The organism is Brevibacterium renqingii, assembly GCF_017808095.1.
In the GTDB taxonomy this organism is placed as follows: Bacteria; Actinomycetota; Actinomycetes; order Actinomycetales; family Brevibacteriaceae; genus Brevibacterium; species Brevibacterium renqingii.
In genome coordinates, this window is record NZ_JADBHG010000002.1 from 286,041 (window position 1) to 343,149 (window position 57,109).

The following is a 57,109-nucleotide window of genomic DNA, read 5'->3' on the forward strand; positions in this document are numbered from 1 at the left end:
CAGGGTCTTCGAGGTGTAGTTAATCTCCGCACTGAAGTTCGCCAGGAGCACCGTCAGCCCGCTCTTCTTCGCAGCGACCTCACGAACCCGCTTGCGAGCGTCCTCGAACGCCTTGCGCTCGTCCGCGATGTCACCCGATTCGGTGTCCTTGCCGAGGGCACGGGCAATGGCGGCGTACTGGGCGAACATGTCATCGGGCGTCTGATCGCTGAGCTTGACCGGGACGAAGTCCACGAGTTCGGCGACCTGGCCCTTCACCTTCTCGTCCCACCAGGTCCATCCGTCGCCTTTCTCATTGCCGTAGGCGACGAGGATGTCCGGCTCGGTGACGGCGAGCGCCTCGATGTCGAGTTCCATGTCGGTGCCGACCACCTCGACGCCGGTGGAGTCGAAGGATTTCCCCGGAGATTCGTTCTGTCCGAACCCGAAGACCGCCACAGGCTTGATTCCGTACTGTGCCAGGCCGGCGGCAGAGTAGAAGTCCGCAGCAATGCGCTCAACCGGCCTGTCGAGTTCGATAGTCACGCCGTCGTAGCCTTTCGGCGAGTAGGTGAAGTTCGGGGCTGCGCTGCCGCTGCCACCGCTGGAGGCTTCGGGTTCCGGGCCTTCGCAGGCGACGAGTGCGAACGGTGCGAGAACGGACAGGGCGAGGAGCTGACGACGACGCATCGAGGGCCTTTCAGGGGTCGTGTTTCAGTGAGATGAGCTGGAACGAGATGGGGCGCGCGTAGACCGGATGTCCTTGACTCGGAAGTGTGCAGTCTGAATGTGCTCAGTTCGGATGTGAGCAGTTCGGACATCATCGGTATCGGCAGCGCCCGAAAATCACGTTAGCATTATTTGGAAAGGCTTGCCTTACTTAGCGTAGGGTGGTGCCTGGACATGCACACGTCCGCAACCGCTGCACCCATGAACACGATGCGTCCCTCAGCTGCGGGACGCCCCGAGAACCACGAGCCGATTATGGCTCTCGGATCTGGGGAGATGAAGGAGAATCTGTGTCACGAGCCCCCATCGGCGCCTTCGAAGCCACGGTCCTCGCCGTCGAAGACCTCAGTCCCTCCTTCCGCCGCGTCACCTTCGGCGGCGCCGGACTGCAGGGCTTCGGCCCGAATGCTCATCCGCGTGATCTGCGCATCAAGCTCATCATCCCGCCAGGGGGCGCCGCTGCGCCTCAGTTCGACATGCTCGGCTTCCTCGCCGAGCAGGAGGAAGCAGGCGTCTCCTGGTATCAGGCGTGGCTCCAGGTCGACCCCGAGATCCGTGGAGCGATGCGCACCTACACGGTGCGGGAATGGCGCGATGAGGTTCGGGAGCTCGTCGTCGACATGATCCTGCATTCCGACGAGGACGGGCATTCGGGTCCCGCGGCGCAGTGGGCAGAATCCGCTCAGCTCGGCCACTCCCTTCACCTCATCGGCCCCAGTCGTGATGCGGAAGCTCCGCCCGCGGGCATCGAGTTCGCCCCGGGGGAGGCTGATCAGATCCTGCTGGCCGGTGACGAGACCGCCGTTCCGGCCATCGCTTCGATCCTCGATTCACTCAAGGACGCGTCCGTTCAGGGCAAGGCGGTCCTCGAGGTTCCGAGCGCGGAGGACATCATCGACATCGATGCTCCGGCCGGTTTCGAGGTCCAGTGGCTTCCACGAGGCGCAGCCGATTTCGGTGAGCTCCTCGAGCCGGCCGTCAGAGAGGCCGTGCGCGCCGAAACCAGTGCTTACGCCGAGACCCGAGCGTACGCCGAGGTGGGTGCGAGCTCGCCTGGCTCGTCCGGCCCGGCCGAGGCCCCCGGTTCTTCCCGCTCCGATCGGGAGCTCGATGACGTCGACATCGACAAAGAGATCCTCTGGGACGTGCCGGCGGCACTGACCCAGGCCGCTCAGGGCAGTTCGAGTGAGACGGAGAAGGAAGCCCGTCCCTTCTACGCCTGGATCGCCGGTGAAGCGGGTCCCGTCAAGCGCCTGCGCCGCTACCTGGTGCAGGAAGTCGGTGTCGACCGCAAGCAGATCGCGTTCATGGGGTACTGGCGACAGGGCAAGGCCGAGGGCTGAGCAGTTGGGCCGAAGGTCGGTTGGGCCGAAGGTCGGTTGGGCCGAAGGTCGGTTGGGCCGAAGGTCGGTTGGGCCGAGGGCCGAGCAGGCCGAGGGTCGATCCGACGCGCCGAGGGTCGATCCGACGGGCCGACGCCTGAGCAGTCGACACCGATCATGCGGGCGCCGGCTAATCGTCGAAGAGCGATTCGATGATGTCCTGTGCAATGAAGCGTGAGTGCATGATCGGCCTTCTGGCCGGGTCGCGGCTGGCCGGTGGAATCCAGGCCGGACGTCCATCGGCCATCATCCGGACCTCCCAATCGGAGCGGTCCATGAGATGGTGATGCGCCGAGCAGGCCAAACAGAGGTTGTTGATCTCCGTCTTCCCGCCCTCGCTGTGCGGGATGACATGGTTGGCATCGCACCATCCTGGCGGCGCATCACATCCGGGGAAGGTGCATCCTTGGTCTCTTGCTGTGATGATGGCGATCTGGTTCTTGTTGGCGAACCGGTTCTCCGTCCGCACTTCCACCGTTCGGGCCTTTTCGTCCATGAGGTGGTAGAAGACGGTGCCGTTGAGCCCGCGCGCAGTCAATTCGTCGATCGGGATGCGATCTCCCGATCCTGTTGTGCCTTCACCGAGCTTCTTAGCGAGATCTTCGGCCCTTGCGGTCACCACGAGCGCGTAGGGCGAGCCCTTCGCGGCCTCTTTCATGCTGATCCTTGAGATCAGAGTCGCGAATCGCTCATAGATCCAGTTGCGTGCGCTGGGCTGCTCGCTGATGAGATCGACGGTGGAGCCATCGTCACGAACTCCGTGGCCTGCTGGCACCGGATGCTTCGCAGATCCGCCTTCGCGCCCGGTTGCGTCGACGACCACCCACGGTGGGGCGTCATGCTGGTCGCCGGTCAGCACGGCATCGAATACCCCGAGAGCGTCCGCGCCGTCGGGAGGGGACGCGACGCCCGCTGTGGAGTCGCTGGGTTCGGTGGAGGACTGCTGTGATTGCTGATCGGCCGATTCGATCCGTGAGGTCAGGAGTCCGTGGAGTTCTGCGCCGGCCGTCGGATCGAGCAGCCCTTCGACTCTCCAATCTCCGTTTCTCTTCGGGCGGGCGTTGATGAAGTAGGACGAGCGGTCGCTCGGATCTTTGGGCTCCGCCCCATCGGGGTCGATATGAGCCAACATCCTCCGGAAGATCTCCCGCAGATCGGCAACGGACACGGTCTTGGCGTATTCGACGAGTTCTTCCTCTGCCCGCGCACTGATGGCCGGATCAATCCAGCTCGGCAGTTTCTGCATGCATTCTTCGATCACGGCGACCTGTCCGGCAGAGAGCGTTCCGTCGTGGAGCTTGTCTGCCATGACCGGACGCAGGGGCGGCAGCGCCTGTCCCTCCATGCTCACGCGCCCGCCGAGGCTCTTCGCCATCCGTGCGCGTCGCCGCGCTTCGGGGCCGGTGAGGCCGAGTCGGTCCTGAATCAGCGATTCGGTGTCCTTGGCTCCGCTGTCGGTCGGTGTGCCGATCCGCTCATAGACGGACAGCGCCAGGGTGGACAGCGCTTCGGTCGCGCGTGAGAGCGCTTCGACTCCATCGAGGAGATGCATCGCCTCGCCAGGCCCCATCGGTCGCTCGAAGGTGCGCAGCTCATCGTCGAGGCTCAAGAGAGAAGTCAGGCTGCGGGTCACTTCGGGTGCGAACTTCGCGAGATCGCTCCAGGCTTCGTCGCTCAGTAGAGGATGCGGAGAAGCGGTGGGAGGCGCGGCACCTGCAGGTTCGTCCGAAACTTCGGAAAACGGCTCCGCGGACTCAGAAGCCACAACCTGTTCTTCCCCCGCAGCTCGCTCTTCGGACGATGCGAGCAAGCTGTCGTCGGCAAAAGCCCCGCGGTCGGAATCGTTGACCTCGTCGACTTCATAGATTTCATCGGTCTCACCGACTTCATCGGTCGGCACCGGATCAAGGGAGTCGAAGACCTCGGCGAGTGCATGACCGTTGAGGTCCAATCCCGATTGCCTGAGTTGGTCACTGAGAGTGGTGGGTCCCGGCTCCGAATTCGGGAAGCTCTCCCGTTGCTGGCCGTTCGTCCTGCCGTGGACCGATCGGGGACCAATGCCGGCACCATTGGGGCGCGCACCGGAAGCGCCCTGACGGGCACTCCTCCGCGACCTACGTCGCTTCCGATCCGGTGTGAATGTCATCGCCCCGCGTTCCCTTCGTCAATGAAGGAGCTTTTATTCAGTGTACACATGAATCAAAACTAGCGCAATGCCTGTTCGATTCTTATTCAATTCTAAGAGCATGTCTCATACGAATTCAGTTGGCCTCTTGTCTGTATTCAGTCAACCAGTCGGCACTGACACGAGAACGCGACCGGCTCGGTCCCGCGCTCGGATCGGCGGCCGCGTCACTCGGATCGATGGCGACGGCCCCACCCGGATCAGCGGCAACGCAGGTCCTAATCAGCAACGCAGGTCCTAATCGGCGGCGCAGGCCCGACATGCGCCTGCGCCCGCTGGTGCAGGAAAGCGGAATTGGCCGTAGGCAGACCGCGTTCAGGAAATCAGCCGCCGGCAGCTCGTATTCGGCGGAGCAGCGACGACAGTGCAGAACTGAGGTCTGAGCGCTCAGACTTCCGCGAGCATCTTGCCGGGGTTGAGGATGCCCAGGGGGTCGAGAGCATTCTTCACGGCCGACTGGATCCTCCGGGAGCCCTCGTCCAGCTCGTTCGGCAGCCAGGCGCGCTTGAGGTAGCCGACCCCGTGCTCTCCGGTGATCGTCCCGCCGAGTTCGATGCCGATGCGCATGATCTCTTCGAAGACCTCCTGCGCCGTCGCCGTCGCGGTCTCATCCTCGGCGTCGAAGAACACCGAGGGGTGCATGTTCCCGTCGCCGGCATGCGCCACCAGCGCAATCTCCAGTCCGGAGGATTCCCGCAGCGCACCCAGCCGGTCGCAGAATTCGGGCACGGCCGTGCGCGGCAGGCACACATCGTCGAGCAGCTGCCCTCCCCCATGGGCCGTCGCGAACTTCTCGTAGGCCGGCTGGATCATTCGCCGTGCGGTGATGAGTGCCGCGGAGTCGGTCGGATCGTCGGAGTACGCGACGTCGAGGGCACCGCAGCGCTCGGCCACCTCGGCGAAGGTCCCCATCGCGGCCTCCGATTCGGCGGGAGTGTGATCGACCTGCATGATGAGCATCGCTCCGGCCTCGGCGTCGAGGCCGAAGTCGCCGAAGTCGTTGAGCATGCGCAGGCTCGAGCCGTCGAGGAATTCGAGCAGGCTCGGCACTCCTCCGCCGGCCATGAAGTCCGCAACAGTCTGCAGACCGCTGCGTTCGTCGGGGAAGGTCGCGATCGCGGTGAAGGGATCGGGCAGGGCGGGGATGAGGCGCAGCGTCGCTTCGACGACGATGCCGAGGGTGCCTTCGGAGCCGATGAAGAGGTGTCGCATATCGAGGCCGGCCACACCCTTCGCGGTCTCCGGACCGAGCGTGGTCATCGTCCCATCGGCGAGAACCACCGTCAGGGACCGAACATAGTCCCTGGTCACACCGTATTTGACGCAGCACAGTCCGCCCGCGTTGGTGGCGATGTTCCCGCCGATCGACGACAGGGCCACCGAACCCGGGTCCGGTGGGTATGAGAGTCCGTACGGCGCCAGGTGATTCTTGAGGTCCTGGTTGATGATGCCGGGTTGGACGGTGACGAGGCGCTCGGCCTCGTTGACCCGAACCACCTCGGTCATCTTCGACACGTTGAGCAGGATCGCCCCAGGTGAGGCGTTCGCCCCGCCCGAGATCCCCGACCGCGCGCCCTGCGGGACGACGGGCACCCGATGTTCGGTGGCGAAGCGCATGACCTCCTGGACGTCCTTCGCCGAGGTCGCCCTGACCAGGGCGATCGCGCCCTCACGTGGGCAGAAGAGGGCTTCGTCGCTCGAATGGGCATCGATGACGTCGGGATCCGTCGTCAGCGCACCCGGACTCAGCCGCGAGCCGAGGTCGTCGAGCGCCGCCGGGTCGAGGACGGGGAAGACCCGCGCACCAGTGGGGCGCGCACTGGAGGACGACTCCGGCGCGGAGGGTGCCGACGAGGGAGATCCTGCCGGATCGAGACCGGTTGGTTCCGTTGCGGCGGACGGCGTGTTCGACAATGCTGCTCCTCGGATCGACGACGACGCAGGTGGGACCGGCACGGGGGTCACTGTTTCAGCGTCGGCTCCAGGTTATCGGGGGCCGGTGCGGCCCTGAGGACGAGGGTCACGATGCCGGCAGCCACCATGGCCGCACCGACGACCCACATGCCCGCGTTCTGGGTTCCCGTGAGGTCGGCGAGCCAACCCGTGATGTAGGGAGCGAAGAACCCGGCCGAGTTGCCCAGGGAGTTGATGAGGGCGAGGCCCGCAGCGGCTCCGGCGCCTGCGAGGAAGGTCTGAGGCAGCGGCCAGAAAGTCGGCAGGGCCGCGCAGATCGCCATGCAGGTGATGGTCACCGCGACCATCGTGGTGAACGGCGAACTGAGATAGAGCGCGATCGGTATCGTCACACCTCCGATGAACAGGGGGACCGCCACATGCCAGACGCGTTCGCCTGTGCGGTCGCCGTGCCGCGACCAGAAGTACATGGCGAGCGCCCCGAAGACATACGGGATGGCCGTGATGAAACCGATCTCGACGATCGAGTATTCGACGCCGAAGGTCTTCTGGAATCCCGAGATGATCGTCGGCAGGAAGAAGCTCATGGCGTAGAGGCCGTAGACCATGCCGAAGTAGACGAACGACAGTGCCCACACGCGCGGCTGCAGCAGAGAGCGTCGAACCGGGTAGTGGAAGGTCTCGGCCTTGCCCTTCTCCTCGGCGTCCATCGTGGCCTGCAGCCATTCGCGCTCCTCGACGCTCAGCCACTTCGCGTCGCGGGGGTGGTCGGTGAGGTAGACGATGCACATGATGCCGAGCAGGATCGCGGGCACGCCTTCGATGATGAACATGAAGCGCCAGCCGGCGAAGTTCTCGAAGATCGTGTTCCCGCTCGAGATCAGCCAGGAAGATAAAGGTGTGCCGACGACGCTCGAGAGCGGGATCGCGAGCATGAACAGTGCGGTGGCGCGAGCACGCATGGAGGTCGGGAACCAGTAGGTGAGGTAGAGGATGATGCCGGGGAAGAAGCCCGCCTCGGCGATGCCGAGGAGGAACCGCAGCACGTAGAGCCAGCCGTGGTTCGGCACGAAGGCCATCGCGGCCGCGACGACGCCCCAGCTGATGAGGATGCGGGCGAGCCAGATGCGTGCCCCGAACTTGTGCAGCGCGAGGTTCGAGGGCACCTCGAGGATGAGGTAGCCGAAGAAGAACACGCCGGCGGCGAACCCGAACTGGGTCGCGTTCATCGCCAGATCCTCATTCATTCCGCCGGGCCCGGCGATGCCGAGATTCGTGCGGTCGAGGTAGTTGATGAAGTACATCGCGATGATGAACGGGATGAGACGGATGAGAACCTTGCGCAGTGTCCGCTTCTCCAGCGTCGAATCGGCTGGTGTCTGTCCGCTCGTGGACGGGCTTACCTCGGACGACATGTGATCTCCTTCGATCTGGACGGGCCACGGCGGTGGCAGCCGACGCGCTACGGGAACACATTACGTCAGCGCAGTCGTGCGGCCTAGAGTTCCGCCGCAGAGTACCGAATACCGGGACGGGCCGCAGTTGTCGGAGCAGGGGCGCAGACGCACGAGGCACCGCCTTGCACGAGACACGAGACACGAGGCATCGACGGGCACGACGTACAAAGCACGAAGCATCGTCGGACAGCGTTTCGCTACGATGAGCCCACCACGACGAGGAGGACTATATGCAGCCGATGACCGAGCTCGAGGGCGATCGTCTGCGCCGCTATTACCGGACATTCGCGCGCGTCGAGGCCGCCGACACCTCCCCCGTCTACGCCGAATGGGCGCAGGGAGTCGCCAAGGACGACGCGATCATCTACCTGCTCCTCGACCTGCCGCAGCCCAAGCGCCAGGCCAACCTTCTGTTTGCCGCTGCCCGCCACCTCGGCGCAGAAACCGGGTCTTTCGCACGGCTGCGGACCTGGCTGCTGGCGCACTGGGACGAGACAAGTGCCCTCATGCTCGAACGATCGACCCAGACGAACGAGGCCGGCCGCTGCGCCGTTCTCCTGCCGGAGCTGGCTCGCCTCGAAGGTCCCCTGTCACTCATCGAGGTCGGTTCCTCGGCCGGACTGTGCCTCTACCCTGATCGATACAGCTACCACTATCGCGCCACCGAGGCGGGCGAATCGAGCGACCGCGGCACCGTCCTGTCTGATCCGCACTCGGTGAGGTTGATCAGCATCGATCCGACCCAGGGCCGGAGCAACGTCGTCATCGAGTGCGAGCTGCGAAACGCCTCAGCTCCGGAGCGCATCCCCGAGGTGGTGTGGCGTGCCGGAATCGACCTCGACCCGATCGACATCACCGAACCCGACCAACGAAGCTGGCTGCGTTCACTGATCTGGCCCGAGCACGATGAACGACGCGAACGACTGACCGGCGCCGCCGAAATCGTCGCCGACGACCCGCCGAGGTTGGTGTCCGGTGACCTGTGCGAACGCATCGAGTCCCTCATCGCCGAGGCACCGAGCGACTCGCAGATCGTCGTCTTCCACAGTGCGGTCCTCGCCTATGTCGATGCGCCGAGGCGGGAGGAATTCGCCGCAGTCATGCGCGCCCACCCGGAAACGATGTGGTTGAGCAACGAAGGAGCGGGCGTCCTGCCCGGCACGCGCGTGCAGCTCGAGGCATGTGGGGTGGACGCCGACGGACGATTCGTCCTCAGCGTGGACGGTGTCGCGAAGGCCCTGACCGGACCACACGGTCAGAGTTACGAAGGACTCAGCGGCTCGTGAGTCCCCACGCGTACGCTCGCGTGCCGGGCACGCCTCACGCCCAACCGACGACCAAGCGCGCAGCCTCGGCGGGGACCGTCGGATCCAGGCCGGTGAGATCGGCGAACCGGCGCAGACGATTCGCCACGGTGTTGCGATGGCAGAACAGCTCGGCGGCACTCGCCCCGATGCTGCCCGAGTGCAGGTAGGCCCGCACGGCTTCCACCAAGCGTTCGCGTTCGACCCTGCCGCAGCCGGCGAGCGCGGCCTCGACATCGGCGAGGATCGGATTGCCGGCGGCATTGAGAGAGCGGGCGGCAAGCCGCGCCCATCCGCGACGCCAGGTCATCGCCGAGCTCTCATCGTCCTCGATGACCTCCGCCAGATCTCGGGCCGTCAGCGCCGAACGCCGCAGGGAGGCGACTCCGGGCGAGCGCACATAGCCCACCCGCGCCTCGGCGATCGCGCGCTCGAGCGACTCTTCACGGTGCCCCGGAAGCTCGTGGACCCGGGTGAAGGCGATGAGGACCTCGCCGAGGTGGTGCGTGAACATCGTCCCACCCGCGCGGACATGGTCGGAGACGAGCACACGCAGCGCCCGCACATCGTCTCCGGCGGCCGCGACGACCAGCAGCGGCGAGTCGACGTGGAGACCGAGACCGGAGGCGATCGTGGCCAGACGCTCGTCGGTCGGGTCAGGGTCCTGGAACAGGCTGGCGATGAGACCCGCACGCACCGACGACTCCTCGGCGCGCATCCGCTGCAGCTCCGCAGTATAGGCCTGCTGCACCTGGGAGACGTATTCGTCGACGGTGGAGAGCACGATGCCGGTATGGCGGATGACGAGTTCCGCGTCACCCTGGTTCGCCACTCGGGTGAGCACTTCCCAGAGCACATTGAAATCGTGACGGATCGCTGTCATGAGCGCCTCCAGGGGAATGCCCGCCCGAGCCCGGGAGACCCCGACCTCGGTCGAGACTGTCACCGGCCCGTCGAAGCCGCCGGCGCGCAGTCCGTCGATGAGAGTGGAGAAGGACTGCCGACCGGTGCGTCGCAGCTCAGAGACCGGAATCGGTGCGGGATCGTATCCCGAGACCGTGACGACACGGGTCATGAACCGGTCGGTCAGCTCATCGAGGTCGAGGGCGTCGAGGAGTTCGAGCCACCGTCGCTCGTCTCCGGGCACCGGGCGGTCCCGCAGCTGTCGTGTGCCCGCGAAACGATCCTGTTCATCCATCACATCCTCTAGATTATGTGCATTCGCACAAGAAGAGTCCGCTTTTCGGCGACAAATGCGCCTGGATCCGGCCATGTGCCACTCTGTAGGGTCGATACCTGCCGGTCGAATGCAACATCGGCCGAAGCACCATCCGCAGACGGATCCGACCTGCACGAGCAGCCCGGATCCCCGGCCTCGACGGAGAGAACCATGAGCGAGCAGAACACCACGGCATCCGCCGAGTTCAGTGCCACCACAGAGCTGAGCGTCAAGGACGCGAACAAGGTAGCCGCCGGAGCGCTGATCGGCACCGCCCTCGAGTGGTACGACTTCTTCCTGTTCAGCGCCGCGGCCGCGCTGATCTTCAACGTTCAGTACTTCACCAGCGAAAACGCCACCGCGGCGGCGCTGGCGTCCTTCGCCACCTTCGGCGTCGGGCTGGCCGCACGCCCGATCGGCGGGCTCATCTTCGGGCGCATGGGCGACAAGCTCGGGCGCCGAAAGGTCCTGCTCATCACGATCATCGGCATCGGCATCGTCACCGGCCTCATCGGTCTGCTGCCGACCTACGCAGCGATCGGCTTCGCCGCCCCCGCGCTGCTCGTGCTCCTGCGCATCCTCCAGGGCCTCTTCGTCGGCGGCGAGTGGTCGGGAGCGATGACGCTCGTCGTCGAGAACGCCCCGCTCCACCTGCGCGCCCGCTACGCGGCGATCCCGCAGATCGGCTCACCCATCGGCACGATCCTGTCCTCCGGCGGCTTCTTCGTCATGAGCCTGGTCTTCTCACAGGACAGCTTCGACTCCTTCGGCTGGAGGATCCCGTTCCTCGCCGCCTTCCCGCTGCTCATCCTCGCCATCTACCTGCGGGCCCGCCTCGAGGAGTCCCCAGTCTTCCGACAGCTCGAGGAGTCCGGTGAGGTCGAGAAGAGCCCGATCCGCACGACCTTCACCGACTCCTGGAAGCAGATCATCATCGGCATGGCCGCAGCTCTGCTCGGCGTCGGCGGCTTCTACCTCGTCACTGCCTTCTGCGTCTGGTACGGCGTCAACATCCTCGGCTACGACGATTCGCTCCTGCTCCTGGGCAGCATGGTCGCCGCGGCCGTCGAGATCGGCGCCCTCATCTGGGGCGGCGCTCTGGGAACGAAGTACGGGGCGTCGAAGGTCATCCTCTGGGGCGGAGTCGCCTCGGCGGTGGTGGCCGTTCCGGCCTTCTTCATGTTCGAATCCGGGCAGCCGGTCCTCGTCGTCATCGCCATGACCCTGGCGGTAAGCACCCTGTCCCTGCCCTACGCGGCCTCGGGCACCGTGCTCACCGGCCTGTTCCCTGCCACCACGCGCTACACGGGAGTGGGCATGGCGCAGAATGCGGCGGGTATGCTCTCCGGCTTCATTCCGCTGCTGGCCACCGGCTTCGTCGCCTCCGCCGGTGATCACTGGTGGCCGGCCGCAGCGATGCTCGTCTTCCTGTCCCTGTTCACGGCCTTCGCCGGCTACGTCGCCCCGCGCCTGAGCGTCGACCTTCCCGGCTTCAAGCACTGAGGCGATCTCGCCCGCCCGCGCACCGTTCTGCGGGCAGCTCCACACTCCCCGTTCGTCGAAAGGACACCTCGCCATGCCGCGTTCCGCCGGTCATCTCATCGTCGACACCCTGGACAGCGCAGGCATCGAACGCGTCTATGCGGTGCCCGGCGAGAGCTACCTCGACGTCCTCGACGGCCTCTACGACTCCCCCATCGAGACCGTCGTCTGCCGGCAGGAGGGCGGCGCCGGGTTCATGGCCCTGGCCGAATCCCGGCTGACCGGACGTCCGGGCATCGCCATGGTCACGCGCGGTCCGGGGGCCGCGAACGCGATGATCTCCATCCACACCGCTTGGCAGGACGCGACCGCGCTCGTCCTCTTCGTCGGCCTCGTCCCGACCGCGGACCGCGAGCGCGGATCCTTCCAGGAATTCAGCCTGCCCGAGTGGTTCTCCTCGACCGCGAAACGCGTGATCACCATCGACGACGAGCACCACGCCGGCGAGCTCACCGCCGAAGCCCTGCGCATCGCCGCGGCGGGGAGGCCCGGGCCCGTCGTCGTCGGTTTGCCCGAGGACGTCCTCGTCCGCCTCACCGAGGCGCCCACCCCGAGGATCGCCGAGGCGGCCCCAACGATTCCTGCCTCCGCTGAGCTCGAATCGCTGACCGCCCGCATCGCCGACGCCTCACGCCCCGCGTTCGTCCTCGGCGGCGACGGCTGGCAGACCGGGTGCCGGGCGGATCTCGCTCGCTTCGCCGCCTCGGCCGGGATCCCGGTCCTCTGCGATTGGCGCGCCTACGACGCCGTCCCCCATGGCTCGCGCGCCTGGGCCGGGTGGCTCGGCTACGGTCGGGCCGATGCCGTCGCCCGGGGATTCGCCGAGGCGGACCTGCTCGTCTTCGTCGGCTGCACCCGCTCCGATGTGGCAAGTGACGGCTACAGCATCGGCTTCGACGCCGAGACCGTGCTCGTCTCCCTCGACACCGAGGCCACCCAGCACGCCGGGCGCATCGACCAGCACATCCTCGCCTCACCGCGCACCTTCACCGAGGCGCTGACCAGTCTCGATGCCGATGCGCTGCGTGGCGGGCGCTCAGACGGATGGATGGAGGAGCGCGTTGCCGCACAGGCCCGTTTCGCCGCTCACCGGCCCGACGCCGAGGCGCAGCCGCCGGCCGAGCGGACCCGAACCGGGGTCGACCTCGGTGTGGCGTTCGGGATCCTCGACGACCGCCTCGGCGGCGAGGCGATACTGACCTATGGTGCGGGAAATGCGACGATCTGGGGGCACCGGTTCATCCGCCACCAGCGGCCGGCCAGCCTCGTCGGGGCCCGCAACGGAGCCATGGGACTCGCCGTTCCAGGCGCGGTCGCAGCGTCCCTGACGTTCCCGGACCGGCGCGCTGTCGCGATCTGCGGCGACGGGGACTTCCTCATGAATGGGCAGGAGATCGCCACGGCCTTCGCCCATGGCGCGACCCCGCTCATCATCGTCATCGACAACGGCGTGTACGGCACGATCGTGTCCCATCAGGAGAACCACTATCCGGGCAGGCCTTCGGGCACGCGGATGGTCAACCCTGACTTCGCCTCTTGGGTGAGGGCGTTCAACGGACAGGACGGGGCAGGCATGTCCGGCCACGGCGAGCGCGTCGAAGCGACCGACGACTTCGCGCCCGCGCTCGAGCGCGCGCTGGCCGCGGGCGGACCTGCGCTCATCCACGTCCTCATCGATCCTGCGACCATGCCGCCGGCCGCCGACGAGACCACCTGAGGCGACGACCCGATCCGGCCACGCGGACCGGACGGCCTGGGCCAATCCCCGAACCACGCAGACGCGCATGCTCGAACCTTCGAAAGGACTCACCATGACACACTCCCTGACCAGCGCTGATCGCGAAGCCGCCTTCCTCGCCGACTGGGCCGTGCACTCGCGCTTCGGCGCGGTCGAGGGCACGAACGGAGTCGACAGGCAGGCGGCGAGCGAGGCGGATGGGCAGCAGCGGAAATGGTTCGCCGACCTGCTCGCCGAGCACGGCTTCAACGTCCACCGGGACGCCATCGGCAATCAGTTCGGTCTCCTCGAGCTCGTGCCCGGCGCTCCCTATGTGCTCACCGGTTCGCATATGGACTCCCAGCCCACGGCAGGGCGCTTCGACGGCGCCTATGGGGTCATGGCCTCGGCTCACGCATGCTTCGCCGTCGCCGATGAGCTGCGGGCCGATCCGGAGAAGGCGCGGTTCAACCTCGCCGTGGTCAACTGGTTCAACGAGGAGGGATCACGGTTCAAGCCCTCGATGATGGGCAGCAATGTCTTCACCGGCAAGGCCGAGCTGGAAACCGCTCTGGCCACCCGAGATGCCGCCGGGGTCACTGTCGCCGAGGCGCTCGACGCGATCGGCGAGCGCGGGGACTCCACGGCTCCCGAGATCGCCTCCTATGCAGAGATCCACGTCCAGCAGGGCCGCAGCATGGAAGAGGACGGAGTGAGCATCGGTCTCGTCAATGCCACCTGGGCGGCGCACAAATACGAGTTCAGGGTCACCGGCGCTCAGGCCCACAGCGGGTCGACGCTCATGGCCGATCGGCAGGACGCCCTGCTCGGTGCCGCCCGCCTCGTCGTCGCCGCCCGCGAACTGGCGGACGAGTTCGAGCCCGGTGCACTGCACACGGCCTGCGGCCAACTCACCGTCTACCCGAATTCGCCGGTCGTCGTCGCCAGCGAGGTCAGCCTTCTGCTCGACCTCCGGTCCCCCAGCGCCGAGGTGATCGCCGCCGCCCACGATTCGCTCATGGCCACGGTCGCGCGGGTGTGCGAGGACGACCGGGTCGAGATCGAGATCGTCGCCGAGCACAGCTGGGACCAGAACCCGTACTCCGAGGACGGGGTCGAGCTGGCCCGCACGGTCGCGGACGAACTCGGGCTCACCTCGGCGCGGGTGATGACCGTGGCCGGGCACGACTCGACGAATATGAAGGACGCTGTGCCCACCGTGATGCTGTTCGTCCCCAGCGTCGACGGGATCTCACACAGTCTGGCCGAGTTCACGAAGGACGAGGACCTCGTCTCCGGACTGCGTCACCTCACCGAGGTGGTCCGACGCCTCGCCGCCGGTGCCCTGGCCTGACGCCGGGGCCGGAGCGGTCAATCACTCGATGGCGTCGACGTCCTGGTTCTCGTCGACGAGCTGCTCGGCCAGCGGTTCCCATTTCGCGTATGCATCGGGGTAGGCCGAGGCCTGCACGTCCTGCGCGGCAGCACCCGGGTCCATGCTCTTCCAGTCCTCGATCTCAGTGAGGCCGGGATTGGGGCTTTCGGGGTTGATTCCGTAGAACGACTTCGAGGAGTAGACGGGATCGGTGACCTCGTCGGCCGATCCCCAGTTCATGGAGGGCCGCTGCTGGAACGGTCCGGCGGAGTCCCTGTCCCCACCATCGAGATTCTGCAGGCTCGACTCCTGCAGCGCGGTCATCACGGCGATCGTCTGTGCGTCCTTCGACAGGTCTGCGCCCTTGCCGACGCCGACGATGGTGCGAGCATTGTCGATCTGCTCGGAGCTGAGTTCGTCCGGGTCATCGATGCCGCCGGTCGTGCCGGCGCCCTGTGCGGGACCGGCGCCCGCAGCGTTCTCGCTCGTCTGGTCGACGGCCCCGGACATCGGTTCGGCCGCGGCCGAAGTCGCCGTTGCCAGGGAGACGCCCCCTGCGATGACGGCAGCGGACAGTGCAGTCACCGCAAGTGTGCGCACGCTCTTCATCTGTTCTCACTTTCCTCTGGGATCGGGCGAGCGGCCCGGACGGATGGGTCTGGGTTCACAGTGCACCATGCTCTCCTGTCTTTCGGCACAGGAGGTGCACTGGAAATCGCCCCACACCACACTGTCGGACGTAGGGGGCCGGTTCAATGCAGAGAGCCTTATAGATGGCTCCGTCTCATCGCAACGAATCGTCACGAACGTGTGTGCATGTGCTCAGAGTTCAATGAGCGCTCCGCGGCGACAAGCGGCACCCGCACACCTCCGTGACGTGGGTCTCGAACGGTCCGTCGGTTCACGCGCAGGGACGCACCAGGCGGTTTTCAGACGTCCTCGCCACGACTCCGCCGTAGGCTGGTCCCATGCCACCGTCGCTGCCCTCAGACGCCGCTCGAGCCACACGCTCGTATCTTCGAGCCGCGGACCGTCTTCTGCCCGGGGGCGTGGTCGCCTGCGCCGTCGGCGGCTCACTCGCCCTCCGCTACTACCGTCCCGGCCGCAGCGATATCGACCTCGTCGCCGTCGTCGCCGACGAGTGGGCGACACGCGCTGATCTCATCCGCCGCCTGCGCCTGCTTCACCTCTCGCAGATGCCGCATCTGGCGCTGAGAGCAGTCCGCGGCAAAGGTATCAGCGCGTGCTGCAACACTGTGTTCATCAGGCAATCGGACATCAGTCGACCCGTCAGCGCGATCTCGCCGATCGCCTCGCATGTCGGCGAGATCTTCGAGCCCGGGGCGGGCTTCGATGTCAATCCCGTGGTCTGGAAGGAACTCGTCGACGGCGGCATCACCATTCGAGGTCGGTCCGTCGACCGATGGGGCCTCGACCCGGAGCCCGACTCGCTGCGTCCCTGGATCCGCTCGAACCTGCGCAAGTACTGGGCACCGTTGGCTGCACAGCTGCGCACGCGGCCTCGGACCACTGCCCGGGCCCTCCCGGCCCGGCAGGGCCTCTCAGCAGGAAGTGTCGAATGGTGCGTGCTGGGGCCCGCCCGCATGCACCACACGCTCATGACCGGGAAGATCATCGGCAAGGAGCGCGCGGGAATCCACATGCTCGAGGCGTTTCCCCAACATGCCCCCATCACCGAGGTGGCCCTGGCCAAGATCCGTGGAGAGCGAATCGCCTCTCCACCGTCGCGCCAGGAACGGCGGGAGCTGACCGCCTCTGCGATGGGCGACGTCCTCGCTGCGACTGTCGGGTATCGTGGATCACACTCCGACGACCCTGAGGACTGAACGTGGCTGATCTGAATGAACTGACCGAATCCCACTTGGCGCTTGCACGCGAGAACGAGAACGGACGCAGTGCCGAACTCGTCGCCCACGATGGCGAGCTGCGCCAGACAGTGATCGCTCTGGCAGACGGTGTGCGACTTCCGGCTCACAACTCGCCGCCCGCGGCCAGCATCCAGGTGCTGGTCGGAAGCATCAGAGTCGAACTCGATGAGGAGATGCAGGGGGAGTTCGGGGCCGGCGAGCTCTGGATCCTCACCCATGAGCGCCACTCGGTGCTGGCCCTGGAGGACTGCGTATTCCTGCTGACCACCGTGACCAGCGTGGACAAGCCCTCCTACTCCTGACCGCCGCCACGTGGCCGCGATCCCGCGGGCGCGCGGCGTCCGCGGGCCGCACCCGCGGACGGCGCGGCAGCCTCACTTCGAGACGAAGTGAAGGCGCTTATTGACGAACTCGCCCATCCCGATCGGGCCCATCTCACGGCCGAAGCCGGAGCGCTTGACCCCGCCGAAGGGGATCTCGGCAGCCTCGGCGGCGATGGTGTTCACATGCGTCATGCCCACCTCGAGGCGAGCTGCGACCTTGTCGGCACGCGCCTCGTCGGTGGAGAAGACCGATCCGCCGAGGCCCAGCGCGCAGTCATTGGCCAGCTCGAGGGCCTCCTCATCGCTGGAGACCTTGTACACGGTGGCGACGGGCCCGAAGATCTCCTCACCATAAGACTCCGAGTCCCGGGGCACGTCGACGAGCACCGTGGGCGAGTAGTAGGCAGCCGGTCCATCGGAGAGCTCACCGCCGACGAGCACCCGGGCGCCAACGGATACGGCCTTCTTCACCTGCGCGTCAACGGTCTCGGCCGCGGTGCGCGAGGACAGAGGCCCGTACTCTTCCTCTTTGAGGCTCGCGGGGTCACCCGGCTTCAGCCCTGTCCCGAGACGCACGAGTTCGGCGACGAACTCGTCGTAGATGTCGTCCATGACGATGAGCCGCTTGTTCGAGTTGCACACCTGACCGGCGTTGTAGACCCGGAACTCCCAGGCCTCGCGGGCGACGGCGGCGACATCCTCGGCGTCGAGGACGACCATGGGGTCGATGCCGCCGAGTTCGAGCACGGCCTTCTTGAGGTTCTGACCGGCCTGTGCGCCGATGATCGCCCCGGCCCGCTCGGAACCGGTCAGGGACACGCCCTGGACGCGGGAGTCCGCGATGATCGACGCGATCTGGTCGTGGTTCGCGAACAGGTGCGAGTAGCCGCCCTCGGGCACACCGGCGGCGCGGAAGATCTCTTCGATGAGCAGCGCCGAGCGACCGCAGATATCAGCATGCTTGAGCATGATCGTGTTGCCGAGCACGAGGTTCGGCGCAGCGAAGCGGGCCACCTGGTAGTACGGGAAGTTCCACGGCATGACGCCGAGCAGCGCACCGATGGGCAGCGCCTCGATGCGGGCAGTGCCGGGGATGGTGCTCGGGATCTGGTAGTCCGTGGCCAGGCTGGGCCCGTGGACGCCGTAGTACTCGATGATGTCGGCGGCGAACTCGACCTCGTCGACCGATTCCTCATAGGACTTGCCCATCTCGGCCGAGATCGTCTTCGCGAGTTCGTCCTTGCGCTCGTGGAAGATCTCCGCGGCCCGGCGCACGATGCCCGCGCGCTCCTGGATGTCTGTGTCCTTCCAGGTCAGGTATGTGCTGTGGGCGGAAGCGACGACGCTTTCGATCTCGGCGTCGGTGGCTTCGGGGAAGGTTTCGAGGATTTCGCCGGTGGCGGGGTTCTGGACACGGTAGTTCGACATAGAATGCAGCTCCTTGCAGGTGCGGTGTTCGTGAATGTGGTCGCAGATGCGATCAGTGGAAGTGTGAGGCATCGCCGGGGGCCGCGAAAGTCGATGTGCGGCAGCATCGCCGATCCTCACCTGGACGGTCGAGGAATCATCGCAGTCAGTTATCACCCATGCCATCGACAGTAGCGCCCGGAATGGACGCGAACGATCATGTCACCATCGATTGTAATACAATATCGTGCCCATCGCCGAGGCTGCCCCGAGCTCATCGAGCGACCTCCCGATGAGTGGTGTCGAGTCGCCGGGTCCACCCGCGCCCGTCGAGGTGCTCGAGCAGCGGGATGACGGTCCTTCGTGTCGTGTGCAGCGCCTGCCTGGCCTGGCTCGTCGTGAATGGCTGAGTCAGCCCTGCGAGCACCCGCATCGCCTGTGCGGGCGAGCGGGGAGAGACGACGATCCCCTCGCCGAGGCGGAGCACCCGCCCCGCCTTCTCGGCGACCGCGAGCTCCCGCGCTCCGAGTCCGAGTTCGCGCAGGTCATCGGCCTCCGGAGCGGAGAACGGTTCGGTCGCCAGACGCCTCTCGAGTTCGGCGATCCCGGCCTCGGCCGCGCCGAGATCGGCGGAGTGGCCGGGCGGTCTCACCATGCCGTCGGCCGTCTCCAGTCCCGCGCGGGCGATGATCTCCGTCAGCAGCGGACGCACCGCGGCCCCGTCGAAGTCGGGCAGGGGCGGGTTCGTTCGGCGCAGAGCTTCGCTCAGCGCCTTGACGGGGACTCCGGCCGCCATGGGCCGTGCATTGAGCTCCCCCGTGACTAGGGTCTTCGCCGCTTCGACCCATGCAGAGGCAGTGGGCGCATGGACGAGCCAGCCGGCCACGGCCTCAACCTCGGCGGGCAGTGAGGCGGTCCCGGCCGGAGTCTTCTCGTCATCGCGGTCGGCCACCGACCGGCGCGGCATCGGCAGCCCGAACCGGGTGAGGACGGCGCGCTCGACGGCTCCCCGGCGGGCCACCTCGGCGAGGAGATCGCCGGTCGCCGGACGCTCGGCCAGTTCCCGGGCACGACGGGTGCCGTCGCCGCGCCGACTCAGCGCGGGCGGGTCGACGTCGAGGACGAGGAGTCCGGCGAAGACATTGCGGCTGCCCGGCGCCCGCAGCACGATCCGGTCCCCCACCTGCAGCGGCAGGGGCCGGTCGAGGGTGAGGCGAGCGTGTTCCGCGTCGAAGGCACGCAGGCGGACGGATACGGCGGCCGTGCCGATGTGGGCCATGAGCTCGATGACACCGGCATCGAGGGGCTGGCCCATGGTGCGGCGGACGTCGAGGACCTCGACGATCGGCCACGCGCCGGGAGTGAGCAGGGCATCGCCGCGGTGGAGCTCCTCGGCGGGGACGTCGCGGAGGTTCACGGCCACGCGGGACTGCGGGGCCACCTCGGCGGAGGAGGAGTTCCGGGACTGCAGCCCGCGCACTCTCACCGTCCGGTCGACGGTCTCCCCGTACAGGCGGACGGTGTCGCCGGTGCGCAGGCTGCCGGCCGTCAGAGTGCCGGTGGTGACGGTGCCTGCGCCCTTGATGGTGAACGCCCGATCGACCCACAGGCGCACCCGCGCCGAGGCGTCCGGGGACGGGGCCGCGTGCGTGACCTCGTCGAGGACGGCGATGAGTTCGGGCAGGCCCTCGCCGGTCGTCGCCGACACCGTGACGATGGGGGCGTCCTCGAGCGGCGTGCCGCGCAATCGGGCCCTGACCTCGGCTTCTGTGGCGCCGATCGTGTCCGGGGCGAGGTCGGCGCGGGTGATGACGACGAGGCCGTGGGTGATGCCGAGTGCGGCGATCGCGTCCCTGTGGTCGCTCGATTGGGCCTGCCAGCCCTTGTCGGCGGCGATGACGAAGCAGACGATGGGGGCGGGGCCGAGCCCGGCGAGCATGTTCGCGAGGAACTTCTCGTGCCCGGGTACGTCGACGAAGGCGAGTTCCCGGCCCGAGGGCAGGGTGGTCCAGGCGAAGCCGAGGTCGATGGTCAGGCCGCGCTTCCTCTCCTCCGCCCAACGGTCGGGCTCCATTCCGGTCAGGGCGCTCACCAGGGTCGACTTCCCGTGGTCGACGTGTCCGGCGGTCGCGATGACGAAGGTGCCGGGGCTCTTCGCCGCTTCGGGAGTATTCGCCGGCTCACTCATGGCGGCTGTCCAGGGCCCGGGCGATGGCGGCGGCGACGGACTCGTCATCGGCTTCGGGCACGCATCGGAGATCGACGAGGCATCGTCCCTGGTGGACGCGGGCGACGATCGCGGGATCGCCGAGGCGCAGCGCCTGGGCGCAGTCCTCCGGCAGTTCGACGGCCCAGCCGGGCAGGGGCACCCCGGGGGCTCCCCCGCCGCCGACCCGTCCGTCGTGGGCCACGACTGCGGCGTCGACGGCCTCGGCGAGGCGGTCGGTGCGTGCGCGCAGCCGATCGGGGTCGATGTGGAGGGCGTCGTGGATCGGGTTGGCGGTGTGCGTGATCGTCGCTTCGAGGGCGGCGAGGGTGAGTTTGTCCGTGCGCAGCGCCCTGGCCAGCGGGTGCTCGGCCAGTGTCTGCACCGCCTCGGCGCGGCCGAGCACGAGGCCGGCCTGGGGGCCGCCGAGGAGTTTGTCACCCGAGACGATGACGAGATCGGCACCGGCCCGCAGCGCCGCATCGATGTCCGGTTCATCGGGCAGCGACTCATCGGGAGAGAACAGTCCCGAGCCGAGGTCGACGATGAGCGGAAGATCGTGCTCGGCGGCCAGCCCTGCCAGTTCGGACACCTCGACGGAGGCGGTGAATCCTTCGACGCGGAAATTGCTCGTATGCACTTTGAGCAGGCTTGACGTGTCCTCACCGAGGGCGTCGGCATAGTCGGCCAAGTGAGTGCGGTTCGTCGTTCCGACCTCCCTCAGATGCGCCCCGGTCGTGGTCATGAGGTCGGTGAGTCGGAAGCCCGCGCCGATCTCGATGAGCTCGCCGCGGCTGATGACGATCTCACTGCCCGAGGCAGCGCCCCGCAGTGCCGTGACCGCGAGCAGCAGAGCTGCCGCGCCGTTGTTGACGACGAGGGCGTCCTCAGCGGCCGGGCAGGCTCGCAGCAGTGCGGCCTTGGCTCCGGTTCCGCGCTTGCTGCGCTTGCCGGTGACCAGGTCCATCTCGACATCGACGTACCCGGCCGCCTCGGCGACCGCCCGCGTCGCGGCCGGCGACAGCGGGGCCCGGCCGAGGTTCGTGTGGACGAGGATTCCGGTGGCGTTGAGCACCGGGGTCAGGGAGGAGGCCGAACGGGAACCGAGCCTGGAGACGATGGTGGGGGCCACCTCGGCGACGGGGATCCGACCGGTGCGCGCGGCGGACTGCACCTCGGTGACGGTCGCCTTGATCGTCGCCTGATTGAGGTGCTCACCTGCGGCGACGACCTCCGGCAGGGCGAGGAGGCGGTCTGTGCGCGGAATGCTGCGACGAGGGTCCGACTCGACCATGGGCCTCCTCCTCGGTGCGGGTTCGCCGACGGCCCCGCCTGACCGACGGGACCGGTGTGATTGGCGGAGGCGGACGGGAATCGAACCCGCCAGACCGAGATGCTCGGTCTCACCGGTTTTGAAGACCGGGGCGCCCACCAGGACGCGGACGCCTCCACTGCAGAATCCTACCGTGTTCGGCCGCCTCGGCGAGTTCGCCCCTCGGCCTCCGGTGACGGGCCTTCGCCGCCGGTGTTAATGTCGCGGTATGACTGAGATCCACGACCGTCTGACCTCGTTCGCCCACGGCGGAGGATGCGCCTGCAAGATCCCCCCGGGCGAGCTCGAGGACGCGGTGCGCGGACTGGTCGGGCAGCCGGGTCCTGATGTCCTCGTCGGCCTCGACGACGGCGACGACGCTTCGGCCGTGCGAGTCCGTGACGATCTCGCAGTGCTCTCGACCGCGGACTTCTTCACACCCGTCATCGACGATGCCTACGACTGGGGACGCATCGCCGCGGCGAATGCGCTCTCGGATATCTACGCGATGGGCGGGACGCCTGTCACGGCGATCAACCTCGTCGGCTGGCCCCGGGAGAAGCTGCCGATGGAGCTGCTCACCGAGGTGCTCCGCGGCGGACTCGATGTCGCCGCAGCGGCGAACTGCCCGGTCGCCGGCGGACATTCGATCGACGATCCCGAGCCGAAGTACGGGATGGCCGTGACCGGCATCGCCCACCCGAACGAGCTCATGCGCAACGACGCCGCCGAGGCGGGCCTGCCCCTGACGCTGACCAAACCGATCGGCGTGGGGATCCTCAACAATCGGCACAAGGTCACCGGCGAGACCTTCGACGAGGCGATCGCGACGATGACCGCGCTCAATGCCGACGCCGCGCGTGACGCGGTGGCAGCCGGGGTGCGTGCGGCCACGGATGTCACGGGTTTCGGCCTGCTCGGGCACCTGTTCAAGATGGTTCGGGCCTCAGGCGTGGGCGCGGTGCTCGACGCGTCCGCTGTGCCCCGCCTCGGCGGAGTCGACGAATCGATCGCCGCCGGGTACGTCTCAGGCGGGACGAGGCGCAACCTCGACTGGGTGCGACCTCACCTCACCGCAGAGGATTCGGTCAGCGAGGACGATCTGCTCCTGCTCGCCGATGCCCAGACCTCCGGCGGCCTGCTCGTCGTCGGAGAGCTGCCCGGCCATCCCGTCATCGGTGAGATCGTCGCGGGCTCGGGCGTGCACGTGCGGTGAGTTTCGCCAGGGGCACTTCACACTAAGATGCGGGTGCAACCAGTCTTCGGCTGCTATTTCCTCTGACTGGGCGGGGTCACTTCCTCGTCTCGGAACTGGCGGAAGCTGGACATGAAGAACCAGAAGAAGGCACCAGTGAGTAGGCCACCCAGCAGTGTCTGCCACCAGTTGAATGACTCGTTGCTCCAGCCCAAAAGATTCATGCCGAAGTATACCAACGGAAAGAGCAGCGCCACGAGCACACCGCTTTTCAGGCTTTCGCGGTCCTTGAGCAGCTTCTTCATAGGTTTCTCACGCTACCGGAAACGTCGCATTCCGCAACATGCCTTGGCGCATGCGCGGTAATGATGGTTCCTCGGTGCCCGGCTTCCTCGCCGAGCTGTGCCACGTCATCGAGAACCCCGCGCCCGTACCGGCAAAACCACCCTGTGCACCGGTGCGTAGTGGCAGGAACGGTGTGGGGTGCCGCGCTAAGTGTAGGAAGAGGAGCTGCCGGTGAGGGATGCTCGCGGGAGCAGGTAGGCGGCAGGAGTGGTGTCGGACGCCGCGCGTGACGACAAGAACCTACCGGCCGGTGGTGATCGAGTCGTCGATGATGCCGGCCGCGCGACGCTCTTCGAGGCGAGCGCGCTGCGGTTCGACGACGTGACGCGGGTCCTTCGTCGATTCGATGCCGGCCTCGAGCACTCCGAACCGGGTGTACGCCGAGGCGGCCGCGAGTGCCGCACCGGAGACGACGGACAGTCCGCGCAGCACGGCTCGGGTCTTCCAGCTGCGCTTGCCAGAGGCGGCTTGCCCGCCGACGCTGCCCACGGTACCGGCAACAGCGCTGAGAACGCCGCTCCCAGGAGTCCCGGCACGAGGAGCCATCTTCTTCGCGAACACCCTGGCTCCCACCTCGGCGACGGCTGTGCCGATGGCACCGGCGATGAGCAGCTTCTCGGCCCGGTCGAGCTTGCGGCCGGGCTCACCGTCTTCGAGGGGATCGACCTCGGCAGGATGCATGCCCTTCTTCATCCGCTCCATCGCCACCATCTCGCCTGCGGCACCGGTCAGCGCCAGCAGTCGAGCAGGTCCTGTCTCACGTACAGGAGCCAAAGCCATGCCCGCTCCTCCGGCGGCCATGGAGGCTGATGCCACGAACACATACGACAGGCCGTTGCGTCCGGCCGCGTTCCAGGTGGGCACCGCGGTATCGCCGAGCAGCGCGCCCGTGTAGGCGGCCAGAGGCGTGGCGAAGAGAGCGGACTCGATGGCGACAGGCGTTTCGAGCGCGTGGAGCACGCGGCGCAGCGGGCCCAGGGGCAGGACCTTCTCGCCGGTGAGACGATCGACTTCGATGGCCGTCAGCACGCCCGAGCCGACGCCGAACCCGGACAGGATCCAGGTTCCCAGGCTCATGGGCGAGGAGACTTTGAACACGCGCATCATGTTGAGGAAGCGCTCGGGCCGGCCGAGGTCGGCGACGAGTGCCGCTCCGCCGACAGCAGTCGCGGTGAGCGCCGTCAGTCGGCTCGCGATCCGCAGCCCCGGGCGGTCACTCAGCTGTGCGCCCAGACCCAGCAGCGACGAACCTCCGGCCAGTCCGCCGAGGAAGAGATAGAGCCCGATCTCGTTGCCCCACGGCGGGGCCTTGACGATGGGCCGACCGTAGTACGAGCTGAACTCGACGTCTTCGACCATCGGCATCTCGCGGTTGCCGTCGGCACCGCGGTTCTTCCACCCCTGACCGGGCCGACCACCGGCACCTCGACCGCCGCCGGGACGGCCGCCTCGGCGACGTTTCCGGCGACCGCCTTCGGGCTCGGGAGGACGGTAGGAGTCGTATTCGGATGTGCTCATGAACGCCGACTCCCGAGGAACGAGAGTCCGGCCGCGGCGATCATGCCCAGCGCCGCGATCCCGGCGTTGGCGTACATCTTCGGCAGATCCTTCGTCGGCACCCGCGGGTCCGGCGGCAGGCCGTAGACCTCGGGCTCGTCGAGGATGAGGAAGACCGAACCGGTGCCGCCGACCCCGTCGTTGGGGTTCGCACCGTAGAGCCTGGCCTCGGCCAGTCCCTTCTTGTGGAGTTCGGCCACGCGTTCGTGTGCCTGGTCGACCATGTCCGCACGGTCACCGAACTTGATCGACTGCGTCGGGCAGGTCTGCGCGCACGCCGGCTCCTGGCCCTCGACGAGGCGGTCGTAGCAGAGCGTGCATTTGTTGGCCGTGCCCTTGTCCGGCACATCCATGTCCGCGGCCTTGCGATCGTCGCGGTCGGTGGGCGTGTTGATCGTGCCGTCATCGCGGCGTTCGATGACGCCGAACGGGCAGCCGGCCACGCAGGTGCCGCAGCCGTTGCAGACGTCGTTCTGGACGACGACGGTGTCGAATTCGGTGCGGAAGAGTGCTCCGGTCGGGCACACGTCGAGGCAGCCGGCATGGGTGCAGTGCTTGCACACATCCGAGGACATCAGCCAGCGGAAGTCCGCTGTGTCCGGCGGCGTCGTGTCGACGCCGGTGAAGTCATCCGGATCGGTGGGTTCCAGTGCGCCCGGAGCCAGCAGGTCGACGCCGAGTTCCGGCGTCGTGGGCAGGCCGGCGCTGGTCCGCCCCTCCGCCGCCGCGCCGAGCGCCCCGTCGAGAGGCTGCGCGCCGGAGGTTTCGTCGGTCCGGGGACGCACCGTGGGCATGCCGAGGTTGACGAGCTTGCGTCCGGACTCACGGGCCTGTTCGATCCGCTCGGAGTCCTGTTCGATGAAGGCGACATGGCGCCAGGTGTTCGCGCCGAGGCTGCCCGTGTTGTCGTACGAGGAGCCGAGAAGTTCGAAGGTGCCGTCCTGCGGATTGTGGTTCCATTCCTTGCACGCGACCTCGCAGGCCTTGCAGCCGATGCAGATCGAGGTGTCGGTGAAGAACCCCTTGCGATTGTGCTTCGCATCGTGCCAATGGCCGTCCGCGACACCATCGTCGAATGGATCCTGTGCCGCATCGGTGCCGAGAGTCTGAGTCGACATCATTCCTCCTTCCCCTGTGAGCCGTCATCGCCTGAATCTACGCCGTCATCGCCGCGATCCTCACTGTCCGAGCCCGGTTCCTCGCCGTCACCACCGGCCGGATCGTCGGCGCTGCCATCGGGCGAACCATCGGCTCCGTCGAGCGTCCCGTCGTCCGCGGCAGAGATCGATGAGCCGTCGTCAGAGGCTCTCTTGGCGGTGAGGTCCTCGTCCGTTGCACCGGCGGGACGGATGTCGACCGGGCCCCGACGATCCTCCGCGCTGTCGCGCAGTCGCACGTCCGGATCCTGATCGGACCCGCTCTCGGTCCCGACGTCTCCGTCCTCGTCGCGACGGCCCGGGCCTCCGCCGTAGGTGCGGCTCGGGGACACACCGACTGCGGAGTCTCCCCCGCGGTCGCGGTGACCGCCGGAGTGCGCTGATCGGTCGGCATCGGCGGACTCGGCCACGATCTCCTCGGAGACGGTGACGTGGGCATTGCCCGATTCGGGGCTCAGACCCGCGCTGGCCTGGTACTTCTCGACGAAGTCGACGAGCTCGGGACCGCGGGGGCGGCGACCGGGCACGACGGCGCCGGCGACGTACTTGCTGTTCTGGATGAAGACGTTCGGATCCATGGTCACGCCGAGCAGATCGTTCGCCGAGTCGCCCTCGACCACAGCGCCGGTTCCGCCGACGCCCCAGTGGTAGGGCAGGCCGATCTGATGCACGGTCTTGCCGCCGATGTTCAGCGGCGTCATCCGCTTGGTCACGAGCACCCGAGCCTCGATGGCACTGCGCGGGGAGACGAGCGTCGCCCAGCCGTAGGGCTCGAGCCCCACCTCGGCGGCGAGCTCCGGCGAAACCTCACAGAACATCTCCGGCTGCAGCTCCGAGAGGTACGGCAGCCAGCGGGACATGCCTCCTGCAGTGTGGTGCTCGGTCAGCCGGTAGGTCGTGAAGACGTACGGGTAGACCTCGGAGCCGGGATAGCCGGCACCCGGTGCAGAAAGGTTGTCCTCGCGTTTCATCGTCAGCCGTGTCGGACTGTTCTGCTGCTCGTAGAGCGGATTGGCCACAGTCGATTCCTGCGGCTCATAGTGAGTGGGCAGAGGTCCGTCGACCATGCCGCTGGGCGCGAACAGCCAGCCCTTGCCGTCGGCCTGCATGATGAAGGGGTCGTCACCGTCGAGGTGGCTGGGACCGCCGTAGAACTGCTCCGAGCGGGCAGACGGTTCGCGGTCGATCGGGAAGTCGGGAACATCGGATCCGACCCACCGCTGGCGGTCCTCGTCGAACCAGACGTACTTCTTCCGTTCCGACCAGGGTTTCCCGTCCGGTGCCGCAGAGGCGCGGTTGTAGAGGATGCGACGGTTGAGCGGCCAGGCCCAGGCCCATTCCAGGGCGGTCTCGTCCTGTTCCTCCCGAGGTTTGCGGCGCGCGGCCATGTTCACGCCCCCGGCGTAGATGCCCGCATAGATCCAGCAGCCTCCCGCAGTGGTGCCGTCCGCGGTCATCTCATTGAAGGTCGCCAGCGGCTGGCCGTCCTTCTCCCCGCCGACGTGGTAGCCGTTGATCTCCGCCAGAACCGATTCGGGATCGACCTCGCCCTCCTCGTCGACAGGATAGTCCCAGGTGAGGTCCAGGATCGGTCTGTCACGTGGATCGGTCGAGTCCTGCAGCTTCTCCCTGATCCTCTTGCCGAGGTGGAAGAAGAAGTCGAGTTCGCTCTGAGCATCGCCGGGCGGATTGACCGCCTTGTGGCGCCACTGGACGAGCCGCTGCGTCTGGGTGAACGTGCCGGCCTTCTCCGTGTGGTTGGCCGCCGGCATGAAGAACATCTCGGTGTCGATATCCTCTGTCTTCAGCTCCCCGGTCTGGATCTCCGGCCCGTCCTTCCACCACGTGGCGGACTCGATGAGGCTGAAGTCGCGTACGACCATCCATTTGAGGTGGCTCATCGCCATCCGCTGCATGCGCCCGTTCGCCGAACCCACGGCGGGGTTCTGGCCGAGCAGGAAGTAGCCGTCGACGCCGTCGGCGAGCATCCGTTCGGTGCTCTGATAGGTCCCGTGGGCGCCGTTGATGCGCGGCAGATAGTCAAAGGCGAAGTCGTTCTCCTCCGTCGCCGCATCGCCCCACCATGCCTTGAGCAGATTGACCGCATAATTGCGGCCGTTGGCCCAGAATCCCTTGTGCGTCTCGGGCGTGCCGACGGCCGCGACGTAGTCGTCGAAGGAGTCGTGGACTCCCGCGCTCGGCATCGGCAGATAGCCGGGCAGCAGGTTGAACAGAGTCGGGATATCGGTCGATCCCTGGATCGTCGCATGTCCGCGCAGCGCCATGATTCCGCCGCCGGGACGACCCATGTTGCCCAACAGGAGCTGGAGGATCGAGGCGGTGCGGATGAATTGTGCGCCGAGGCTGTGCTGCGTCCACCCGACCGCGTAGGCGAAGCACGTGGTCCTCTCCCGCCCGGAGTTCTCCGTCACCGATTCGAAGAGGTAGTCGAAGTCCGCCGGCTCGATGCCGCAGTTCTCCGCGACCACCTCGGGCGTGTAGCGCGAATAGTGATGCTTGAGGATCTGGAAGACGGTCCGCGGGTCCTCCAGGGACGGGTCGGTCGCGGGTGCACCGTGCTCGTCGGTCTGATAGGACCATGTGGAGTTGTCGTAGGAGTTCGTGTCGGGGTCGTAGCCGGAGAACAGCCCGTCGAGGTCCTCGGTGTCCTGGTAGTCGGTGCTGATGAGGTTCGCTGCGTTCGTATAGGCACGCACGTACTCTTCGAAGTGCTTGCCTTCGGTCAGCACACGGTTGATGAGCGCGCCCAGCAGCACGATGTCGGAGCCCGCCCTGATGGGGACGTGCTTATCGGCGATCGCAGTGGTGCGCGTGAAACGAGGATCGACGTGGATGACGCGGGCACCTCGGGCCTTGGCCTCGGTCACCCATTGGAAGCCCACGGGATGGCACTCGGCCATATTGGAACCCTGGATGATGATGCAGTCCGCATTCGCCATATCCTGGACGGGTTGTGTGGCGCCGCCTCGCCCGAACGAGGTTCCCAGACTGGGAACCGTGGCGGAGTGTCAAATGCGCGCCTGGTTCTCGATCTGGATTGCGCCCGCCGCCGTGTAGAGCTTCTTCGCGAGGTAGTTCTCCTCGTTGTCGATGGTCGCCCCGCCGAGGCTGGCGATCCCCATCGTCCGACGCAGGGGGTGGCCCCTGTCGTCGACGTCCTCCCAATGGTTGCGGCGGGCTTCGATGAACCGGTCGGCGATCATGTCGATCGCGGTGCCGAGTTCGATCTTCGTCCAGTCCTTCGCCCGCGGGGCACGGTAGAGGACGTCGGTGACGCGACCGGGGGAATTGACGAGCTGTTCGCTGGCCGCGCCCTTCGGGCACAGCCGACCGCGCGAGATCGGCGAATCCGGGTCGCCTTCGATCTGGACGACCTTGTCGTCCTTGACGAAGACCTTCTGCCCGCAGCCGACAGCACAGTAGGGGCACACGGACTGGACGACCTTATCGGCCGTGCTCGTGCGCGGGGTGATGTCTCGGGTCTTCTGGGACACGACTGATTCTCCGCGTCCGGTGATATCGGATGAGCGGAACTGCCGTAGTACCGGCCACTCGAGGAAGCTGAACCGAGCCATGGCTCAACCATAGTCCCAAGTGCGCCGAATGTGCACTAGGCATGCCTTACCTGGCCAGAGCATCATCGTCCCTCCGCGCGACCGGCGCCGCTGGCCCGAGGATCCGCCCGCCGAGGCGGGTGCTCAGATCCGGCGGGCGAGCAGAACCGCGTCCTCGAGTTCGGCGGGTTCACCCTCGGGGGAGGTCACCTGCCGGGTGCGGGTCTCGGCGAGTTCGATCTCCCAGCGGTCGGGGCTGGCCCCGATGAGCAGAGCGAAGTCCCCGTTCGGACTCACGGGTTCGTGGTGGTGCTCCATCCCGTGTTCGAACTTCTCATCGTGCTCGGCCGCCCACGGCGGCATCGTCGCATGCGAGACGAGCAGGAGCGCACCGCCGGGCGCCACGTGCGCAGCGACACGGGTCAGCAGCTCCTCCCGCGTGTCGGGCAGGCGGGTGTGGAGGAAGAATCCGGTCACGAGGTCGAACCCGCCTCGGCGATCACCGTTCTCCGGCCCCCAGGTGGAGACATCGGCGACGGCGAAATCGGCGCGGGCTCCGCGCTCCCCGGCGGCCCTGCGGGCGCGGTCGATGGCCGTGGTCGAGAGGTCGATGCCGGTGGCGTCCCAGCCGTGCTCGGCCAACCAGATGACGTCGGCGCCCTCTCCGCAGCCGACGTCGAGGACGCGGCCGGGGGTCATATCGCCGACGGTGGCCACGAGGGCCTCGTTCGGGTTGCCCGACCACACGGGGTCCTCGGACCCGGAGTAGCGCTCCTCCCACGCCGCAACGGAATCCGGCACTCCGTCAGGCGGGGTGTGTGCTGTGTTGTCGGCGGCGTGGTCGCTCACTGCTCGGTGCCCGGGTCGTCCGGGATCGAATCGGGAGAATTCGCGTCGGTTTCGGCTGACCCGGCGGCCTCCTGCTTGGCCAGTTCGGCGCGGACCTCATCCATGTCGAGGCCCTTGACTGCGTTGATGACCTGTTCGAGCTGAGGCGCGGCGAGCGCGCCGGGCTGGGCGAAGACGACGATTCCTTCGCGGAAGGCCACGAGGGTCGGGATCGAGGAGATCGCGAAGAGTCCGGCCAGCTGCTGCTGGGCTTCGGTGTCGATCTTGCCGAAGACGATGTCTGGGTTGGCCTCGGCGGCCTGCTCGTACACGGGGGCGAACTGCTTGCACGGACCGCACCAATCGGCCCAGAAGTCGAGGAGGATGATTTCGTTGTCGTTGATGGTCGACTCGAAGTTGTCTTGCGTGATTTCGATCGTAGACATGCGGGCCAGTCTAGGGGGTGCGGATGAGTGCTCACTGGACAGTGGTGCCCGCGGAGTCATCGCGTGCGGCCGCCGATCGGTCTGCCCACTGCTCCGGTCCAGGCAGCCGACCGGCTCAGTGCTCGGGCGCCGGCAGACGGCCGGCACCGGCGGCGATGGAGGTCCCGAGGACGGCGGTGACGGCTCCGGCCAGCACGAGTGCGGCCAGGACGACGATCTGGAATTCCGCGGCTTCGAACGGTGAGGCACCGCCGAAGAGGGCGCCGACGAATGCTCCCGGGAGGGTGACGAGGCCGGTGTTCTTCGCCTGGTCGAGGCCCGGCAGCAGCGCCTCGCGGATCGAATCCTGCCGCAGACGCTGCACGGCCCGGCGCGGCCTGGCGCCCAACGACAGCCAGGCTTCGATCTCGCCGACGCCCGTGCGCAGGTTCGCCGCGAACCGGCGCATCGCCAGCGTCGCGATCGTCATCGAGTTGCCGATGACGATCCCCGCGATCGCGATGACGCGTTCGAACTCTCGCTCGACGAGGCCGAGTGCGAGTACCAGCGCCAGTGTCACGAGTGCTCCGACGACGACTCCCACCACGGCTCCTGCCGGTCCGCGGGGAAGCTCTCGAGCACGTCGCAATGAGGTCAGCGAGGCGGTGGTGAGCATGAGAGCGATGAAGGCGAACACGGCCCACCACGCGCTGAGCGCACCCTGGAGGACGAACGCGATAAGGGCGAGCTGGACGATCGCCCGGATGATCGCCACGATCGGCAGCCACCCGAGCCCCACCTCGGCGAACCCGAGGATGACAACGGCGGCACCGACGAGCACGACGACGCCGAGGAGGAAGGGCAGAAGCTCGTCGACCGGCACAGGGTCAGTCTACGAGGTCGGTGATCGGCTCGTCGTCGATGATGGCGGTGAACACGTCCTCGGCCTCGGGAGCGCTGACGACGCGGTTGGGGTTCTCCGGTGCCGGTGCCCAGGGCATGATCTCGAAGTTGATCGCCTCCTCGGGCACCGAGGAGGCCGTCGAGGCCAAGGAGGCGAGAGCGGTGACCGAGTCGAGGTCCTCGTCAACGCGCAGAGAGGAGGTGACGGCGTCGAGGAAACTGTAGAGCCTGTCGGGTCGGCTCAGTGTCCGGGTGCTCTTCGCCCGATCGATGATGGCCTCCATGACCATCTGCTGGTTGCCCATACGGGAGATGTCGCTGCCGTCGCCGACCGCATGACGGGTTCTGGCCAGGGCGAGGGCGTCCGTGCCATCGAGCATCTGCTCTCCAGCGGGGAGATCGAGTTTCGCCTTCTCGTCCTGGAGCGGTTCGTCGAGGTCGACGGGGATGCCGTCGAGGGCGTCGACGATCGTGGCGAAGCCGTCGAAGTCGACTTCGATGAAATGGTCGAGCCTCACGCCGGTGAGCTTCTCGACGGCGGAGACGGAGCAGGCGGGGCCGGCGTTGAGGGCCGAGTTGATCATGCCGTGGAACGCCTCCGAACCTCCATGGCCGGTGTCCTCGCAGGCGGGAACGTCCATGATCGTGTCGCGGGGGATCTGGACGGCATCGATGCGCGAGTCGTCGGCGGCGACATGGGCGAGGATCATCGCATCGCTGCGGGCGCCTTCGGCACTGCCGTAGCCGGGCGCGGAGCCCCCGTCCTCGGCGGATTCGAGGTCTCTGGTGTCGGAGCCGAGGATGAGCACATTCGTCTCGTCCGTGAGCTTCTCGGGCACACCGCTCTCGGTGCCGGCGCGCAGGGGTGCCGAGGAGATGTTCGAACTGAGATTGTGCACGGCCGCGACAATGGTCACCGGTACGGCGATGACGAGGATCGCCAGGGTCGCGACGACTGTGCGCCGCCTGCGGTACTTCGCTGCGAGCCGACGCCGGCGTCTCGGGCCGATCGACGATGTGCCGTGGGAGAAGTCCAACTTCCTTCGCTCCTGCATTCGGGGGCCTCGGGCAGATTGCATACAATCCTAGGGCCTCTGATCGGGAACTGTCCGCCCGGAGCGATTCGACGGCGCCTCGCCTGGTCACCGAAGTGCCCTGGGCTCTGTTAGAATTGATCGTGTTCGTGCATCTGAGCATGTGCGAAGACGTGGCACTGGAGGCGTAGGTAGAATCGCTCGGTGCCGTGCTGTTGCCCGACCGGTGTGTGTCTACCGCCCGCGCCCCTCACGAATTTCACTTCTTCATCCAATTCCTCATCGACTTCCATCCGGCACCGTCGTGTGCCCCTTCGATACCGAGAGTCTCCCGTCGTCACTGCGACGATGGATCCCCCGCCCTCAGTGCAGCTGTGCTTCGCTCACATCCGGGCGACCTCGGTGCCCCACAGATTTTCGTTGGACCTGAGTCCCGGATTCAGTCCATCCAACGGGAAAGCCGGATCCGGCCACGGATCCGACCAGCAAGACCGCAGATGCGGTCATCAGTTAAAAAATAAGGATACAAAGATTATGGCTACAGGTACCGTGAAATGGTTCAACGCGGAAAAGGGTTTCGGATTCATCCAGCCTGACGACGGTTCGGCAGATGTCTTCACCCACTTCTCCGCGATCGAAGCCACCGGCTACCGCGAGCTCACCGAGGGTCAGAATGTCGAATTCGACTCCGAGATGGGTGCTAAGGGACTGCAGGCGACTCGCGTCCGCGGCCTCTGAGACTCTTGGTGAGTCTCACCCGAGACTTCTGAGAAACACAGCGGCTCTTCGCTCCGCACACCGAGCTTGTCCGAGACTTCGGACGCTCGGCTGTGCGCAGCGGAGGGTCGCTTTTCCATGCGCGGATGCTGCACGTCCGGGTAGCCTGGCTCTGACCGATCCACCCCCTCAGACAAGCAGGTGCCATGACCGCACACACCGGTGACATTCCGACCACGGTCGTCTTCGACCTCGGCAACGTCCTCATCGGCTGGGACCAGACCGGCCCGCTCGCCGATCGCATGAGCCCCGAACAGTGGCGCGACTTCGCCGCCGAAGCCGATTTCTCCGCTCTCAACACCGCCTCCGACAGCGGCGTCCCCGTCGCCGAGGTGGTCGCCCGGGCCGCTGCACGCGATCCCCGGCATGGTGAGATCGTCTCCCTCTACTATGAACGCTTCGAGAAGTCCCTCACGGGACCGGTCGAAGGAATGGCCGAGATCGTCACTGATCTCAAGGCCTCCGGGACGCGGCTGCTGGGCCTGTCGAACTGGTCGGCAGAGACATTCCACCACGCACCGCAAGTCGCACCCGCGATCGCCGAGCTCGAAGACGTCGTCGTCTCCGGCCGCGAAGGGCTCATCAAACCAGATGCCACGATCTTCGAGACTCTGCTCGAACGCTTCGACCTCGATGCCTCCCGCACCGTCTTCATCGACGATCTGCCGGCGAACGTCGAGGCCGCTCGCTCCCTCGGCCTCACCGGACTGGTCTTCGACGACGCGCCGAAGCTGCGCGCCGATCTCCGGGAGCTTGGCCTGCTCACGGAATGAAGGCTGCGGGGCCGGGCCTGCTCGAGTATCAGTTCGACTTCTGCGAGGGGCGCAGCTCCTCCAGCGCGCGGAGGCGACCGACGGCTCCGTCGATGCGGGTCGCGGCCTCGTGGACGATCGCCTCGATGAGTGCCAGACACCCGACCTGACTGTCGAAGAACGACACATCGACGGCGGCCTGCAAAACGACATCGGCGATTCCTGCGATCGGCGAGAGCCATTGGTCGGTGATGAGTGCGACCGATGCGGAGTTCCCCTTCGCCGCATCCGCGGCCTGGAACAGATGATCCTGGTACCGCCGCACATCGAGGACCAGCAGCACATCGTTTCTGCGCAGATCGGTCACTGCAGGCAGGTCGCGTCCCAGCGGATCCTCCAGGAAGACGACGTCCGGTCGCACCTTCGCCAGCTGCAGCTGGGCCACCCGACCGACCAAGCCGCTGTAGTGGCCGCCGGCGACGGCCACTCGGTTCGACGTCTTCGACAGCAGCCTCACGAGCCGCTCGATTTCCGAGCTGGGATTCTGCTGGAACGTCCGTGTGATCAGAGCAGCCCGATCCGCTCCGCTTGAGGCGAATCCGCCTGAACCGTCGCGACGCGCGGTCTCCTCCTCGGCGCGGGCCAATGGGCTTGCCGACCGCGTCGTCAGCTCCGAGCGCAGACGGTCCTGCATCTGCCCGAAGCTGGCGAAACCGAGGTGGGTGCAGAAGCGGATGACGGAGGCCGCACTCGAATTGGCCGCACTCGCCAGGGAAGACGTCGTGCCGAGGCCGACGCTCGGGTAGTCGGCAAGCAGCGCACGGGCGATTCTGCGCTCCGTGGGGCTGAGCGAATCGATGGAGGAATTGATCATCTCCGCGACCGTATCCATGGACGTTTTCCTCCAGTGACTGAAATGTACATTTCAAATGTGATCTGTATTGCACAGATGAAACAAGTATGCCAAGATGTTTTCGCTCAGCACAAATGAAGGGAACATCACATGCCAGAAACCGTCCTCAGGTCGTTCGGCCAGGGAACCGAGCCGCTCCTCATCGTCCACGGTGGGGCGGGCCATCGATCCACTCCGCTGACCGAGGACGGGACCGCCAGCGCGCACGCCGCTCTGGAAAGGGTCCTCGCCGCCGGCCATGCCGTGCTCGCCGAGGGCGGTTCGGCAGTCGACGCAGTCATCGCCGCCGTCCGCGAGCTCGAGGACGCTCCCGATTTCAACGCCGGTCACGGCGCCGCTCTCACCTCGAGCGGAACAGCCGAGCTCGATGCTTCGGTGATGACCGGCGACGGAGCCTCCGGTGCGGTCGCGGGCGTGAGGACGGTGCGCAACCCGGTCACTGCCGCACGCGCGGTCATGGATCAGTCCGAGCATGTCCTGTTCGGTGCACCGACAGAGGCGCAGCTGGCCGAGTGGGGTGTCGAAACAGTCGACCCCGATCACTTCATCACCGAGAAGAGGCGCAGAGAGCTCGCCGCGTTCCAGAACCGTCCCGATCCCATGGTCCAGCACGGCACCGTCGGCGCCGTGGCCCGCGATGCCTCCGGGCACGTGGCTGCAGCGACATCGACCGGAGGCATCGTCAATCAGCAGCCCGGCCGGATCGGCGACACCCCTCTGGTGGGTGCCGGAACCTTCGCCGATGACGCCACGGTCGCCGTCTCCTGCACCGGCACCGGGGAGGTCTTCATCACCGAGGTCGCAGCCCACAGCGTGCACGCTCGCGTCGAGCTGAGCGGAGCCGGAGCCGACGAGGCGACCGTGCAGGTTCTCGACCGCATCGCGGCACGGAACGGAATGGGCGGCATCATCGTCATTCCCGCCGAGGGGGCCGGACTCGCCGCCTACAACAGCGGCGACATGTTCTACGGTGCGGCCACCGCTGCCGGCTCGCACACCCACGTGTGATCCTGCCGGTCGCCGGCATCGCCAATTCCACCACCTGAGAAGGAGAATCGTGTCGATTCAAGCACCATCAGAGGAGGGCAGGCAGAGCCGCCTCTCCAGGGGAGTGATGAAGCTCCTCGAAGCCGTCGACAGAGCCGGCAACAAGCTCCCCCATCCGTTCTGGATCTTTGCCGGGCTCGCCGTCATAGTTGCGCTGCTCAGCGCGCTGTTCTCCCGATGGGGGCTGTCCTCGGTCAACCCGACCAACGGCGAGACCGTGGCCGTCAAGAACCTGCTCTCGACCGAGGGCGTGCATATGATGCTCGACGGTGCGATCGAGAACTTCGTGAACTTCCCACCGCTGGGACTCATCGTCGTCGTCGCACTCGGCGTCTCCGTCGCCGATGCCACCGGTCTGCTGCCCTCGCTCATGCGGGGGATGCTCTCCCAGGTGAATCCGCGTTACGTCACCTTCACGATCGCGATCACCGCGATGGCCGCTCAGATCGCCGGCGATGCGGCCTTCGCGGTGATGATCCCCTTGGCGATGATCGCCTACCGGGCGGTCGGACGCAGTCCGATCATCGGTGCCGTCGTCGCGTATGTCGCCGTCGGCGGCGCCAGCAGCGTGGGCCTCATCCCGACCGGCTCCGATGCCGTCTTCGCCGGACTGACGACCGCCGCCGCCCACACCATCGATCCGAGCTACAACGTCAACCCGCTGTCGAACTACTTCTTCTCGGCATCGTCGTCGATCGTGCTGGCGCTGTCGATCACCATGGTGGTCGAGCTGGTCGTCGCCAAGCGGGTCGCGGCTCTCGAAGCCGCCGAACCCTCGATCGATGCAGAGCCGCTGCCGGACATGAAGCTGGTGCCTGCCGAACAGCGGGGCATGGTGGGAGCGGGGATCGCCACGGTCCTCTTCTTCGGCCTGCTCGTGCTCGCCGTCCTGCCCGCAGGATCGCCGCTCCGCGGAGAGGGCGGAAGCGTCCTCGACTCACCCTTGATGAACAATATCGCCGTCATCATGATGCTGTTCTTCGCCACGGTCGGCGTCGTCTATGGTGTCATCGCCGGTTCCATCACGAAGTTCAGCGACATCCCCGAACTCATGGCTCCCGGCGTCGCGGCCCTCGTGCCCGTCATGGTGCTCTTCTTCGCCGCCTCGCAGTTCCTGGCCTATTTCAAATGGACGAACATCGGACAGGTCATCGCGATCGAGGGCGCCGGTCTGCTCGACCGTCTCGGCGCTGCGCCGATCGTCATCTTCGTCGTCGCCGTGCTCTTCATCAGCTGCCTCAACCTGGTGCTCACCTCGGGTTCGGCCATGTACGCGTTCGTCGCTCCGGTCCTGGTGCCGATGCTCATGCTCCTCGACATCGCGCCGGAGACCACGCAGGCCATGTTCCGCATCGCCGATGCCCCGACGAACAGTCTCACTCCCATGAGCCCCTACTTCGTCCTGGCCCTCGGATTCATCCGTCAGCACCGCCCCAATGCCGGCGTCGGCACGCTGATGTCGCTCGTACTGCCGATCGCTGTGGTCAACCTCGTCGTCTGGATCGTGCTGTTCATCCTGTGGTACCTGATGGGGCTTCCTCTGGGTCCGGGAGTCGCAGCACGGTGAAAGAGTCCTCCCGCACGATGGGAGGACCCTCCCGAGCATGATCGTTCCGGCGCCGAGGTCCGCCTCGGCGCCGGAGCCGCGTCAATGTCCGGCTTCGAAGTCGTCCTTCATCACCATCAGGGTCCGGTGGATGTTCAGACGCTGGAAGTCCGCGAAGCTCCGACCCCGCGTGACGATGCGGTCGAAGAGCCAGGCCGTCCAGTCCGGCCATCTGCGGCGGTCGTCGGTCCAGGTCTCGGTCACACGCGTCGCCCCGCCGAGGTCCTCGAAATCATAGGACCACGTGGCATTGCTGCCTGCAAGCACCGGCGAGCGCGGTCCGATCCTGCGCACGGTGAAGGCGAATCGTCTGGCCGGTTCCGAATCGATGACCAAGCTCTCGGTCACCCATGTCACCGGTCCGCGATGGTTGCTGCCCTCGAAGACCTCACCGACTTCCAATGGCCGGGCCGGGGCCTGTGTGCGGGCCGCCGTGTTCTCCGGGCTCCACCGCGGCATCTGCCTCGGATCAGCGACCTGCTCCCAGATCGCCAGCGCATCCGCCTTGATGACCACACTGTCGCTGACCCGCATCGTTCGTCCCATACCGCTGGCCTCCCAATCTCAACTGTGTCCCGCGCACCCGGTACCGGGCATAGCCTGAGCACATGCCTCTCATTGAAACACGACGCCTGCGCGCCTCCTGAGCACGGCCCCCACCCACCGCGGCGATCGTGCAGAGGAACAAGAAACGGCTTCCGACTGATGGGCATCCATGCCGCCTGAAATACGCACCGATGAGCACTGCATGAATGTCAGGAGACGGACAGGAACGTCGTTATCCGTTCCAGCGTCTCAGCCTTGAGGGAGTAATACGACCAGATGCCGCGCTTCTCCCGGTGAAGCACTCCTGCATCGACCAGAATCTTCAAATGGTGCGAGACCGTGGGCTGGCCCAAACCCACCGGATCGATGAGATCGCAGACGCAGGCTTCGTTGCCTTCATGTGATGCGACAAGAGACACGAGCCGCAACCGGGTAGGGTCGGCGATCGCTTTGAAGATTCTCGCGAACACCTGTGCATCCTCAACGCTCAGCGGGTCGCCCGTCAGCGTCGAGCAGCAGGTTTCAGGGGCAGACAATGTCCGTTCACTCATCACCTTTCCATTATGCCCATACATTGACTGATGTCGATATGTGGTGTTGAGATATATATCGACAAACATCGATCTCTGAGGTTTCCGGGCCTCGACATTTCCCCCTGTACAAGGAGTTCAATGAACACCCCCACCACTGTCGACGTGGCTGGCCCAGTTCCAGCGAGGCTGTCGACGCTGGATCGTTTCCTACCGATGTGGATTATCGCAGCGATGGGTATCGGCCTCCTACTAGGACGGCTCGTCCCCGGTATCGGGCGGTTCGTGGACTCGGTGAAAGTCGCCGAAGTCTCCCTGCCGATTGCTGTGGGGTTGCTGGTGATGATGTACCCGGTGCTGGCCAAGGTGCGCTATAACGAGACCGGTCATGTGCTGGCCGATAAGAAGCTGATGATCACCTCCCTTCTCATCAACTGGTTGGCCGCACCCGCATTCATGTTCGCTCTCGCGTGGATCTTCCTTCCCGACCTTCCCGAATACCGCACCGGACTGATCATCGTCGGCTTGGCACGCTGCATCGCGATGGTGCTCATCTGGAACGACCTCGCCTGCGGTGACCGCGAAGCCGCAGCCGTGCTCGTGGCGATCAACTCGGTCTTCCAAGTCCTCGCCTTCGGCCTCCTCGGCTGGTTCTATCTCCAATGGCTGCCGAACCAGCTCGGACTGCCGACGACCAGCAGTGAATTCTCGTTCTGGGCCATCACCCTCAGCGTGCTCGTCTTCCTCGGCATCCCACTGATTGCAGGCTTTCTCACCCGCACCATCGGTGAAAGGACGAAAGGGCGGACATGGTACGAGGACCGGTTCCTGCCACGCATCGGTCCCTGGGCACTCTATGGACTGCTGTTCACCATCGTCGTGCTCTTCGCACTCCAAGGCCGTGAGATCACCTCGAACCCTTTGAACGTCGCGCGCATCGCCTTGCCCTTGCTCGTCTACTTCGTGGTAGTCTTCGCCATCGGCATGCTCACCGGCCGTGCCCTGAACCTAGGCTACGAAAGGACGACCACCCTGGCGTTCACCGCCGCGGGCAACAACTTCGAACTCGCCATCGCTGTCGCCATCGGCACCTACGGAGTCACCTCGGGGCAGGCATTGGCCGGTGTCGTCGGCCCGCTCATCGAAGTCCCGATCCTCGTGGCGCTCGTCTACGTCGCCCTCTGGTCGCGCGCCCGTTTCTTCCCGAACCAGCCCACCACCACAGAATCGGAGGCCCATCATGCCTGAGACCACACCCACCGCCGATCTGCCGGTCGCTGTCATCGGAGCCGGACCGGTCGGTCTCGCAGCCGCCGCCCACCTGGTGATACGAGGGATCGAACCCGTCGTGTTCGAAGTCGGCCCCACACCGGCGGCAGCCGTACTCGAATGGAGCCATATCGGTCTCTTCTCCCCGTGGAAGTACAACATCGATCAAGCCGCACGCACACTGCTCGAATCCACGGACTGGCAGGAGCCCGACGGTGACTACCTCCCGACGGGTGCCGAACTCGTGGGCGACTATCTGGCACCCCTGGCGGAGACTCCTCAGCTGCGCGAGGCGATCCACACAAACACGCGAGTCATCGCTGTGAGCCGGGCCGGTATGGACCGCACTCGAACCCCCGGCCGTGAAACCGCTGCGTTCCTCGTTCGAACGCAGAGTATCGATGGCCAAACCGTCGACCATATGGTCCGTGCCGTCATCGACGCATCCGGCACCTGGGAGACCCCCAATCCTCTCGGGCAAGCGGGCCTTCCCGCCATCGGAGAGACGAGCGCTCGTGACGCCGGGCTCGTGACCTCGCCGCTGCCGGATGTCCTGGGTCGCGACCGGAAGCAGTTCGCCGGCCGGCACACTCTCGTCGTCGGGGCTGGACACTCGGCCGCGAACACTCTGCTGGCGCTGGTTCAGCTCAGTGCGGAAGAACCCGGCACTCGGATCAGTTGGGCCATTCGCGGTGCGGACCCTGCCAGCGTCTACGGTGGCGGCGACCAAGACGGTCTCCCCGCTCGCGGAGCCCTCGGGACTCGGCTGCGCCACCTCGTCGAATCCGGTCACGTCAAGGTGCACACATCAATGACCATCACCGAACTCGAATCCGCAGATGGACTCACCGTCGCAGGTACTACACCCGAAGGGCACGTATCCTTGCAGGTTGATCGGGTTGTCCCGACGACCGGCTTCCGGCCTGCGTTGAACTTCCTGCGTGAGGTGCGGCTCGATCTCGACCCGGTGGTGGAGGCACCCACACAGCTCGCACCGCTCATCGACCCGGAACACCACAGCTGCGGGACCGTTCCACCGCATGGCGCCCGTCTGTTGGCTCACCCGGAGAAGGACTTCTACATTGCCGGGATGAAATCGTATGGCCGCGCGCCCACGTTCCTCATGTTCACCGGGTACGAACAGGTCCGCTCGATCGTCGCCACCCTGGCCGGTGATCAGGCCGCGGCCGACAGAGTCGAACTCGTCCTCCCCGAAACCGGAGTCTGCTCGGCCGATATCGGCACCTCGTGCGACACCAGCGCCGACACCGCCAAGGAGGACACAAGCTGCTGCGGACCGGCCGAAGCCGTGAATATCGGAATCCCCACCGGTCTGGCCCATGGTCGCTCCGCGGTCAGGGAGGCAGAATGACGACCACCCCACGTGTCCTCTTCGTATGCGTGAAGAACGGCGGCAAGTCACAGATGGCCGCAGGACTCATGCGCACTATCGCAGGCGAGATGATCGATGTTCATTCCGGAGGCACCGCACCTGGTACTGCTCTCAACGAACTGTCGGTGAAGTCCCTGGCTGAGTTGGGCATTGATATCAGCGAGGGCACCCCGAAGCCGATCACCGCTGACGACTTGGGCCTCGCCGATATCGTCGTCACTGTCGGCCGTGAAGCCGATATCGAGGCCCCAGAGGGGACTGTCCTGGAGAACTGGGATACCGATGAACCGTCGGAACGCGGAATCGAGGGCATCGAACGTATGCGACTCGTGCGTGACGACATCAACGAACGCGTGAAAGGGCTCTACTCACGCCTGATGCAGTGAGAACAGCTTCGCGATCTGATCCGCTGGCCGAGTGCCTGGAGAACTGTCGTGATTTGCCGAAACCAATGTATTCGGCGATCCGTACAAAGCAGAAGGCATCTCTCCAGCACGTCTGCCGTCACTGCGGCATGTTGACGAACCGGGACTTCGCGCCCTGGAATGCGACGGGGATGTCCATGGTCGGCCCCGCACGGTGCTTGGCGACGATGATGTCGGCCTCGCCGGCGCGCTCGTGCTCCTTGTCGTACATGTCCTCGCGGTGGATCAGCAGCACCATGTCCGCGTCCTGCTCGATCGAACCCGATTCACGCAGATCGGAGATCATCGGCCGCTTGTCCGTCCTCTGCTCGCTGCCGCGGTTCAGCTGCGACAGCGCGATGACCGGGACCTCGAGCTCTTTGGCCAGCAGCTTGAGCGAACGGGAGAACTCAGAGACCTCCTGCTGACGGGATTCTACGCGTTTGCCCGAGGACATCAGCTGCAGGTAGTCTACGCAGACCATCTTGAGATCGTGCTGCTGTTTGAGCCGGCGACACTTCGCCCGGATCTCTGTCAGTGCCATGTTCGGCGAATCATCGACGAACAGCGGGGCACCGTTGATGCGCGCCTCGGTCGCTGCCAGCGTCGTCCAGTCGTGCGGGCTGAGCTCGCCTCGGCGAAGGTTCTGCAGCGGGATCTCGGACTCGGCGGAGAGCAGGCGCATGACGAGTTCGTTCTTGCCCATCTCCAAGGAGAAGAACACCGCGGCCTGATCGTTGTGGATCGCCGCCGAACGGATGAAGTCCAGCGCCAGCGTCGACTTGCCCACACCGGGTCGGGCGGCGATGACGATCATCGTGCCCGGATGCAGACCGTTCGTGAGGTTGTCGAATTCGATGAACCCCGTAGGCACACCCGCGGTCTGGCCGTCGGTGTTGCCGTTGCGTTCGATCTCCTGGGCGACCTCCCCGAGGATGTCCGAGAGGATGACATAGTCCTCGGTGGTGTGGCGTTCGGTGACCTTGTAGATCTCAGCCTGCGCGGAATTCACGACATCGTCGGTGTCGCCTTCGGCGTCGTAGCCCATCTGCACGATGCGGGTGCCGGCCTCGACGAGGCGGCGCAGCACGGCCTGTTCGCTGACGATCGCGGCGTAGTAGCCGGCGTTCGCCGCCGTCGGGACCGAGGAGATGAGGGTGTGCAGGTAGGCGGCGCCGCCGACGCGGGCGAGGTCGCCGGTCTTCGTCAGATAGTTCGCCACCGTCACCGAGTCCGCGGGCTCACCGCGGGAGTAGAGGTCGAGGACCGCCTCGTAGATCGTCTCGTGAGCGGGCTTGTAGAAGTCATCGCCCTTCATCATCTCGACGCAGTCGGCGATGGCGTCCTTCGACAGGAGCATCGCTCCGAGCACGCTCTGTTCGGCCTCGACGTCCTGCGGCGGGGTCCTCAGACCGTCATAGCCCTGATCGTTGCTCACTTAAGTTCCTCTTCCTACAAGCTCGTCGGCACTCGCCCGCGACCACGGTCACCCGCCTTCGGCGCCCTCCAACTGTACCCGGACCACGGCAGGGGGTTCCGACACCAGGGTAGGAGACGCTCATGACACCAGCGAGGCGGCCCCGCAGATGCAGGGCCGCCTCGGTTGGGCCCGGGCAGGGCGACGGTTCGGCGACCTCAGTCCCGGGAACGTCCCGACTTCGCCACGGACACGAGGATCGGCTTCGCCACCTGCAAGCCGAGGCGGATGATGAGGACTCCGAGGGCCACTGAGGCCAGGATCGTGAGGAAGGTGATCGGCTTGAACACGAGCGCCGCACCGGCCAGCGGCAGAACCAGCAGGAGACCGAGTCCGCCCGCCAGCAGCGAGACCCAGATGACGGGGCCGATCACCGCGCGCACCATGGCCCGGTGCATGGTGTCAGGGTCCATACCGGCCGCGTAGAGATCCTGGAAGGTGTCCGCTCGGTCGTAGATGTCGGCGACCTGATTGATCAGGGCAGAGACGGCGATGAGCAGGATCGAGATGCCCAGGACGAGCAGGACTCCGGTGAAGATGTCCTGCAACAGGTTCATCTCCGCCGGTGCCATTGCGACCTCGGGGTCCTCGGCAGCGTCCGTGCCGATCTGCATGAGAGCGATGCCGGTACCGCCGACCGCTGCGACGAAGGCCGTCATGGCCACGCCCGAGACCCTTCGCCAGAAGCGCTTCGGATCGTCGGAGACCAGGCGCGCGGCGATGAGCCTCACGGGTGTCGCCGCTCGGCTGCCGCTGAGGTGCGCGAACCACCGCATGAGCAGCCCGCCGACGAGGTCGACGACGAGGAGGCCGAGGACGAAGACGGCGACGATCGCGGAGAGGACGACGCCGATGCCGAGACCGCCGTTCTGCGACACGGTCAGGGCGACCGGCAGGGCGAGGATGAGGAGTCCGGCGACGATGACTCGAGCGAGAGGGAACTTGCGCTCGAGCGCCTTCGTCCGCACCCCCAGTGGGGAGATCGCGACCTTGCGCAGACCGATGAGCGCCGAAGCGATGCAGACGAGGATGAGGAAGACGACCACAGCGGCCACCAGAAGCGGCGGCATGAGCATGTCGACGTATCCGATCGGCTCGCCCATGAAGCGGATGAAGCTGACGGGCCACGCCAGGCCCAGGTACCCGAGCACGCCGAGGACGATTCCGCAGATCGCCGGCACCAGCGGCTCAGCCACCGCGAGGGCGACGATGGCCGCCCGTTTGGCTCCGAGCAGCGACATCGTCGACAGCCGCTCGTCCTGACGGCGTGCGGACAGAGTCGCCGAGGCGGACGCCAAGGTGCTGGCCGGAATGACGAGAAGGACGGTCGCGAAGCTCGCGAGGAATTTGTACATCCCGTCCATCCCCTGCAGTTCGGGGTCGGACGAGGGCGGAGTCTGGAAGAACATCCAGGCGCCTGCAGCAACGGTGAGGAACAGAGTGGTGCAGGCGAAGAACGCACTGAGCACGAGCAGTGCACTGGCCGAAGTGAGCGTCCTGCGGCCGAGGACGAGCGGGACGACACGGGTTGCGGTGGTCACAGGGTCTCCTTGACGCGGATATCGGGAAGCGGCTGACGAACAGGGCGGGTGCCCCTCACCTGTCGCCCTGAGCGTGCCGACCCATCGGCATGTGCTCGGGCGAGGCGGCGTATCGGGTCGGTGCCGGGCAGTCGGGATACGGCGGTGCCTGATCAGCGTGTATCTTGCCCGTCCGGCTTGAAGGAGACCGTGCGGAGTCGGAGACGATCCGCCCGTCGGCGAGGCGCACCACGCGCGAGCAGCGCGCTGCCACACCCTCATCGTGGGTGACGACCACGAGCGTCGAACCACGGCCCGTCGTGGAGTCCAACAGTTCTGTCAGCACCTCGGCGGAGGTGCGGGAGTCGAGCGCGCCCGTGGGTTCGTCGGCGAAGGTCACCACGGGCTGTGTGACCTGGGCGCGGGCGATGGCCACACGTTGGGCCTGTCCGCCGGAGAGCTGACCGATCCGCTTGTCGAGATGCTCAGCGAGGCCGAGGCGATCGAGCCACGCGCGGGCATGGCGGGTGGCCTCCGCTCGACTCATGCCCGCGAGCATGGCGGCGAGCGCGACATTGTCGACGGCGGTGAGCTCGGGCAGCAGCAGCCCCTGCTGGAAGACGAAGCCGAAGACCTCACGCCGCAGTGCGGTGCGGCCGGATTCCTTGAGCGAGGTGATGTCCGCGGCCGCGTTGCGGTCGGTCGCCGCGAGTCCGATGTGTCCCTCGTCGGGTCGGATGATGCCGGCGAGACAGTGCAGGAGAGTCGTCTTGCCCGATCCGGAGGGCCCCATGATCGCCAAGGATTCGCCGAGGCCTATCCCCAGATCCAGGCCGGCCAACGCATAGGTCTGCCCATAGTGCTTGGCGACGCCGCGGGCGGTGATGATTGCGGGAAGCTGAGAAGTGGTCATACCTCAATCGTGTCGCGGGCAGCGGCAAGTGACCATGGAGTCATCCGGTGATCGCAGGGAGGAAAACCCGAGGTCGGATCTCAGTTCCTCCCGGGACGAAACCCGCGTATGCTCTAGACCCCGCATCACTTTCGCATCGCTTCAAGGAGTCAGTATGAGAGCACAGTGGATCAGCATTCCGGTCGATGACCAGGCTCGCGCGCTGAAGTTCTACACGGACCGGCTCGGATTCATTCCGAAGGTCGACATTCCCGTAGGGGACGAGTTCCGCTGGCTGACCGTGGTCTCACCCGAGAACCCCGATGGCGTCGAGGTGGTCCTCGAACCGAAGGGGCACCCCGCGGCAGCGGAGTACACCGAGGCACTCAGATCCGATGGTGTGCCGATCAACCAGTTCGCCGTCGATGATGTCCAGGCCGAGTACGACCGCCTCGTCGGACTGGGTGTGACCTTCACTCAGGAACCGATGTCGATGGGGCCGGTCACCACTGCCGTTCTCGATGATACCGTCGGCAATCTCATCCAGCTCGTCCACCAGGACGCGAACACGGGTCAGCCGCCCGAGGCCTGAGCCCGCATCTGCCGGGCCCGGCCGCCGGGAACGACCCGGCCTGCCGGGCGCCGGCTTCGTCTCACCCCGGCAGCAGCACGATGACGGTGTGGATCGCCAGTCCGACGAGGGCTCCGATGACGGTCCCGTTGATGCGGATGTACTGGAGGTCGCGGCCGACGTAGAGTTCGATGCGCTCGGCGGCCTCCTTCGCGTCCCAGCGTTCGATCGTGTCGGAGATGACGCTGGCGATCTCCGGCCCGAAGCTCTCTGCGAGATCGCCGGCCGTGACGGCGATCCGGTCATCGATGCGGCGTGAGAAGTCCGAATCGGTCTGCAGGCGCTCGGCGAATTCGCCGATGAGCTGCCAGATGCGGGCGCGGACCTCGCCGTCGGTGTCGATGATGGCCTCGCGCAGCAGCTGTTTGAGCGAGTTCCAGATCTCGAGCACCGAGTCGACGACTCCATCCTGGCTGAGCAGGTCGTTGATGATGTCCTCGGCCCGAGCCGACAGCGACGAGTCGGATTCGAGGTCGTCGGAGAGGTCGACGAGCCAGGCGTCGAGCGCCTGACGGGCCTTGTGGTACTCGTTGTCACGGACATCGGCGACCCAGCCGAGCACTTCACGCTGCAGCCTGTTCGCCAGCTGTTCGTTGACGAAGTCGGGCACCCAGGACGGTGCCCGATTGTGGACGATCTCGTCGATGACCTGCGGATTGTCGCGCAGCCAGGTGTGCGCCTCGGTGATGATGAGGTCGACCAGTCTGTGGTGGGCCCCGTCGAGCACGATCTGGCGCAGCAGCTGTGCCAGCACCGGAGTCTTCCGCGTGGCCACGAGCCGGGGAACGATGACGTTTCTGGTCAGCGCCTGGATGGAGTCGTCGTCGATGCGGGCGAGCACGTACTCGAGTCCACCCGCGGCACGGTCGACCACGATGTCCCGGTTGCCGGGTTTGGCCAGCCATGCGCCGGCGCGATGGGAGACCTCAACGGATCGGATCTTCGTCGACACCGCCTCGGCGTGGAGGAAGTTCGCGGCGACGAAGGCCGACAGGCTCGCACCGAGCGTGTCCTTCTTGCGCGGGATGATCGCAGTGTGCGGGATCGGAAGGCCCAGAGGGTGGCGGAAGAGCGCGGTGACGGCGAACCAGTCGGCGATCGCGCCGATCATCGCCGCCTCGGAGGCGCGGGAGACGAAGCCCCAGACGCCGGTGTTGTCGGTGAAGATGTGGGTGGAGAGGAAGATGAGCGTGGCGAGGATGAGCAGGGACAGCGCAAGCGTGCGCATCCTCTTCAGCCCGCGTGCGCGCTCCTGGTCCTCGGGCCCGAGCTCGGCCGGACCGCCGGCCCCGCCTCCTGCACCGAAACGCGGCACGGATGGTGCTTTCTCGATCGACATCGTTACCCCCTGGGCACCGACTCTAGCGAAATCCCGGCGGTCGGCCTGCATCCGCAGGCGAGTTCACAGCTGGGAATTCGGCGGGGAGTCCCGACGAGAGCCCGGCCGGGAGCATCCCACACCGTTGCTGACATACCCCCGCGCCAGCAGCACGACGCCCCGTGCCCCGCACACCACACCGTTGCACCGGGTGGTTCTGTGACCACCTGTAGGTGAAGGAACAGCAACCTTGAGGCGGACCGCCTCGAACTGGCACCCGTCGATGGCGGTCTGAGTCTCACGCAATCCCCCGAACCTTCATCGCTCAGAGCCTGACGCGAACATTCCCGTTCAGACAATGCCGTCGGCCCGCTCGCGGGCGATACGCTCGGTGGATGGAGTACTTCGAGGATCGGAAGCGCGCGGAGTCATTCGGCGAGGCGGCCGCCGCCTATGACGCCTACCGACCGCGGTATCCTTCCGCGCTGATCACGGCGATCATGCAGGCCGCCGACTCCGGCGCGGAGGTTCCGCGAATCCTCGACGTCGGTTCGGGCACGGGCATCCTCGCCTCCCAGCTCAAGGATGCCGGCGGCGAGGTCCTGGCGGTCGAACCCGATGTCGAGATGGCCGCCGTGGCTCGGACGAAAGGCCTCGAGGTGGAGGTCTCGACCTTCGAGGACTGGGATGGACAAGACCGCACCTTCGATCTCATCAGCTTCGGACAGTCCTTCCACTGGGTCGATCCGCTGATCGCCCTGCCGCGGATCCGGGCCCTCCTCAAGCCCGGAGGGCGCTTGGCCCTGGCCTGGAACGATATCGAACCGAAGGGTGAAGTGCGCACCAGGCTCGAGGCGATCGCCGCACGATTCCATCCCGAAGGCACGCGCCCGAGTCTGGGAACTGCAGGCGCTGCAGAGACCTTCGAGACCGTCGAGCATCCGGCTCTCGCTCAGCTGCGCGCCACCGGTTTCACTGCCTGCGAGTCCTCGTTCACCGAAGATCTCCACTCCTCGAAGCACGATTGGCTGTCGATGGTTTTCACCTATTCGGCTCAGCTGACGATGGACCCGGTCAAACGTGCGGTCATGCGCGAGGAGATGGCCGCAGAGATCCCTGCCGACGGCCTCGACGCCGCCAATGCAGCCCTGCTCATCCTCGCCCGGATCTGAGCATCGGACACCGTCAGCCTCACACCGCACCGTCGCCTCTGTTCACCGCGGCCCACACTGTCCGCCAATGCTCAGCCAAGCTGTCCACCGTCTCGTGGGCATTCAGACCGCTGGGATGGGGCAGGGCCCACAGCGTTGTGCCATCCGGCCATCCGCTGATCCTGCTCGTGTCCTGCTCTCCCACTCGAGCCCGCGGTGCGCTGAATGCCGTCCGGAACGCGGTGATGCCGACAACGGCGACTGCTCGGGGGAGAATCGTGCGCACGCGGCCGACCGTCCGTTCACCGCCGCGCCGGAGCTCAGCGGCAGCGAGCTCGTCGGCTCGAACTGTGGGCCGAGAGACCAGATTGGTCATGCCGATGCCCCGCTCCGCGAGCATCCGCTCATCCGCACGAGACAAACCGCGAGAAGCGTCGACGGCGGATTCGATGACTCCCCCGAGATGGAGCGAAGGCCAGAAGCGATTCCCCGGTCGGGCGAAAGGCGCGTTGACAGCTGCGGTCCACGGGCTCGGGTTGACGCCGACGATGAGGAGACGCACTCTTCCCGCAGACCGCTCATCGTCCGGATAGGGAAGGACGTCGTCACGGCCGCTGCCGCGACGCCGGGCCAGCTCGAGGTCGCAGCGATCGGGCCGGCGCCCCTCTGACTGAGAGGGCGCGCGCCACGGACGCCAGTCGGAGGAGAGCGATGGGGTCATCGCTTCAGTCTAACGATTGAGCGCCGCTGCGCGCCGTGCTCATCGCGCATCAGAGACCGCGTGCTCCACACCCTCTCCGATCCCGAGCGACCCCGGTCCCGAGCGACCCCGGGCCGCCTGTTCAGAGGTCTCGCCCACCGAGCCGGTGCGCATCCGTCCGAAGCCCGCCCAGTAGAGTGAAGACGTCTGGTCGCCGCCGTTCTGCACCGGGCCGCACTCAGCCCTCCCCGCAGACCGACGACACGGCCGGATCGATACCATCCGCAGCCGACCAACAGGAGCAGTCGTGCCAGCTCAGCCCGCCGAGGCCACCATCGCCGAGATCACCGATCTCATCACCTTCGACACGACGAGCCGGGACTCGAATCTCCCGCTCATCGAACACGTCGAAGGTCGTCTCGCCGCCGCGGGCATCAGCTTCCAGCGGATCCCGAACGCCGAGGGCACCAAGGCGAACCTGCTCGCCACCATCCCGGCCGCCGACGGCACGACCACCGGCGGAATCGTGCTGTCGGGACACACCGACGTCGTCCCCGTCGACGGCCAGGACTGGTCCTCGGACCCCTTCACTCCCGAGATCCGCGAGAGCAAGTACTTCGCCCGCGGCAGTGCGGACATGAAGTCCTTCATCGGCGTCATCCTCTCCCGCCTCGAGCGACTGGCCACCGCCCAGCTGCGTGAACCCATCCACCTCGCCTTCTCCTACGACGAGGAGATCGGATGCGTGGGCGCCATCAGCCTCGTCGAGGCGATCACCGCCGCCGAGCTCGCACCCCGCGGCTGCGTCGTCGGAGAGCCCTCGAGCATGCGGGTCATCCGCGGGCACAAGTCGATGAACGTCTTCCGTGTCGACTTCCACGGCGTCGCCGCCCACTCCTCGCTCACGCCCGAAGGCGTCAACGCCATCGCCTACGCCTCCGAGTTCGTCGCCTTCGTCCACGCCGTCGCCGCCGAATTCCGTACCGAAGGGCCCTTCGACGAGGCCTATGTCGTGCCCTTCACCACCGTCACGGCGAACACTTTCACCGGCGGCATCGCCGTCAACACGATCCCCGCCGAGGCGAGCGTGCAGTTCGAGTTCCGCTCACTCGGCACGGTCGACCGTGAGGCGCTCATCGCTCGCTTCCGCGCCGAGGCCGAGCGCCTGGGCCGGGCCATGGCCGCAGAGAACGCCGATGCGGGCGTCGACTTCACCATCGAAGCCGAGGCCCCTGGCTGCGAGACCCCGCATGACGCCGAAATCGTCTCGCTCGCCGCGGACTGGGGCGGCATCGCCACCAATGACAAGGTCACCTACGGCACCGAGGCGGGTCTGTTCTCCGAGGCGGGCATCCCGACCGTCGTCTGCGGACCCGGCGACATCGCCCAGGCCCACGCTCCCGATGAATTCATCGAACTCGAGCAGATCGCCGCCTGCGAATCCTTCATCGACGCCCTCATCGTCGACCTCAGCACCGACCGTTCCTAGGTCAGCGCTCCTGACTGGCCTCAGCGACTCGGTGCGCCCGCACCGGTCAGCCAACGAACCGCATTCGAGAGCACCCGGATCCCACACCGGGTTCCCCTCTGCTGCGGTTCGTGCTTGGATGGAGCCACCAGCAATCCTCGGCAGCAGGGAGGCATCATGGGAGCCGAATTCTCCGTCGGTGACCACGTGGCGTGGAACTCAGAGGCCGGAGAGGTCTCCGGGACGATCACCAAGGTCCACACCTCGGACTTCGAGTACAAGGGTCACAACCGCAGGGCCTCGGCCGACGAGCCGCAGTACGAGATCAGAAGCGATAAGACCGATCACATCGCCGCGCACAAGGGCAGCGCTCTCCACCGCGTCGACAAGAGATGACGAGAGTTGCCCCGGCCTCCGACATCGCGCCGTTCCTGACCATCGGACATTCGAACCGGTCACTGAACGAGTTCATCGAACTGCTCACCGACACCGGCACCGAGGTGGTCGTCGACGTTCGCAAACTGCCGGGTTCGAACAAGAACCCCCAGTTCAACGCCGATGCCCTGACCACTGCGCTCGCCGAGGAGGGGATCGAACTCAGGCGGCTCGACGAGCTGACGGGTCGGCGTCCCGTCAGTCGAACTGTGCCCTTCGAGGTCAACGGATGGTGGCAGAACCGCAGCTTCCACAATTATGCCGACCATGCACTGTCCGAGGGCTTCCGCAAAGACCTCGACACCCTCGTCGGCTGGGGTGAGACCAGCCGTTGCGCGCTCATGTGCTCGGAGGCCGTCTGGTGGCGCTGCCACCGCAGACTCATCGCCGATTGGCTGCTGGCACGAGATCTCGATGTCGCCCACGTGCTCGGCCCCGGACATGTCGATGCGGCGAAGCTGAGCGAGGGTGCACACCTCGGTGAGGACGGGAGAGTCACCTACCCTGAACATTGAACCCAGCGTTGTGAACCACATGCACGAAAGCCGAGGCGGCACCCTGCTCGGGTGCCGCCTCGGCGGTGCTGAGGTGATCGGGCCGGGATCAGGCCTTGCCGATGACCTCGAACTTGATCTTCGCGGTGATCTCGTCGCTGACGCGCACGACAGCACTGTAGCTGCCGGGGGTCTTGACGTGACCGGTCAGAGCGACCTGGCGACGATCGAAATCGCGCCCGGTGACGTTGTGCAGAGCCTCGGCCACGAGAGCCGGGGTGACGGCGCCGAACAGGCGACCGTTCTTGCCGGCCTTCATGTCGATGCGAGCCGTGGTCGACTCGAGTTCGCCCTTGACCTTCACGGCCTCATCGTGGTCGGCGATCTGCTTGGCCTGGCGGGTCTTGCGGAGAGCCTCGATGTGCTTCTCCGCGCCTGCGGACCATGCGGATGCCCAGCCACGGGGCAGCAGCAGGTTGCGTGCGTATCCGGCACGAACCTCGACGACATCGCCGGCGGCACCGAGGCCGTCGACTTCCTGGTTGAGAATCACTTTGCGGTTAGGCATGTTTCTTTCCCTCCGATCAGCGAGCTGAGCTCGAGTAGGGCAGAAGTGCCATCTCGCGGGCGTTCTTGACAGCCTTCGCGATGACGCGCTGTTCCTGCACGGTCACACCGGTGACACGACGTGCACGGATCTTGCCGCGGTCGGAAATGAACTTGCGGAGCGTAGCGGTGTCCTTGTAGTGGATGTTCGCCGCTTCGCCCTTCTTGAGCGGATTAGCCTTCTTCTTGATAGGCTTCCGGATCTCTGGCTTTGCCATGAGTATCTCCTGTTAACGAAATGTCTTCAGACGTGGATCAGAACGGGGGTTCGTCGGCGCCCGGGTTGCCCCAGCCGCCGCCTCCGCTCTGCGGGTTCGATGATGCCCACGGGTCGTTTGCCGGTCCGCTGTTGCCCTGGCCGTAGCCGCCCTGCTGAGGACGACCCTGCTGGCCGCCCTGCTGGGGGTTGTTGCCCCATCCGGAGGACTGCTGGTTGCCGAAGCCGCCCTGCTGGCCGCCTCCGCCCTGGCCTCCGCCGAAGTTGCCGCCGCCGGAGAATCCTCCGCCGCCGGGGGTGTTCTTCGTCACCTGAGCGGTGGCGCGTCGCAGGCTGGGGCCGACTTCGTCGACGTCCAGCTCCATGACCGTGCGCTTCTCGCCTTCCTTGGTTTCGAAGGACCGGGACTTCAGTCGTCCCTGGACGACGACCCGAGTACCGCGCTGCAGGGATTCGGCGACGTTCTCTCCCATTTCACGCCACACCGAGCAGCGCAGGAACAGGGTCTCCCCGTCCTTGAACTCGTTGGCCTGACGGTCGAAGATACGCGGCGTCGAGGCCACGGTGAAGTTTGCGACTGCCGCACCATTCGGTGTGAAGCGCAGCTCGGGATCGCTGGTCAGGTTCCCGACGACCGTGATGACTGTTTCGCCTGCCATTGAATGCTCCTTGAAGCGAGGTAGCTTGAATGCCTTACTTGGCGTTCGGGCGGAGGATCTTCGTGCGCAGAACGGACTCGTTGAGTCCGAGCTGACGATCGAGTTCCTTGGTCGTTGCAGGCTCGGCGTGGAAATCGACCACGACGTAGTAGCCTTCGGACTTCTTCTGGATCTCGTACGCGAAGCGACGACGTCCCCAGATATCCACGTTGTCGACGGTGCCGTTCTCAGCCGGGACAACCTTGATCAGGTTGTTCACGGTGTCAGCCAGCGTCCGCTCTTCGAGGTCGTTATCAAGAATGAGCATGAGCTCGTATTGACGCATATGTCACCCACCTCCTCTGGTCTTTGCGGCCATGGTCGGTCCATGGCAGGAGGGTATATGCATGCCCGTTCCGCCTCCGTGCTGGTCACGAAATGGGAACAGACTTCGCTAGTCTAGTCGAACGGTGCTCCCGCTGTCATGTCCGAGCTCGTGCTCTTGCCCACGCCGAGGAGGAGATGCGGAGACCGGCATACCGCGGATGCGACGTCGGTAGAGGTTCTCACCGGCCATGATCACAACGAGGACGAGCGCGAGCAGTCGCAGCAGTGCGAAGACGGCGACGAACGCGGGGTCGAGTCCTTTCGCGGGCTCGAAGCCGGAGACGTCGCCGAGCTGGACGCCGATGGCGAACACCGCCTCGGCGAGGGTCCAGACGATGAGCACCCACCAGCGGCGGATCGCCAGGACGGCGAAGGGCAGGAGCCACAGACTGTCCCAGGGCATGAGACCCGGAGCCAGCAGCAGGCAGCCGCCGATGAGCAGGCAGGCGGACACGGCCGGGTCGAGTCCGGTGGCTCGAACCATGTACAGGCAGACCGCGACGGCCAGGATCACTCCGCCGCTGGCGATGATCCACAGCGGCGCCCACAGGGAGACGTCGCCGAGTTCGGCCATGAGCAGGATCGAAGCGAAGGAGCCGCCGTCGATCGCATCGGAATACCAGTGCACGATCCGATCGATGGCGGTCATGTCGATCGCGAGCAGCAGCGCCGAGGTGACCGTGGCCGAGGCCAGCATCATCCGCGGACTGCGGGGCCGCAACCTACGAGCAGGGTGCGGTCCGGCCACGGTCAGGGCGAGGAGGACTAGGAGGGCGAGCGGATTGATGAAAGTCGCGATGCCCAGCAGCACGCCGGCCAGCCAGCTGCGCGGGCGAATCGGCGGAGAGCCGGAGAAGAGGACCATCGCCCACACGCCCAGGGCGAGCGCTACCGGGTCGAGGGTCGAGCCGAGGGTGAAGAGGATGAGCGGGGAGGCGAAGACCGCCACCAGCCATGGCCGTTCGCGGGCCAGGATGAGGAGGCCTGCGCCGATGGCCGCGATGCCAGCGGTGTTGAGCAGGAGCACGACGGCCATGAACAGCGAGACGTCGTCGGTGACCAGATGCAGCAGGTCGACGAGGCGGCCCTCCAGCGGGGCCAGTGCCGCCGCTCCGCCATGGGAGCGTCCGAGCACCTCGGGGTTGACCTCACCGGCGAACGCCGTGGACAGCGGGCCGGCGCACATCCGCGCCGAGGCGGACGGCTGCGCGTACCCCGAGTTCAGGCACGGACCCTGCAGGGCCAGGGCGAGGAGAGTGGTGAGCCCGAGGACCGCCGCAAGGACGTAGGCCTGGCGGCTGCGGAACCGTGTCCCTGCTGCTGCCAGGTGAATGCCGACCGGACCGCCGAGCAGAGGCTCGGCGATCCGGGTACTGGGCTTCGAAGGCATGACTCGAGACTATCGGTCAGCGGGTGTCAGTCTCCTCCGAGTCCGTCACTGTCACCGGGTGGCTTGGGCGGATTCGACGGGACCGTTGGCTTAGGGAGTTCTCCGTCGTCCGAGTCATCCTTCGACGATCCGTTCCCGTTGTCGGAATCCTTATCACTGCCGGAATCCTCGTTGTCACCGGACCCATTTTCGGATCCGTCCTGATCCTTCGAGGAACCGTTGTCCTCGCGGCCGTCCTCGTCCTTGGAGTCGGAGTCCTTGTTCTTGTCCTTGCCATCGTCCTTGGAGTCGGAGTCCTTGTTCTTGTCCTCGTTGTCCTTCGGTTCCTTGGTCGGCGCCTTCTTCTCGGAGTCGTCGCCGTCGCTGCCGTCGTTGCTGCCCGACGGTGCCTCCGGCTGGGGCTTCGGAGCAGGGGCCGGGTTCGTGTTCTTCGGCTTCGGCTTATCGGGCAGTTCACCGCGGGCGGGGAACTGTTCGACCTTCTCACCCTCGAGCGCCTGCTGCATGTAGTCGGTCCACACCTGCACCGGGAAGGATCCACCGGTGACCTGGCCGCGACCGCCGTAGGCTCCGATCGAGACTTCCTTGCCGTCGACCTCACGGTAGAGGACGACCGAAGTCGCGAGGTTCGGGGTGTAACCGGAGAACCAAGCGGCCTTGTTCTCGTTCGTGGTGCCGGTCTTGCCGGCCGCCGGGCGACCGAGGTTCTGAGCGTAGCTTCCCGAACCGCCGTTGACGACCTGCTGCAGAGCGAAGGAGGTCTCCGCGGCGACTGCCTTGTCGAAGACGCGCTTGCCCTTGCTCTCGGCCTTAAACACTTCCTCGTCGTCGGTGCCCTGAGTGATCTTCTTGATCGAATGGGTTTCGTGGCGGACGCCGTTGGACGCGAAGGTCGCATAGGCCGTGGCCATGTCGATGGGCTTGACGCTAGCCGTGCCCAGCACGTTCGACGGGTTCGGGGTCAGGCCGATCGAGCAGCCTCCGGTGCTGCCGGACTCCATCTCCTCATCGGTGCAGTTGCCGCTCAGTCCCGCACGCTGCGCCACATCGACCGTCTTGTCCGGTCCGACCTGAACGTTCAGTGCGGCATAGGCGGTGTTGATCGAGGACTGGGTCGCTTTGAGCAGGCTCACCGGGCCGTAGCTCGTGCTGCCGAAGTTGTTGACGGTCCACGGGGTCCCATCGTTGTTCAACGTCGTCGGGCTGGATCCGGGATAGGTGTCCGTCAGACGCACACCGTTCTCCAGACCGGCGACGAGTGCGAACGGTTTGAACGTCGAACCCGACTGCACATGGCTCTGCGTGGAGGCGTTGAAAGCCTGGTCGAGGTAGTTCTTTCCCCCGTAGAAGGCTTCGATCCCGCCGTTGTCCGGATCGATCGAGACGAGTCCCGCCTGCATGCCATCCGGCTGGTTCGGCGGCAGGGACTTGATGGCCTTCTCGGCCGCCTTCATCCGATCCTTGTCGAAGGTCGTGACGATGTTGTAGCCGCCGCGGTCGAGCTGGGCCTCGTCGATGTCGAGCTTCTTCAGCGCCTCGCGCCGGACGAAGTCCCACATGTAGCCCTTCTGGCCCGACAGCGAGGACTC

At 66.2% G+C, this 57,109-nt stretch carries 50 protein-coding genes, 1 tRNA gene and 1 pseudogene (2 of these 52 only partly in view); 20 read left to right on the top strand and 32 right to left on the bottom strand.

The window, feature by feature from the left end; translation table 11 throughout:
* On the bottom strand, positions 1–669 hold the 5' portion of the coding sequence (locus tag IIE29_RS06345; RefSeq protein ID WP_209324387.1) for an ABC transporter substrate-binding protein. It extends 303 nt beyond the left edge of the window; the window shows 669 of its 972 coding nt (coding positions 1–669); its start codon is at positions 667–669; the stop codon falls past the left edge of the window.
* 329 nt (positions 670–998) lie between these two features.
* Between IIE29_RS06345 and IIE29_RS06350 the strand changes: the two genes are divergently transcribed.
* A complete protein-coding gene (locus IIE29_RS06350; protein ID WP_209324388.1) occupies positions 999–2,051 on the top strand; it encodes a siderophore-interacting protein in 1,053 nt (350 codons plus the stop codon).
* A 169-nt stretch (positions 2,052–2,220) separates the two neighbouring features.
* On the opposite strand, the gene IIE29_RS06355 is transcribed toward IIE29_RS06350, so the two are convergent.
* The 3 genes from IIE29_RS06355 to IIE29_RS06365 form a co-directional block, all read right to left on the bottom strand.
* Positions 2,221–4,041 carry an HNH endonuclease signature motif containing protein gene (locus tag IIE29_RS06355; protein WP_246475772.1) on the bottom strand — a complete coding sequence of 607 codons (1,821 nt, stop codon included), beginning with the start codon at positions 4,039–4,041 and terminating at the stop codon, positions 2,221–2,223.
* Between the two features lie 621 nt (positions 4,042–4,662).
* Complete coding sequence (locus IIE29_RS06360; RefSeq protein WP_209324608.1) at positions 4,663–6,024, bottom strand: FAD-binding oxidoreductase; 1,362 nt, start codon at positions 6,022–6,024, stop codon at positions 4,663–4,665.
* Positions 6,025–6,236: 212 nt separating this feature from the next.
* Positions 6,237–7,604: an MFS transporter gene (locus IIE29_RS06365; protein ID WP_209324390.1), complete on the bottom strand. Its 1,368-nt coding sequence runs from the start codon at positions 7,602–7,604 to the stop codon at positions 6,237–6,239.
* 272 nt (positions 7,605–7,876) lie between these two features.
* Between IIE29_RS06365 and IIE29_RS06370 the strand changes: the two genes are divergently transcribed.
* A complete protein-coding gene (locus IIE29_RS06370) occupies positions 7,877–8,932 on the top strand; it encodes a DUF2332 domain-containing protein (RefSeq protein ID WP_209324391.1) in 1,056 nt (351 codons plus the stop codon).
* A gap of 34 nt (positions 8,933–8,966) precedes the next feature.
* Here the strand turns inward: IIE29_RS06370 and IIE29_RS06375 are convergent, their stop codons facing one another.
* A complete protein-coding gene (locus IIE29_RS06375) occupies positions 8,967–10,148 on the bottom strand; it encodes an RsbRD N-terminal domain-containing protein (RefSeq protein ID WP_209324392.1) in 1,182 nt (393 codons plus the stop codon).
* Between the two features lie 192 nt (positions 10,149–10,340).
* On the opposite strand from IIE29_RS06375, the gene IIE29_RS06380 reads away from it, so the two are divergent.
* From IIE29_RS06380 to IIE29_RS06390, 3 genes are all read left to right on the top strand, one after another.
* Positions 10,341–11,672: an MFS transporter gene (locus IIE29_RS06380; RefSeq protein ID WP_209324393.1), complete on the top strand. Its 1,332-nt coding sequence runs from the start codon at positions 10,341–10,343 to the stop codon at positions 11,670–11,672.
* 73 nt (positions 11,673–11,745) lie between these two features.
* Complete coding sequence (locus IIE29_RS06385; protein WP_209324394.1) at positions 11,746–13,428, top strand: thiamine pyrophosphate-dependent enzyme; 1,683 nt, start codon at positions 11,746–11,748, stop codon at positions 13,426–13,428.
* Between the two features lie 94 nt (positions 13,429–13,522).
* Positions 13,523–14,782, top strand: coding sequence for a M20 family metallo-hydrolase (locus IIE29_RS06390; protein WP_209324395.1), 1,260 nt, complete (start codon positions 13,523–13,525; stop codon positions 14,780–14,782).
* A 21-nt stretch (positions 14,783–14,803) separates the two neighbouring features.
* Here IIE29_RS06390 and IIE29_RS06395 read toward each other — a convergent pair whose 3' ends face one another.
* Entirely contained in the window at positions 14,804–15,412 is a 609-nt protein-coding gene (locus IIE29_RS06395) for a hypothetical protein (RefSeq protein WP_209324396.1), read from the bottom strand.
* Positions 15,413–15,771: 359 nt separating this feature from the next.
* Between IIE29_RS06395 and IIE29_RS06400 the strand changes: the two genes are divergently transcribed.
* Together IIE29_RS06400 and IIE29_RS06405 are read left to right on the top strand one after the other, a co-directional pair.
* Entirely contained in the window at positions 15,772–16,650 is an 879-nt protein-coding gene (locus IIE29_RS06400; RefSeq protein WP_209324397.1) for a hypothetical protein, read from the top strand.
* 2 nt (positions 16,651–16,652) lie between these two features.
* Positions 16,653–16,994 carry a cupin domain-containing protein gene (locus IIE29_RS06405; protein ID WP_209324398.1) on the top strand — a complete coding sequence of 114 codons (342 nt, stop codon included), beginning with the start codon at positions 16,653–16,655 and terminating at the stop codon, positions 16,992–16,994.
* Between the two features lie 72 nt (positions 16,995–17,066).
* Here IIE29_RS06405 and IIE29_RS06410 read toward each other — a convergent pair whose 3' ends face one another.
* The 4 genes from IIE29_RS06410 to IIE29_RS06425 form a co-directional block, all read right to left on the bottom strand.
* Positions 17,067–18,443, bottom strand: coding sequence for an NAD-dependent succinate-semialdehyde dehydrogenase (locus IIE29_RS06410; protein ID WP_209324399.1), 1,377 nt, complete (start codon positions 18,441–18,443; stop codon positions 17,067–17,069).
* Positions 18,444–18,696: 253 nt separating this feature from the next.
* Positions 18,697–20,610, bottom strand: coding sequence for a selenocysteine-specific translation elongation factor (gene selB / locus IIE29_RS06415; RefSeq protein WP_209324400.1), 1,914 nt, complete (start codon positions 20,608–20,610; stop codon positions 18,697–18,699).
* A complete protein-coding gene (selA, locus tag IIE29_RS06420) occupies positions 20,603–21,922 on the bottom strand; it encodes an L-seryl-tRNA(Sec) selenium transferase (protein WP_209324401.1) in 1,320 nt (439 codons plus the stop codon). The genes selB and selA overlap by 8 nt, the downstream gene beginning before the upstream one ends.
* A 61-nt stretch (positions 21,923–21,983) precedes the next feature.
* Positions 21,984–22,078, bottom strand: a tRNA-Sec gene (locus tag IIE29_RS06425).
* 91 nt (positions 22,079–22,169) lie between these two features.
* Between IIE29_RS06425 and selD the strand changes: the two genes are divergently transcribed.
* Positions 22,170–23,156 (top strand): selenide, water dikinase SelD, encoded by a 987-nt coding sequence (selD, locus tag IIE29_RS06430; protein ID WP_209324402.1) that lies wholly within the window; start codon positions 22,170–22,172, stop codon positions 23,154–23,156.
* 53 nt (positions 23,157–23,209) lie between these two features.
* Here the strand turns inward: selD and IIE29_RS06435 are convergent, their stop codons facing one another.
* The 8 genes and pseudogenes from IIE29_RS06435 to IIE29_RS06475 form a co-directional block, all read right to left on the bottom strand.
* On the bottom strand, positions 23,210–23,440 hold the full coding sequence (locus tag IIE29_RS06435; RefSeq protein ID WP_209324403.1) for a hypothetical protein: 231 nt from the start codon (positions 23,438–23,440) through the stop codon (positions 23,210–23,212).
* Positions 23,441–23,720: 280 nt separating this feature from the next.
* A complete protein-coding gene (nrfD, locus tag IIE29_RS06440) occupies positions 23,721–24,998 on the bottom strand; it encodes an NrfD/PsrC family molybdoenzyme membrane anchor subunit (RefSeq protein ID WP_209324404.1) in 1,278 nt (425 codons plus the stop codon).
* Positions 24,995–26,155 carry a 4Fe-4S dicluster domain-containing protein gene (locus IIE29_RS06445; protein ID WP_209324405.1) on the bottom strand — a complete coding sequence of 387 codons (1,161 nt, stop codon included), beginning with the start codon at positions 26,153–26,155 and terminating at the stop codon, positions 24,995–24,997. Before IIE29_RS06445 ends, nrfD begins: the two co-directional genes overlap by 4 nt.
* A gap of 476 nt (positions 26,156–26,631) precedes the next feature.
* A pseudogene (gene fdnG, locus IIE29_RS06450) lies at positions 26,632–29,790 on the bottom strand (formate dehydrogenase-N subunit alpha); the annotation flags it as partial.
* 123 nt (positions 29,791–29,913) lie between these two features.
* Positions 29,914–30,618, bottom strand: a complete 705-nt coding sequence (locus IIE29_RS06460) for a class I SAM-dependent methyltransferase (RefSeq protein ID WP_209324407.1) — start codon at positions 30,616–30,618, stop codon at positions 29,914–29,916.
* Positions 30,615–31,043, bottom strand: a complete 429-nt coding sequence (gene trxA / locus IIE29_RS06465) for a thioredoxin (RefSeq protein WP_209324408.1) — start codon at positions 31,041–31,043, stop codon at positions 30,615–30,617. The genes IIE29_RS06460 and trxA overlap by 4 nt, the downstream gene beginning before the upstream one ends.
* 115 nt (positions 31,044–31,158) lie before the next feature.
* Entirely contained in the window at positions 31,159–31,905 is a 747-nt protein-coding gene (locus tag IIE29_RS06470; RefSeq protein WP_209324409.1) for an ABC transporter permease, read from the bottom strand.
* 4 nt (positions 31,906–31,909) lie between these two features.
* On the bottom strand, positions 31,910–32,962 hold the full coding sequence (locus tag IIE29_RS06475; RefSeq protein ID WP_246475773.1) for an LCP family protein: 1,053 nt from the start codon (positions 32,960–32,962) through the stop codon (positions 31,910–31,912).
* 531 nt (positions 32,963–33,493) lie between these two features.
* Between IIE29_RS06475 and IIE29_RS06480 the strand changes: the two genes are divergently transcribed.
* Entirely contained in the window at positions 33,494–33,697 is a 204-nt protein-coding gene (locus tag IIE29_RS06480; RefSeq protein ID WP_209324411.1) for a cold-shock protein, read from the top strand.
* Positions 33,698–33,882: 185 nt separating this feature from the next.
* Entirely contained in the window at positions 33,883–34,509 is a 627-nt protein-coding gene (locus IIE29_RS06485) for an HAD family hydrolase (protein WP_209324412.1), read from the top strand.
* Between the two features lie 28 nt (positions 34,510–34,537).
* Here IIE29_RS06485 and IIE29_RS06490 read toward each other — a convergent pair whose 3' ends face one another.
* On the bottom strand, positions 34,538–35,380 hold the full coding sequence (locus IIE29_RS06490; protein ID WP_209324413.1) for a MurR/RpiR family transcriptional regulator: 843 nt from the start codon (positions 35,378–35,380) through the stop codon (positions 34,538–34,540).
* A gap of 111 nt (positions 35,381–35,491) precedes the next feature.
* Between IIE29_RS06490 and IIE29_RS06495 the strand changes: the two genes are divergently transcribed.
* Together IIE29_RS06495 and IIE29_RS06500 are read left to right on the top strand one after the other, a co-directional pair.
* Positions 35,492–36,409: an isoaspartyl peptidase/L-asparaginase family protein gene (locus IIE29_RS06495; RefSeq protein WP_209324414.1), complete on the top strand. Its 918-nt coding sequence runs from the start codon at positions 35,492–35,494 to the stop codon at positions 36,407–36,409.
* Positions 36,410–36,458: 49 nt separating this feature from the next.
* Entirely contained in the window at positions 36,459–38,015 is a 1,557-nt protein-coding gene (locus IIE29_RS06500) for an AbgT family transporter (RefSeq protein WP_343071818.1), read from the top strand.
* An 81-nt stretch (positions 38,016–38,096) separates the two neighbouring features.
* Here IIE29_RS06500 and IIE29_RS06505 read toward each other — a convergent pair whose 3' ends face one another.
* Entirely contained in the window at positions 38,097–38,600 is a 504-nt protein-coding gene (locus IIE29_RS06505) for an SRPBCC family protein (RefSeq protein ID WP_209324415.1), read from the bottom strand.
* A 209-nt stretch (positions 38,601–38,809) separates the two neighbouring features.
* A complete protein-coding gene (locus tag IIE29_RS06510) occupies positions 38,810–39,151 on the bottom strand; it encodes an ArsR/SmtB family transcription factor (protein WP_209324416.1) in 342 nt (113 codons plus the stop codon).
* A 120-nt stretch (positions 39,152–39,271) separates the two neighbouring features.
* Between IIE29_RS06510 and arsB the strand changes: the two genes are divergently transcribed.
* Genes arsB through IIE29_RS06525 form a run of 3 tightly spaced genes read left to right on the top strand, consistent with a single transcriptional unit; the run spans position 39,272 to position 42,178 of the window.
* The gene (arsB, locus tag IIE29_RS06515) at positions 39,272–40,378 is read left to right on the top strand and encodes an ACR3 family arsenite efflux transporter (protein WP_209324417.1); all 1,107 of its coding nucleotides are present in this window, start codon (positions 39,272–39,274) and stop codon (positions 40,376–40,378) included.
* On the top strand, positions 40,371–41,771 hold the full coding sequence (locus IIE29_RS06520; protein ID WP_209324418.1) for an NAD(P)-binding domain-containing protein: 1,401 nt from the start codon (positions 40,371–40,373) through the stop codon (positions 41,769–41,771). The genes arsB and IIE29_RS06520 overlap by 8 nt, the downstream gene beginning before the upstream one ends.
* Positions 41,768–42,178 (top strand): arsenate-mycothiol transferase ArsC, encoded by a 411-nt coding sequence (locus IIE29_RS06525; protein ID WP_209324419.1) that lies wholly within the window; start codon positions 41,768–41,770, stop codon positions 42,176–42,178. The genes IIE29_RS06520 and IIE29_RS06525 overlap by 4 nt, the downstream gene beginning before the upstream one ends.
* A gap of 118 nt (positions 42,179–42,296) precedes the next feature.
* On the opposite strand, the gene dnaB is transcribed toward IIE29_RS06525, so the two are convergent.
* The 3 genes from dnaB to IIE29_RS06540 all read right to left on the bottom strand — a co-directional run bounded on the left by dnaB (position 42,297) and on the right by IIE29_RS06540 (position 46,106).
* Entirely contained in the window at positions 42,297–43,634 is a 1,338-nt protein-coding gene (gene dnaB / locus IIE29_RS06530; RefSeq protein ID WP_209324420.1) for a replicative DNA helicase, read from the bottom strand.
* A gap of 197 nt (positions 43,635–43,831) precedes the next feature.
* Positions 43,832–45,214 (bottom strand): FtsX-like permease family protein, encoded by a 1,383-nt coding sequence (locus tag IIE29_RS06535; protein WP_209324421.1) that lies wholly within the window; start codon positions 45,212–45,214, stop codon positions 43,832–43,834.
* Positions 45,215–45,269: 55 nt separating this feature from the next.
* Entirely contained in the window at positions 45,270–46,106 is an 837-nt protein-coding gene (locus tag IIE29_RS06540; protein ID WP_209324422.1) for an ABC transporter ATP-binding protein, read from the bottom strand.
* 154 nt (positions 46,107–46,260) lie between these two features.
* On the opposite strand from IIE29_RS06540, the gene IIE29_RS06545 reads away from it, so the two are divergent.
* Positions 46,261–46,677, top strand: coding sequence for a VOC family protein (locus IIE29_RS06545; RefSeq protein WP_209324423.1), 417 nt, complete (start codon positions 46,261–46,263; stop codon positions 46,675–46,677).
* A gap of 61 nt (positions 46,678–46,738) precedes the next feature.
* Here IIE29_RS06545 and IIE29_RS06550 read toward each other — a convergent pair whose 3' ends face one another.
* The gene (locus IIE29_RS06550) at positions 46,739–48,055 is read right to left on the bottom strand and encodes a DUF445 domain-containing protein (protein ID WP_209324424.1); all 1,317 of its coding nucleotides are present in this window, start codon (positions 48,053–48,055) and stop codon (positions 46,739–46,741) included.
* 374 nt (positions 48,056–48,429) lie between these two features.
* Here IIE29_RS06550 and IIE29_RS06555 point away from each other — a divergent pair, with 374 nt between their 5' ends.
* Positions 48,430–49,206, top strand: a complete 777-nt coding sequence (locus IIE29_RS06555) for a class I SAM-dependent methyltransferase (RefSeq protein WP_209324425.1) — start codon at positions 48,430–48,432, stop codon at positions 49,204–49,206.
* Positions 49,207–49,225: 19 nt separating this feature from the next.
* On the opposite strand, the gene IIE29_RS06560 is transcribed toward IIE29_RS06555, so the two are convergent.
* A complete protein-coding gene (locus IIE29_RS06560) occupies positions 49,226–49,906 on the bottom strand; it encodes a mismatch-specific DNA-glycosylase (RefSeq protein ID WP_209324426.1) in 681 nt (226 codons plus the stop codon).
* Between the two features lie 286 nt (positions 49,907–50,192).
* On the opposite strand from IIE29_RS06560, the gene argE reads away from it, so the two are divergent.
* The 3 genes from argE (at position 50,193) to IIE29_RS06575 (ending at position 52,303) form a co-directional block, all read left to right on the top strand.
* Positions 50,193–51,374 carry an acetylornithine deacetylase gene (argE, locus tag IIE29_RS06565; RefSeq protein WP_343071819.1) on the top strand — a complete coding sequence of 394 codons (1,182 nt, stop codon included), beginning with the start codon at positions 50,193–50,195 and terminating at the stop codon, positions 51,372–51,374.
* Between the two features lie 156 nt (positions 51,375–51,530).
* On the top strand, positions 51,531–51,749 hold the full coding sequence (locus tag IIE29_RS06570) for a hypervirulence associated TUDOR domain-containing protein (protein WP_209324427.1): 219 nt from the start codon (positions 51,531–51,533) through the stop codon (positions 51,747–51,749).
* A complete protein-coding gene (locus IIE29_RS06575; RefSeq protein WP_209324428.1) occupies positions 51,746–52,303 on the top strand; it encodes a DUF488 domain-containing protein in 558 nt (185 codons plus the stop codon). The genes IIE29_RS06570 and IIE29_RS06575 overlap by 4 nt, the downstream gene beginning before the upstream one ends.
* A gap of 88 nt (positions 52,304–52,391) precedes the next feature.
* On the opposite strand, the gene rplI is transcribed toward IIE29_RS06575, so the two are convergent.
* From rplI to IIE29_RS06605, 6 genes are all read right to left on the bottom strand, one after another.
* Positions 52,392–52,850, bottom strand: a complete 459-nt coding sequence (gene rplI / locus IIE29_RS06580) for a 50S ribosomal protein L9 (RefSeq protein WP_209324429.1) — start codon at positions 52,848–52,850, stop codon at positions 52,392–52,394.
* A 16-nt stretch (positions 52,851–52,866) separates the two neighbouring features.
* Positions 52,867–53,106, bottom strand: coding sequence for a 30S ribosomal protein S18 (gene rpsR, locus IIE29_RS06585; protein ID WP_025779604.1), 240 nt, complete (start codon positions 53,104–53,106; stop codon positions 52,867–52,869).
* Between the two features lie 37 nt (positions 53,107–53,143).
* Positions 53,144–53,764 carry a single-stranded DNA-binding protein gene (locus tag IIE29_RS06590; protein ID WP_209324430.1) on the bottom strand — a complete coding sequence of 207 codons (621 nt, stop codon included), beginning with the start codon at positions 53,762–53,764 and terminating at the stop codon, positions 53,144–53,146.
* A 34-nt stretch (positions 53,765–53,798) separates the two neighbouring features.
* Positions 53,799–54,089, bottom strand: a complete 291-nt coding sequence (gene rpsF / locus IIE29_RS06595; RefSeq protein WP_209324431.1) for a 30S ribosomal protein S6 — start codon at positions 54,087–54,089, stop codon at positions 53,799–53,801.
* A gap of 108 nt (positions 54,090–54,197) precedes the next feature.
* Positions 54,198–55,520, bottom strand: coding sequence for a hypothetical protein (locus IIE29_RS06600; protein WP_209324432.1), 1,323 nt, complete (start codon positions 55,518–55,520; stop codon positions 54,198–54,200).
* A gap of 26 nt (positions 55,521–55,546) precedes the next feature.
* Positions 55,547–57,109 carry the 3' portion of a transglycosylase domain-containing protein gene (locus IIE29_RS06605; protein WP_343071820.1) on the bottom strand. The gene runs 840 nt beyond the window's last position, so only the last 1,563 of its 2,403 coding nucleotides appear in the window; its start codon lies off the right edge, out of view; its stop codon occupies positions 55,547–55,549.

Coding starts and splice junctions, on each gene's coding strand:
- IIE29_RS06365 (WP_209324390.1), bottom strand. CDS start 7,604: ATGTCGTCCGAGGTAAGCCCGTCCACGAGCGGACAGACACCAGCCGAT.
- IIE29_RS06370 (WP_209324391.1), top strand. CDS start 7,877: ATGCAGCCGATGACCGAGCTCGAGGGCGATCGTCTGCGCCGCTATTAC.
- IIE29_RS06375 (WP_209324392.1), bottom strand. CDS start 10,148: ATGGATGAACAGGATCGTTTCGCGGGCACACGACAGCTGCGGGACCGC.
- IIE29_RS06380 (WP_209324393.1), top strand. CDS start 10,341: ATGAGCGAGCAGAACACCACGGCATCCGCCGAGTTCAGTGCCACCACA.
- IIE29_RS06385 (WP_209324394.1), top strand. CDS start 11,746: ATGCCGCGTTCCGCCGGTCATCTCATCGTCGACACCCTGGACAGCGCA.
- IIE29_RS06390 (WP_209324395.1), top strand. CDS start 13,523: ATGACACACTCCCTGACCAGCGCTGATCGCGAAGCCGCCTTCCTCGCC.
- IIE29_RS06395 (WP_209324396.1), bottom strand. CDS start 15,412: ATGAAGAGCGTGCGCACACTTGCGGTGACTGCACTGTCCGCTGCCGTC.
- IIE29_RS06400 (WP_209324397.1), top strand. CDS start 15,772: ATGCCACCGTCGCTGCCCTCAGACGCCGCTCGAGCCACACGCTCGTAT.
- IIE29_RS06410 (WP_209324399.1), bottom strand. CDS start 18,443: ATGTCGAACTACCGTGTCCAGAACCCCGCCACCGGCGAAATCCTCGAA.
- selB (WP_209324400.1), bottom strand. CDS start 20,610: ATGAGTGAGCCGGCGAATACTCCCGAAGCGGCGAAGAGCCCCGGCACC.
- selA (WP_209324401.1), bottom strand. CDS start 21,922: ATGGTCGAGTCGGACCCTCGTCGCAGCATTCCGCGCACAGACCGCCTC.
- selD (WP_209324402.1), top strand. CDS start 22,170: ATGACTGAGATCCACGACCGTCTGACCTCGTTCGCCCACGGCGGAGGA.
- IIE29_RS06435 (WP_209324403.1), bottom strand. CDS start 23,440: ATGAAGAAGCTGCTCAAGGACCGCGAAAGCCTGAAAAGCGGTGTGCTC.
- nrfD (WP_209324404.1), bottom strand. CDS start 24,998: ATGAGCACATCCGAATACGACTCCTACCGTCCTCCCGAGCCCGAAGGC.
- IIE29_RS06445 (WP_209324405.1), bottom strand. CDS start 26,155: ATGTCGACTCAGACTCTCGGCACCGATGCGGCACAGGATCCATTCGAC.
- trxA (WP_209324408.1), bottom strand. CDS start 31,043: ATGTCTACGATCGAAATCACGCAAGACAACTTCGAGTCGACCATCAAC.
- IIE29_RS06480 (WP_209324411.1), top strand. CDS start 33,494: ATGGCTACAGGTACCGTGAAATGGTTCAACGCGGAAAAGGGTTTCGGA.
- IIE29_RS06485 (WP_209324412.1), top strand. CDS start 33,883: ATGACCGCACACACCGGTGACATTCCGACCACGGTCGTCTTCGACCTC.
- IIE29_RS06490 (WP_209324413.1), bottom strand. CDS start 35,380: ATGGATACGGTCGCGGAGATGATCAATTCCTCCATCGATTCGCTCAGC.
- IIE29_RS06495 (WP_209324414.1), top strand. CDS start 35,492: ATGCCAGAAACCGTCCTCAGGTCGTTCGGCCAGGGAACCGAGCCGCTC.
- IIE29_RS06505 (WP_209324415.1), bottom strand. CDS start 38,600: ATGGGACGAACGATGCGGGTCAGCGACAGTGTGGTCATCAAGGCGGAT.
- IIE29_RS06510 (WP_209324416.1), bottom strand. CDS start 39,151: ATGAGTGAACGGACATTGTCTGCCCCTGAAACCTGCTGCTCGACGCTG.
- arsB (WP_209324417.1), top strand. CDS start 39,272: ATGAACACCCCCACCACTGTCGACGTGGCTGGCCCAGTTCCAGCGAGG.
- IIE29_RS06520 (WP_209324418.1), top strand. CDS start 40,371: ATGCCTGAGACCACACCCACCGCCGATCTGCCGGTCGCTGTCATCGGA.
- IIE29_RS06525 (WP_209324419.1), top strand. CDS start 41,768: ATGACGACCACCCCACGTGTCCTCTTCGTATGCGTGAAGAACGGCGGC.
- IIE29_RS06540 (WP_209324422.1), bottom strand. CDS start 46,106: ATGACCACTTCTCAGCTTCCCGCAATCATCACCGCCCGCGGCGTCGCC.
- IIE29_RS06545 (WP_209324423.1), top strand. CDS start 46,261: ATGAGAGCACAGTGGATCAGCATTCCGGTCGATGACCAGGCTCGCGCG.
- IIE29_RS06550 (WP_209324424.1), bottom strand. CDS start 48,055: ATGTCGATCGAGAAAGCACCATCCGTGCCGCGTTTCGGTGCAGGAGGC.
- IIE29_RS06555 (WP_209324425.1), top strand. CDS start 48,430: ATGGAGTACTTCGAGGATCGGAAGCGCGCGGAGTCATTCGGCGAGGCG.
- IIE29_RS06560 (WP_209324426.1), bottom strand. CDS start 49,906: ATGACCCCATCGCTCTCCTCCGACTGGCGTCCGTGGCGCGCGCCCTCT.
- IIE29_RS06570 (WP_209324427.1), top strand. CDS start 51,531: ATGGGAGCCGAATTCTCCGTCGGTGACCACGTGGCGTGGAACTCAGAG.
- IIE29_RS06575 (WP_209324428.1), top strand. CDS start 51,746: ATGACGAGAGTTGCCCCGGCCTCCGACATCGCGCCGTTCCTGACCATC.
- rplI (WP_209324429.1), bottom strand. CDS start 52,850: ATGCCTAACCGCAAAGTGATTCTCAACCAGGAAGTCGACGGCCTCGGT.
- rpsR (WP_025779604.1), bottom strand. CDS start 53,106: ATGGCAAAGCCAGAGATCCGGAAGCCTATCAAGAAGAAGGCTAATCCG.
- IIE29_RS06590 (WP_209324430.1), bottom strand. CDS start 53,764: ATGGCAGGCGAAACAGTCATCACGGTCGTCGGGAACCTGACCAGCGAT.
- rpsF (WP_209324431.1), bottom strand. CDS start 54,089: ATGCGTCAATACGAGCTCATGCTCATTCTTGATAACGACCTCGAAGAG.
- IIE29_RS06600 (WP_209324432.1), bottom strand. CDS start 55,520: ATGCCTTCGAAGCCCAGTACCCGGATCGCCGAGCCTCTGCTCGGCGGT.